Here is a 57671-nt window from a genome sequence, read left to right on the forward strand (position 1 = left end):
TAGGCAATCCTGTAATCTCGCTCAGCTCTTGAATAGAGTGCCCTACTTTATGCGATATGTCGATAAGATAACTCATTCGATAATCAATCATCTTGTTCCTCCTGTATTCACTATATAATGTAAACGCTACAAATTAAAGAAACGTTGGGTCTAATCTAATTTTGATTTTTCAAAATGATTGGACTCAATTAAAAAAAATAACAAAAAAGCCATGGAAGTCAATTGATTACTACTCCATAGCTATTTTGTTAGTTGATTGCAATCATTGCCTTATTTTCAGACAATTGTTTTATAGATAATTGTTCGTTTGATTTTAGAGGGGTTACCTTTAATTCTTTTTTATCCATTTTCACCTTGACGAGTGTTCCATGAATGTTTAGCTTAAAGGCCAAACTTTCAATTTCTTTTGGTAAATGATTCTCAAGCTGGATTGTTTGACCTGTACTTGATAAGCCTGCAAAACCGTATATGATGCTCAACCAACTACCACCCATATTTGCTGCATGAATCCCATCTTTGGCATTCCCTTGTAAATTTGTTAGATCCATCAATGCTGTATCCATAAAGTAACTATAGGCTTTCTCTGATTGTTGCGTACGACTAGCTAAAATGCTAAATATTGAACGTGACAACGAAGAATCATGGGTTGTAACCTCTTCATAAAACTGATAATCTCTTTCAATTTGCTCAACTGAGTAATCTTGCGGAAATAGCATTTCAGCTAACAAAGCATCTGCCTGTTTACACACCTGATGTTTATAAATAATCATCGGGTGATAATGTAGTAACAGCGGATAGTTTTCTTTTGGTGTTTCTTCAAATGGCCATCTGGCTTTTTCAAAGAACATGTCATCTTGTTTGATCAGTTGCTTTTCATGATCGTATGGCAGTTTCATTCCTTCAGCGGCTTGTTGCCAAGTAGACCATTCTGCTTCTTTAACTAAATTCAGACGTTGTGCTAAAGTGACAGCATAGCTTAAATTATTTTGAGCCATTTTATTTGTATAATAGTTATTGTTAACTAAAGCTGTATACTCATCGGGCCCTGTCACACCATTGATACAAAACTCATTTCCGATCCAACTGCCGTAGTTCAACCAAAAACGTGCGGTTTCAAAAATCACTTCAGCACCAGATTCTGCGATAAATTGATGATCTCCTGTTACTCGCTCATATAGTTGAAAAGCATAGGCAATATCGGCGTTGATATGGACTTGAGCTGTTCCAGCAGGATAATACGCACTAGCCTCTTCTCCATTGATTGTCCGCCAAGCAAATAAAGCGCCACTGTTTTGTGCCATTTCCCTTGCTCGTTCCTGTGCCTTTGGTAAAATCGATACCCGATACGTTAGTAATTGTTTGGCAATTTTGGGTTGTGTATAGATAAAAAACGGCAAGATATACATTTCAGTATCCCAAAAATAATGCCCTTCGTAGCCTTCACCAGTCAATCCTTTCGCAGCAAAATTCGTCAAACCATCTCGCCCTGCATTTTGATATAGATGAAATAAGTTAAAACGAATCCCTTTTTGAAGAATCGGGTCACCAGTAATTTCGATATCACTTGCTTGCCAGAATTCAGAAAAATGCTGTATGTGTTCTTTGGCTAACTGATTAAATTCCAAGTGACGTTTAACTGTGGTCAACTTGTCTTTTTTCCTTTCAATCTTACGACTCTCTGTTGTTAGCGGTTTTGACAGCACGACGTAATTTGTTAAAGTAACTGCTTGATTTTCTTGAACTAAGACCCGTTTTGATACGGCTAACCCGCCGACCTCATCCACACCATCAGCAGTTTGCATCACTTGAGATAGCAAAACAGATTGTTCACTAAATTCGGTTTTCACTTCGATCCACTCGTCATTTAACGGCACAATTCCAAGTTTACTTTTAGATGAAGCAACACGCGGATCAATTGTTCCATCTTCATTAGTGTTTTCCTCTTGAAATGCGATCTGCTTAGTAATCAGCAGCTCACCAGAAAAATTCAACGCTTCGATCGTATAGTGAAAAACACTGACTTCCGCCTGAGAATAGGATAAAAATGAACAAAGAGATAATGAAAATATCTTTCCGTGCAACGTTTCGATCTCATAACGTTCTTCCAACATCCCAGTTTTCATATTCAGCTGAAAATCAGTTTGTGTTGTACGCCAGTCTGCTTCAGTTGATTTTTCTCCATCGATCTCGATGATAAGACTTCTTATATCAGGCAGTTTTACGATTGTTTGATGATTTTTCGCATAACCATAAGCCCATTCTCCGTAAACAATCGGATGTGTATCGTAAAAACCATTGATAAACGTTCCAGGATTTCCTTGCCTCGTTTTTCCTTTTAAAATACTGGATGCACGTACGCCTACATGGCCGTTGCTTAATGCAAACAAGGTTTCAATATAATCAAGATTTTGGTTATTAAGATCATTTAGCGTCAGCAAATACTCAGAATTCATCTTTTTTCTCCTTTGATCAGCTTTTTTTAAATAGCAGAAGCTGTTCCTTTCGTTTCAACTTCTTTGCTAGAAACAGTGTTCTTTGGCTCTTTTTGTAAAAACAATGTCAGAATAAATGGAATAACCAGTGACATCACCATCATCAATACACCTGCAATCACATTGGCTACCCCTTTATCGCCAGAGAAACCAAGAATTGCCATCACACTATTTTGTGGTACGTAAAGAGTAACATGCATGATCCCAGCAAAACAACCGGAAATACCCGCACCAATCACCGCTGCGATCAATGGCTTTTTATACTTCATTGTCACGCCGTATAAGGCTGGTTCTGTAATTCCCATGATTGCTGAAATGCCCGCAGCCGTTGCAATTGATTTAACACTTTTATCTTTTGATTTCAACGCTACCGCTAATGAGGCCCCACCTTGAGCTAAATTGGCACAAACTTGAGCAACTAAAATCAATGATTCTGTTCCTGTTGCCGCAAATGAAGCCACAAAAATCGGTGTCAAGGCATGGTGCATACCGGTCATTACGATAAATGGCATAGCTGCAGCAAGTAGCGCTACCATGATAAAGCCTAATTTTCCTTCTAATAAATTGATTACCCAAGCAAGTCCCATACCCGCATAATTTCCTAAAGGACCGATGACAATCAATGCTAAAGGCGCTGTGATAAGTAAGACCAACGTTGGATTTAAAATAATTTTCAAAGAATTAGGTGTAATTTTATCTACACCGCGTTCAATATATGACATGATCCAAATTGTTAATAAGGCAGGAATAACAGAAGCCGCATAGCCTACCCCTTGAATCGGCATACCTAAAAATGAAATCGGATGGCCGCTTGCAACCCATGTAGTAAAATTAGGATGCAATAAAATCCCTACCACAATTACTGCAAGTGACGTATTTACTTTAAATTTACGTGAAGCAAATACGGCTAATAAGATCGGCATAAAGTAAAACGCACTATCACCAATAAAATCTAACACACGATAGGTGCTTGATTCATTTGATAACCAATGGAACGTCGTACTTAATGACAAAATAACCTTGATCATCCCAGCAGCAGTAAGCGCAGGGATCATTGGCGTCATACAAGCCGTGATCGTATCCACAATTTTATTGAAGATCCCTGTTTCTTGTGTGCCACTTGACGTGTCATTATTTTCAGCATCTCCATTATCCCCATTAATGATTCCTTGAGCAATAACTTCTTTAAACACTTTATCCACATGACTGCCTATGATCACTTGGAATTGGGTTGGTGTTGGATTAATATCCACTACACCACTGAGCTCTTTTAACATTTGCTCCTTTACTTTAGTGTCATCTTTTAAATGAAAACGCAGTCGCGTTGCACAATGAACGGCCGATATGACGTTTTCTTTTCCACCGATATTTTCGATGATTTGTTGTGCTAATTCGTTATAATTATCTTTTGATGTCATGTTTCTTTCCCCTCTCATTTTACACATGTAGCTGATCTTTTCAACAAACTCTACTGATCATTAAATGCTGCAGCACCATTGGTTTTCACAACTTCTTGATACCAATCGTAACTAGCCTTTTTCAAGCGATTCCCGGTTCCCTTGCCCTCATCATCCAAATCAACGTAAATTACACCATAGCGTTTACTGATACGTCCTTCACTTACACTTGTTAAATCAATAATTCCCCACATCATATAACCAATTAAATCCACTCCATCTTCATTTAAAGCCAGCAATAAATTTTGAATATGCCCTTTTAGATAATCGATTCGATACTCATCGTCAATTTTTTGACCATTTAATACATCCTGTGTTCCTAAACCATTTTCAACAATAAACAAAGGTTTTCGATAACGATCATATAATTGATTTAACGTGATTCTAAGCCCTAATGGATCATTTTGCCACACACTATTGCTTTCCGGCAAATAAGGATTTTTGACAGTCAAAAAGCCATTCGTTGCTACTTTTTCTAAGCCCTCTTGATTCGCTGACGTACAGGCACTGGAATAATAACTAAATGAAACAAAATCAACCGTATTTTCTTTTAAAACGTACTTATCTTGTTCAATCACGTTTAGCTGAATATGATTTTCTTCAAAGAAGTTCGTGGTAAATTTAGGATATTCCCCAAAAACTTGAACATCTGAAAATAGCAAATTCTCCCGCTCACTTTTCAATGCAGCAAACACATCTTCTGGATCACACGTATACGCATATGTTTTACCGGCTGCTAGCATTGCACCAAATTGAGCGCTTGGATTGATTTCTTTTCCAGCTTTGATCGTCAGTGCATTCGCTAATAATTGATGGTGCCCCGCTTGATATTGGATTTGTAATGGATTTTCCTTTGAATTGAACGTAATACCGCCACCAATAAAGGGAATATGTAACACCATATTCATCTCATTAAATGGAATCCAATACTTGATTCGCTCTTTAAAATAAGTCATGATCGTTTTTGCATAATAGACATATAAATCAACCACTTTGCGACTTTGCCAGCCATTGTATTTTTCCACCAAATGAAACGGTAAATCAAAATGACTAATGGTTACGATTGGTTCAATTTGATATTTTTCAAGCTCGCATAGAATTTGGTCATAAAAATCCAAGCCTTTCTGATTGGGTTCAGTTTCTTCTCCTGTTGGGAAAATGCGCGACCATGAAATGGAGAAACGGAAACTATTGATACCTAATTCACTCAACAATTTGATATCTTCTTTAAAGGTGTGATAAAAATCAATCGCTGTTCGACTTGGATAGATTTCCTGTTTCTCTGGATTTAAAATCGAATGCTTTTGATCTAAATAGACGGGTTTTAATCGCTTATCGTTCAATGGAAGATAATCAAAATTCGACATTTTTCTGCCATCAGCTAAATAATTCCCTTCTGTTTGAGCAGCCGAAATGGCTCCGCCCCATAAAAAACCTGTTTGTGCTTGCATGTTATCCCTCTCTATTCTCAAAAATAGCGTTTCTGTATCAAATAATATATTTTTATAAGCGCTTATCTTTAAATACATTTCGATTATAGAATATTTATAAGCGGTTTCAATCCCAAAAATTTGTCTTATCATTCTCATATTTTGCTCATTTATAAAAAAATAAAAAAGACCTCTACAGAAGGTCTACTTTCGTTTGCAATGTATTCCATTACGTCTTAACAACCATTTTTTCCCGATACTTTAATGGAGACATCCCCATCGATTGTTTAAATAAGCGATAAAAGGTTTTATCACTTTTGATCCCAATTTGACTGATAATTTCGGAAACAGTATCTGTGGAATTGATCAAGAGCCACTTCGCTTTATCAATTCGATAATCGTTCAAAAAAGTAATAAAGGTTTTTCCCGTATTTCGTTTAAAAAATTTAGTGAAATAAAATTGACTGTAACCGATGGAATTGGCTACTTCTTCTAACGTGATTTTCGTGGTGTAATTTTGTTCAACATATCTAAACACTTGATCTAATTTTTCTAAAATATCTTTACTCTGCACTTTTTCATGACTTGTATGAATTCCTTTTTTCTTTGGAATATTTCGAAAAAGATAAACAAACAGCTTCAGTAAATCGGCTTTTAGTTGATAGTGAAATCCTGCCTCCTTTTGCTGCTCTTCATGGTACATTTCTAGCAAAATTTCTCTGACTACAGCTTCTTTTTCACGGTACCACTTTGGACTTAACGGCTCAACTGCTTCAAAAAAATTGAGTCAAATTAAGCCCATCTGTATTTAAACCAGTAAAAAAAGTTAGATCAAATTGAAAAACGATTCGTTCGCTTCCTGGAGAGGCTAAAACGTAATGAATATCACCACCATTGATCAACACGATTTCTCCTTCTGATAAGCTATACGGTTGATCATTGATACCTAAATGGATGCTGCCTTTTGCCACATAAATCAGCTCTATTTCTCGATGCCAATGAGGCGTGGTTAAAATATTCCCATCATTTAAAATAATTCGGAAAGGAAACTCAGGGTTCAGTGTGGGCATCTCTAAAAAAATAGCCATTGATTTTCCCCTTTTCTTTTAGCATAGTTTTGCAGATTATTCTAACATAGTTTTTCTTTTTAGCGAAATAGAAAAAAGTGTCTGGGACATAACTCATTGAGTCATATCCCAGACACCTGGAAACCGAATAAATGGCGGAATCAGAAGTAACTACTACGCTTCGCTTCGATCACATCAAACTCTAAGTGCTAAAGCACTAAGATTTGAAGGCTTCTTTTTTCTCGGAGTTAAACACTTCTGACCCAACTTCGGTTCATCGTTAGCTATCAGGTACATCGTCCTTTTTATAGGCGATAACATTTGAGTCTTTGTTCTTAGCGATTTCTTTGGCTCTTTCCATTGCTTGTTCTTTCGTCTCAAATGAATCAACTGCTTTTTTAGCATGTTTTGTCTGAACATACCAACGATTTTCTTGATAGTAAACTAAGACATCATTATCCAGCAAATCTGTATTGATTTTTCTAGTAGTGTGTTTGTCTGTCTTTTTAGGGTCAGTCGCTTTCTTAAAAGCGGCTTTTTCAGTGTCGGTTGCTTCATCTAGCCACTTCTTAGATTGAGAAATCGCAATTGGGATCGCCCTGTCATCTGGATACCCTTCACTGACTAACGCGTTGACAATTTCAATGGCCTTCTTTTTTAACAAAGGTTCAAAGTTTTTAAATGAACTTGGATAATCCTTTAAATCCCAAGGCATTGTGACCCATCTCCTTAAATACTAAAATCAATTAAGCAAAGAAACTACCACCTGTGATGGAGTAGACTTGTCCAGTAACATAGCTTGCATCATTAGAAGCTAGGAACACATAAACAGAAGCCAATTCAACTGGTTGTCCAGCTCGACCAATCGATTCTTGTTGTCCAAACTCAGGAATTTTTTCTGATGGTTGTCCACCACAAATTTGCAAGGCTGTCCAAATAGGGCCTGGCGCAACGGTATTGACACGAATGCCAGAGGAAGCTAATTGTTCTGACAATCCTTTACTGAAAGACGTAATCGCACCTTTTGTTGCAGCATAATCTAATAAATTTGCGCTTGGCTCAGCACTTTGGATGGACGTCGTGGTAATGATACTACCGCCTTTTGGCAGATAATCTAACGCTTCTTGTACTGCCCAATACATTGAAATAATATTTGTCGTATACGTATCCATGATTTGTTGCGTGGATAAATCTTTAATATTCTCTACAGCTTGCTGCATACCTGCATTTAGAACTAAAATATCCAAACCATCTAACTCTTTAGCAGCATCGTGAACAAGTTTTCGCGTAAATGTTTCATCTTTTAAATCACCTGGTAATAAAATAGCTTTGCGTCCTGCTGCTTCAATCAACGCTTTAACTTCCTTTGCATCTGCTTCTTCAAAAGGTAAGTAATTGATTGCGACGTCGGCACCTTCTCTTGCGTACGCAATAGCTGCAGCACGTCCGATTCCAGAATCTCCACCTGTAATCAAGGCTTTGCGCCCTGCTAATTTTCCTGTTCCTTTATAGGATGTTTCTCCACAATCAGGTACAGGTGTCATTTTTTGTTGTAATGCAGGTGCTTCTTGTGATTGTTTATCAAATTTCCCATCGTAGAATCTTGTTAACGGATTTTCGATTTTTTCTGTCATCTTGATTCCTCCTATGAATTTGCTGCCAATAAAAAATGACTAAGTTACTCTTTTACCTTAATACAAACGATAACAGCTTACAAATCATTTGTTTACAGGCTGAGTAACTCCTCATAAAAATCGATTTCTTTGGCTTATCGCTTAAAAATCCTTATAATTAACAGTATAAAACCATCTGTTTATAAAAAAATAGGTCTTAAGTTGGATGTCAAAACATTGCACAAACATTACAATATCATTACATCAAGTTTAAAAGGCTCGTTTCACGAGCTCACTTAGTTTTTAAATTTTGGGAGGAAAAGACATGAAAAACAACAAAACAAGATTTGGCTTGATCGCTGTAATCGTGATTGTTTTACTAGGCGTTTTCGGAGTCAGTCAATACAACGGATTAGCGAAAAAAGAACAATCAGTAGAATCTCAATGGAGTCAAGTAGAAAATGTGATGCAGCGGAGAGCAGATCTCGTGCCAAACTTAGTCAACAGCGTAAAGGGTAGCATGCAGCAAGAACAAAAAGTTTTTGGTGATATTGCTAAAGCTCGTGAGGCTTATGGTTCTGCTAACAATGACTCAGATAAAATCAAAGCTAGCCAAGAGTTAGATCAATCTGTCGGAACGTTGATCAATGTCATCAATGAAAATTATCCTGAACTGAAATCAAATGATAATGTCCAAACATTAATGACCCAATTAGAAGGCACTGAAAATCGTATTTCGGTTGAACGCAAACGTTATAATGAAGTCGTGAAAGAATACAATGAACAAGTAGTTTCTTTCCCTAAAAATATCTTTGCAAATATGATGGGTCTAGGTAAGAAGGATTACTTTAAAGCAGATCCCACAGCTAACACTGTACCTTCCGTGAATTTTGATAATTCTACTAGCACTTCTAGTGGGAAGTGATGATCGATGAAACATTTTAGACGAGGTATATTCTTTGGTGTATCATTTCTCCTTGTCACCTTTTTCTTTGGTTTTCAACTACCGACTTTTGCTGAAAACTTACCTGCGTCACCTGATCATTTTTATCTGGACCAACCAGGAATTCTGGATGAAACAACTAAAAATTTAGTTGATCAAAAGGGCAAGCTTTATAAAGAAAAAACAGAAGCACCACAAGTTATTTTAGCTGTGATCGATTCAACTGATGGTGATAGTATAGATAGTTATGCACCAGATTTATTTAAAAAATGGCAAATTGGCAATCAAAAAAAAGATAACGGTGTTTTAATTCTTTATGCAGTTAATGATGGCGATCGCAATGTCCGAATCGAAGTCGGTTATGGCTTGGAGGATGTAATCACAGACAGCGTTGCTGGAAATATTTTGCAACAAGCCAAAGATGACTTGAAATCTAATGATAACACTTCGATCAATAAGGGGTTGCAATACACGTTTAACGCCGTCACTACCTTGATTGATAAACATTATGACTATCCTGCTGATCAAAATGCGTTATCGGATGATGAAATAGACCAAGTTTCCGCAGATGATAGCTCTGATGGAGAGAGCATTTTCAGTCTTTTCTTTGTTCTTCTCATTGTCCTTCCTTTTATACTATTTGGAGGTCGTGGCGGTCGCGGTGGCCGTGGCGGAGGTCCATGGTATTGGGGCGGAGGCGGTTTTGGCGGAGGCTCTTCAAGCGGAGGCGGCAGCTTCGGTGGTGGCGGGGGCTTCTCTGGCGGGGGAGGTTCCTCTGGTGGCGGAGGCGCTAGCATTTAAAATCAGAAGTTCTCACGAAAGAGTTAGAATTATTAAAGAAGCAAAATCTGTATAGGTTTTGCTTCTTTTTGTACCTTCATAATAAGAACCAACCTTTTTAAATGCAAGTCTAGGCATTTATAAAGCAATGATTGTGGAATCCTGCAACTGTTACCCCTGATATAAAAATGGAGAGTAATAACTAAGAATCATTCTTTTAGCGTTCTCAGCAAAAATCTCAATTTGATTACTAGCAATTTGATCAGTGATAGGGTAAGGTTTTTCAGATTTTTTGAAGAACGAGTATGCATCATTTCAAATACCCCCTTCATTTTAGAGAAGAAAATATTTCCCCCTAATATTCTTTTTTCCATCTCTCTAAACATTGATTTAAATCGATATTGAAAACTTGATCAAGCTTTTCATATTTTTCAAAGTGGACATCAGCAAATATGATTTTAAAAGAATTTTGTGATTGTATGCCCTCTCCTTTATGATTTATTTTAAATCCTTTACCTTTCAAAATAATTAATTCCCCATCAACTCCTTTCCCAGTAGCAATACCAGTGTCACTCTAATCCATAACTTCCTCTAATGCAATCGTTCCATCTAACAAAGCTTCAGTTAGCATTTGCATTGTTCCTTAATTGAAAGGATTACTTTTTACCGTTATTTCTCCTCATAACCAGTTACAGGATAAACTACTTTATTCTTCTTCTAGTATCTCAAAGGTAGGTGCTTCTTCAATTGTTGTCCTTAGAACCCTTGATATATCATACATCGATGCTAAAGAAGGAATCTATCCGTTCAGTTTCCTATTCACAATAGTAACTTTTGAAACCCCAATCTTTTCTGCTGACTCATTTTGGCTCATTCGTTGCATTGCTCAGTATACATTGCATATATGCTAATAAAGTAGACATCTTTTTTGCTATACTATTAATTAATTAATTAGACATCTTTTAAGAAAGGAATTTTGATTATGGTAGACAAACGTAAATCTCCACGAAAATTTGACGAAGAGTTTAAAAAATCAATCGTAAAACTCTATGAAGGCGGTAAATCACAAAATGCTTTAGCTAGTGAATATGGAATCGCCCTCTCCTCTGTGGCTCGCTAGGTGAAGCAATATTCTGAAGTCCAAATTGATGATGATACGATCCTCACGGCTCGACAGATCAAGCAATTACAGAAACGAAACCTTCAGCTAGAAGAAGAAAATTTAATCTTAAAAAAAGCGATTGCCATATTCACGCCACACTCAACGAACGACTAAATGCGATTCGTATTTTACGTCATGAACACTCTGTTGTTACGCTTTGCAGGGTTCTTAAGATTAATCGTTCGACTTACTACAAACGTTTTTCTGGAAAAATTGCCCCTAGAACAGCAGAAAATCAACAGTTAAGAAAGACGATCTTAGAAATCTATACACTCTCTAAAAAACGAGTAGGCCCTGCAAAAGTACGACGTATGCTTATACGTGACTATGGCATTTCTATTAGTATTGGTCGCGTTTATCGACTAATGAGCACCATGAACTTACCTAAAATGTCTACAGTAAAACCTGTCTTTAAACCGACTACAGGTCAGGTTTCTTTGAAGCGCCCAAATCATTTGAAGCAAGCATTTAACCCACCTGCACCAAACCAAGTGTGGACCAGCGACTTTTCTTATATTCCTATTGGGAAAAAATCGTTTGTTTATCTTTGCGTGATTTTAGATTTATTTTCTAGAAAAGTCATTGCTTGGACTGTCAGTAAAAAGATAGATACTACTTTAGCTATTACAACAATTGAAAAGGCAATTCAAGTCAGAAAGCCTACGGCTTCTGTTCTTTTTCACACTGATCAAGGTTCCCAATATACTTCATTTGAATTCAGAAAGTTTTTAGAAAATCATTCTATTGTCCAATCCTTATCGAAACCTGGTTATCCTTGGGACAACGCTGTAACAGAAGCTTTCTTCAAATACATGAAGAAAGAAGAACTCAACAGAAGAACCTTTTCTTCTCTTCAAGTAGTCCAACTTGCTTGCTTTGAATATATTGAGGGATTCTACAACTCGCAGCGCCCTCATGGAACCTTAGATATGCTTACACCAAATGAAATAGAGGATAAATACTTTGATTCTCACTAAGTACTTGCTCTTTTTGTGTCTACTTTATTGACATTTATCCAAATCCAATATAAATGGATTTTTAGTCATTCGAAATGATTTTAATATTTCCAGACTTTGTATTGATCTTTACTTGATGTGATGCCCCTTCTCTATGCTTAAAGGTATTATTGATTTCACCAATATCACTAGTAAGGTCAAAAGCAGTATCTACTTCAGCTGTCTGTACCCACTTAACATCCCCTGTATCACTCTCTATTACTGTATCTACAGGATATTGTTCATTTATTATAATAGTTCCTGTCGTATTTGAAATATTCAAATGATGCTTCATATCGGTCAATACGACTTTCCCTGTACCATTCTTTATCGTTGTATCACCTTCTTGTGTATCAGCAACAGTTATTCCTTCATCATTTTGTATAGTTAATTTCTTGATTACACTTGATGCCAAAATATTTTTCCCTTTTTTATTGACTAACTTTCCTTTTTTTCCGCTAATGTTACTTACATTAACTAAGCCCGTGGTGGACTGTATCTGGATATCTCCTTGTCCATCTGAAAGAATTGATTTTCCATACTGATTATCAACGGTTATGTTTGAAAAGAAATGTCGAACAAATATATCCGCATCACGGCTATTTACAGTCAGCTTTTCACTATTAATATCCGTTAATCGACATTCTCCCTCATTTATCGCTATAAATAATTTATCTATAGCCATATGATCTAAACTAATTTCGCCCTCATTCACTTGGAATTCCACTTGTTTTTGACTCAATTCTTCTGGTAAATATAAAATTATTTGTGTTGCTTTCAGTTGATTCGCCCAGTCAAATTGACTTTTTTTGCCTATAGTTAGTTCTAAGCTGTTTTTGGTTGATTTTACTATTTTTTTTTGATCCTTCTTCGTTAAATACCCTGTCATTTCTACTTTTGGTTTCTCTTTTTTAGAAATACGAATCACACTGAAATCTACTGGATTCTCACTTTTAATCTTCAACGTTTCCAATGACGTACTTTCAACTGAAACCGTTTGATTGAAAAACTGTCCTGCATAAAACCAGGAATTTGTCGCAAATATAACCATACTTGCACACAGACTACATAACCCAAATGCACCAATCAACCATTTATATGTAATAGACTTGTAACACAGAAGAAGCATCGCTAGGAAAAAGACTGCTGCTGTTAGTGGTCCCCATACCACTGTTTGTTCTTGAACAAAGTAGAACACTGTCATTAATAGGAAAAGCACACTCAATAATATTAAGATACCACGTGTCATCATCAATACGATCAATGTAATTTTTCTTTTTCTTTTTGCTCTAACTTTTTTCCGCTTCAATTTATACTCTTTTTCTAACTCATCTCTGTCAATAACGTCTTGTTCAGCTTTCATTGCCTTATCTAAACGTTTGTCTTCATAATACGCTGCAGAGATATCTTCTGGTGTTCCTAAACTGTGAATAATTTTTTCATACGGCTCTCCTTCGGCTCTTCGTTCCTCGATCTCATGCATAATATCTTCTTTAATATCTTCAAATGCCTCTTTATCATTTTCTAAAAATTGACTTTCTAATTTTCCAAAAAACGCCTTAATCTGTTCCATCATCTTCCTCCTTTTGTATCCTTGCAACATTATCGACAAACAGCCGCCACTCATTCGTTAGTTCTGATAGGTATTCTCTTCCCATCAATGTAATTTTGTAATACTTTCTTGCTGGACCACCTGTAGATTCTTCGAGATATGTAGTACAATATTCTTCTTTTACTAACCGTCTTAAAATAGGATAGAGTGCCCCTTCTGTTAACGGGATATGCTTATTGACTAGCTGTGTAATTTCATATCCATAGCGTGCTTTATTTTTTAATAGATACAATACACATAATTCTAAAACACCTTTTTTGAATTGGTTTGACTTCCCCATTCTCCTACCTCCTTTCCTATTTAGGCTAATAATTGGTTTTAATGTACTAAACTAGTTTACCTCATTTAGACAAACTTAAAAAGAAAAAAAAAAGAAAAAACTGTAAATTACATCTCATATAAGACGTTCCTACAGTTTTTTATCAGACATTAGTAGTTAGAGCTAATTAATATTTGATCTTAAAATCTACTTTTGATTTGTCCGCAAATTTCACTTCAAATTCAAATTTTTTCAATCCTGATTTTGACGCATTTAATTTTGTCAATACATGGTCTTGAATCGCTGCATGACTCATTGTTTTTGCATCCAAGCCTACAAATAGATCTTCTACTGCTTTTTGTGCTGCGGCATCTTTAATTTTAACACCTGTTTGCTTATTTTTCACTTCTGCTTTGATTCTACCATTAGATTTTACTTCATAGTCAACTTCGATATCACCAAGTTTTTTATACTCAATCTCAATCTCAATTTCTTTAACTACTGAACTCAAGGTTGAGTTAGAAGGGGTTTCTGGCGTTGTATCTTCTTCATTTGTTATTGGTGCTTCTGGTGTTGTATCTTCTTCATTTGTTATTGGTGCTTCTGGTGTTGTATCTTCTTCATTTGTTATTGGTGCTTCTGGTGTTACGACTTCACCGATTGTTCCAACATTTACTGCTTTGTAATTTGGTTGATTCACAAGAACGACTTTAAATTGTAACCCTTCATTCGCAACGATATCCTTTAAGATGCCCACTGTTTGGTAATTGCTTACAGAAATACGATCCGCAATACGTTTTGCTTCTGTCTTTGTATAGCCCAATTTTGTCCATGTTTCTTGTTTCTTCATTGCACTGTAGACAGTGTTGATTGATGTTGTTGACAAGTTACTTCCTGTTACATTGTTTAAATCTGCTTTAGTAAAGCTCATCACTTTTTCATACGCTGTTTCTGATACTACAGTTGCGGCAGCTACAGAAGTTGTATTTACAGCTACTGATGTCCCAATTGTTAAAACAATTCCCGATACTAATAATGCACTTGTAAGTTTTGTTAATTTCATGTGTTTCCCTACTTTCTTTTTTGTTTACATCATTACTATACAATGTATAATACTATTCGTCAACAACTACTGTAAAAATAATTTTATCATAAAGAGTTTTTTTTTCATCAGAATATCCTGATTATAATTAGATTTATTCTTTGTTTTCTACATTATTGTTATTTTATATGAATATTATTTTCTAAATCTGTTACGCCATCAACTTTTCTTTATTCTAAAGAGCAATGTTTTTGAGAAATGATTATTTAAGCAAAATGTATAGATTTTCAATTTAAAATCAGATATTTATTCATCACAAAATAGAGTTTATCATGAGTTTTAGCCCAAGACAAACCCTATTTTAAGTTTGTTATTTAAACGCATTTACACATTCAAAGTGCTAAACGAGTAGTTGCTTCCGCTCATTATAATATTCTTTATAAGCTAAATATGTCGCAATTACCGAACCAATACTTGTTGCGGAAAGTAGCATAAAAGTCACCATGATTTGATATTTTATAGCATGAACAGGATCGACACCTGCAAAAATCAAGCCTGACATCATCCCTGGCAAACTAACGATACCCACTGTTTTAGCTGAGTCGATCGTCGGTGCCATCCCTGTTCGGATGCTTGCTCTAACGATCGAGCGTGAGGCCAACTTGATATCCGCACCTAATGCTAATTTTTCAAGCACCGCTTGCCGTTGATCGTGGAATAAGCTGTCCATATTTCGGTAACATAAGCCAATCGCTATCATCGAATTACTTGCAATCATCCCACTGATGGGAATAATTTGTGAAGGAATAAAACGAATTGCACCTGATAACACTAAGACACCGATCGTCACTCCCGTACTACAAGAAATCGCTAATAATGAAATCCAAAAACCATTTTTCAAATGATTGCTGCGTTTCCCCGCATTTAACGCCGCATTGACAATAATAATCCCTGCCATGACCACCGTTAAAATCTTACTATCGATTTGAAAGACATACTTAAGAAGATAACCAACTAAAACAAGTTGAATAATCGCTCGACAAACGCTAATGATAATATCTTTGGTAAAGCCTAATTTTTCTTTATAACTGATCACTAACGCTACTACGACCAGCATCCCTGCAAATAATAGCGATAAATCATTAACAGCTAAATTCATTCTGTTTCCTCCAAACTACCCGCTACAATTTTTTTAACGATAGTGGCTTGAGCAATCTCTTCTGGATCATGTGTTACGCGAATCAGTGTAATGTTTTTCTCCTGGTTCAATTGTAGTAACCATTGATTGACGATTGCTTTGCTTTCTTCATCCAAGCCTGCTGTTACCTCGTCCAACAGTAACACTTCAGGTAAAAAAATCACGTTGCGGATCAAGGCTACACGTTGTTTTTCACCACCGGATAATTCAGTGATTTTTTTATCTATATAACTTTCTGGTAGTTTGACTTCTTTTAACAAGTTCAATACATGATTTTCTTGAAATTCTTTTTTACGTACCTCATAAGGAAACATAAAACTATCTCGTACAGTTTTACCAAATAATGACGGTTGTTGAAAACAATAAGAAACTTGCATGCGATAGCTTTCAGGTGTTAGAGCTGTAATGTTTTGCTCGTTGAAAGTGATTGCTCCTTTAGTTGGTGTCAGTAAAGAAGCCAATAGCTTGAGAAATGTGCTTTTCCCACTTCCGGATGGTCCGGTGATTGTTGTGTGACTGCCTTTTTCAAATGATGTAGTAATATCATTTAAGATTATTTGTTCTTCGTGTTGAAAATAGATATGTTCAGTTTTTAACAAAATGATTCAGTCCTTTTTATTGTTATTAAGAAAACGTTCTAAATGATTATTTTTGAACATGTTCTTTTCTATTTGAAGTTCTTCCTCACTAGATTATCATAATGACAATTTCTCGATAATTTTTTCAGGATATTTCCTATTTATATCTCTTAAAGCATTTCCGCAGGATTTTCTAACGTATTCATTCTCATCGTTTCTAAGCGTTGACAACAAATGAATCGTGCTGTTAGGTTTGTCTTCAAAGTAAGAACGCTTCGTCCATATTCTCAACCCTTACAAAACAGCTCTTCTAGTATTACTATTTTCAAAGTTTAATCATTCGCTTATCGTTAATAGCGCTTCTCTATATCTAATTTCTTTACAAAAATGATTAAAGGCCATCTCTAAAATTTCTTGCACTCGCCAATTGTCATTATTTGAGACACTGGTTTAAACCTATTGGTAATTTTCACGATTTTTTAACTCTTTTTCTAAAGTCATGTTATGCTCATTTTACTTTTTCTGCTTCTATGGTAATAGTACTAATATCAAGTCAGTTATCATTGTAACAATCATGCACATCCATTTCATTATTTTTCTGACTTTTTTGAACATTTTATTGTGTCTTATCCATTGATTTTCTTTTATTTTTTAAGGATCATCACTTTCAAAAAACTTAACAAATAAATGACATAATAGATTGAGGTGTATCAATTAGAATATCAGGAAGTTCCTTTTTAAGTTTTTCTTGATCATGGCTTCCCCAAGTTACAGCACATGTTTGCACTTTTCCAGATTTTCCCATCTGAATATCAAAAATCGCATCTCCAACCATAAGAGTTCGATCTGAATCTAAATGATATTTTTTTAACAGATAGGTTATACCTTCTGGGTGGGGTTTGTAGTTTGATAGCTTGTCCGATCCAATTATTTCTTTGAAATAGGAGTCAATCTCAAGTAAAACTAAATTCCTATGAAGAACAATTGTTTTTTTACTTGATAAAACAAATAACGACAAGCCTCTTAATCTCAATTCTTCAAGAATTTCTTTCACTCCTGGAAAAACTTTTAAATATTGATCTTCGTATTTTTTATAATAGGTTCTAAATAGAGATAATAATTCTTCAAATTCAATGTCAGTTAATTTTCTGTCAGCCATTTTTTTGAAAGATTCTTCGATAGGAATGCCCATATAATACTCAATTAAATGATTAGATGGGGCAGTTAAATGTAGCTCTTTAAACGCCTCTTTTGTTGCTATAACACCACACTTTTTTGAGTCTCCCAACGTTCCATCAAAATCAAATATAATACTGTTCACTTGCATTTTTCATTCCTCCTATTTTTATAAAGTGACTACTTTTTGTATTGATTCGTTTCATTTTGAGATCCTTCTAGCATTTGTATAAAGATAGCTTTTATAGCGTAAAGATAGTCCATTTAGAGCAACATAAGTATATTATTACTATACTCATTGTTATATGATTATCTAGCGCAAAGAATTTATCAATAACATCCTGTTCTGTATTCTTCTATTACACCTCATATTTTTGTAGAAAGTTAACCTAATACCACTATATTGGCCAAAAGGAGTTTTTTAACTATCCTTCCTGACTCACAATAGAATTGTAACTCCCTAATTTATATGAAGTACTAACCAAATTCATAGATTATTTACAACTTTCGCAAGACTTGCGTAACAAATTCTAACAGCTTCTAATAAGGAGTAACTACTAATTTGAAGTGTATCTCTAAACTTTTGGACCAAACAGTACAGAGCGTCACTGCTCATCTCATTCTCCAACGGTACATAATCTAAATTACTATAAAAATTCGTCATCTATTCAATACATTATAACCGAAATCACCTCTAAAAGTAGTTAAAATTATAAACTCGCTTTACGTTTATTCAATGGACTTGTCAGTATTTTTTTATCGCATTTAGTGGCTTCAAAGCTGACATTCTATTCATTTGTTAGAATAGCAAGCTTTTCTTTTTAATCTATCAACTCTAAATGCAAATCATTCTACTTTTGACTTGTCAAAATGATTTTTGGCTTTTTATTTCTGCTAGGCTGTTTATGTTTTCAAAAAAAGAAAAAAATACAAAAACAATACCAACTTTACCTATATTATAAACCATTAGGAAAATAATTTAATAGGAATTTGTTATTGGCTTACTCTATGAACTTGAAGTAAATTTTTCCAATATATCAAAAAATGACATATAATAATGTTGTAACTCAAGTTAATTTTTTGGGTCATGAACTCATTTGGGAGATTTTGCAGGTTCAACTCCTGCTTGACCCTTTTTTTTAAACAAACATCACTGAATAGATAAATTATAAGACTAGCTCCCTTACATTCTTTTCATAAAAGTCAGCGCAAGGTCCATAGACAGTCGGTAACGCGGCACAATGAATATACTCAGATGCTCCATTTAGCCAAATTTTCGGCAATTGATCTCGATTAGATAAATCCAAATCTAAAGCAGCAAACAATTTCTGCTAGCACTGCTATTTGTTTACTGTTTCTACCAACTTTAATCACATCGTAATTTTGAGCAGTTACTCCTGTATCACACACTTCCCAAAAAACGGTTGCATCTGTAACAATTTTTTTACAGAATCCTCCTCAAATTTTTTGCGTATCATTCATAGTCATTTCTTAATTTGACCATTCTTTTTGAAAGGGTCATTTATAGATTTATAGATTTATAGATTTTAACAGAACGCTTCTTTTTATTTCTAATAAAAATTTATTGGTCTATAAATCATTCTCTAATTATTTATTCTGTTTAAGTTAACGAATTACTACTAGAATCGCTATCAAATTGTAAAGTTATAATACCTGTTTCAGAATACTTTATTTACTCTAATATAAAGTATCGTCCTAAATGTTCAGTTTATTAAATACCACAAGAAATTTTTTATGATAAACAACAAAGATTGCTTCGACAGCTTATTCCTACAAAGATAAGACGATTTCAAATAACACAGATAGTTAGATTAGTCATTGAAATGTTACTTTATATTATTTCCAATATTTTCTTGCTCTTCCTTTTCTATAGAGAGATTGTATAACTATCGAAGCTTCGAAAAAATGACGCCGTTAAACTTATTACAAATTGGAGAATGTTTTGTGAACTATACTATTGAAACTGTATCTACTTAATAATTTGCTTATATGTGTCGCGTGGATCTTTCTGGAGAAGGAAACTGTGCACTAATGGCGACATTTAAGGAATCAGCACAAAATAACGGGCTATTAAAAAAAATACGGTTATCTATGTTACTGGCGGAAATTATCCTAAAATGGTAGCTCCAGATAAATGTAATAGGATGTTGGCATTCCTGTAGTATCAACATTTTCTGATTCTAAAACATAAATGAAGATTCTTTATTATCTGGTGATAAACATGCAATTTTTAAAATTGAGCATACAATCAAACGTATTAATCAGTTTTGGAAGACTTTGTGAAGATATGCTTATACAGCTAAATATTTCTAATATTTCTGAAAAGCGACTCTCAGAAAGATATAATAAAATATTACTCAACAAATGGCATTGTGAAAGGGTATTCTAATAAACTAATAGAATAAATATATTGGATGCTAGAAAATAGTTTCCTAAAAGCATTCATCTTTTGGCTATCTAATTTTTAGATTAATACTCGATAATATCAAGCATTGTCTGTTAAACCAGATTAATACTCCATTTTGAATTACTTAACTAAGACTAACTGAATGAACAGAGGTGACAGATTAAAGGCATCCATCTACATTTTATTATGATATACTATTTAATGAGGTGAAGCCAAATGGTCAATATGAATGATGTTGCAAAAAAAGCAAACGTCTCCCGAGGAACTGTCTCCAATTATATTAATCATGTAAAAATCAAGCCAGAATTAGCTGCTAGAGTAGAACGAGCAATTAAAGACTTAAATTACATACCAAATCAAGCCGCTAGATCATTGAAAAAACAGGAAAGTGACATCATTGTATTTATATTACCCACAATCTGGACACCCTTTTTTTCTGAGTTGACATACTACATCCAGTTAGAATTACAAATCCAAAATTTTAAAATGTTATTATGCAATTCTCAAAACAATTACAATTTAGAGTTAGACTATATAAAAATGGCACAAGAACAAAAAGTCAAAGGAATTTTGACCATTTCTTATAGTGATATAGAACCTTATCTTGTTTCAAGAATACCAATCGTTTCAATCGAGCGTTATTTTAATCGTGCTATTCCATTTGTAACAAGTGATAATTTTGGTGGTGCTAGACAAGCTGCAGCGGAATTGCACAAACGGGGCTCAAATCGTTTACTGTTGATTTTAAGAGAATTACCTAATAATATAGGTGTTTTTGAACGAATGAATGGTTTTATTGATTATTGCACTCATAACGAATTAGAATATGAAGTCTATTTCGATAAAGGAAACTCAGCTAACTTTCCAAAAAGACTAGATCTGTTTCTAACTGAAAAATTTTCAAAAACCTGTCCTTTTGATGGAATTTTTGCTGTAACCGATCGGTACGCAGAATTTGTTCTTAATACATTTACACACTTACCTTGGTCGATTCCAGAAGATTTGCAATTAATCGGTTTTGATGGAGCCAGAAGCTTTTCTAACCAATCATTGACTATTTCAACCATGTCTCAAGATGTTCGTGAGATTGCTCGCTTGAGTGTGAAAGAGTTAATGGAATTTCAGCCTGGATTAGCTACACAAAAAAAACATATATTACCAGTGGAATTTACAGCCTTTAAAACGACTAGAAAATTGGATGAAAAATAAATCCAATTTTTTTGTTTGAAAGCCCTTGCTTTTTTGGAACGTTCCAAGTATCATAATAAATATATGGAACGTTCCAAAAATAATTTTTCTAAAAAATCGAGGGAGATGAACAATATGGATTACAACAAAATTGCTGAAGATATATTAGAAGCTGTCGGTGGAAAAGAAAATATAGCGAATGCTGCTCATTGCGTTACGCGTTTACGCTTAATATTGAACGATAGCAATAATTATAATAAAGAAACTTTGGAAAATATTGAAGGTGTTAAAGGTGTATTTTTTAATAGTGGTCAATTACAAATTATCTTTGGTACAGGAACAGTAGAAAAGGTTTTTGCTGCATTTCAAGAAGCTTCTGGGATAAAAGAAGCTTCATTGCAGGAGGTGAAAGTATCTGGAACGAAGCAACAGAATAAGTTGCAACAAGCATTTAAAGTATTCTCTGATATATTTATCCCAATCATACCAGCTTTTGTTGGAGCAGCAATGATACTAGGATTAAAATCACTACTAACGACACAATTTGGTTTTTTAGGTGGTTCAATGACGGATGAATGGCTTTGGGCAAATGATTTGGCTAGTTTTCTAGGCGTTATTGCGACAACATTTGCATATCTTCCTGTCTTAGTCATGTATTCAGCAACCAAACGTTTTGGCGGAAATCCAATCTTAGGTTTAGTGTTGGGTTTTGTGATGATCACACCAGATTTGATGAATCGTAATGACTTTGTATTAGGTAATTATGATACCTTATCTTCTTGGCATTTATTTGGTTTATCCATCCCACAAGTTGGATTCCAAGGCGGTGTATTTCCAGCTATTTTAACAGCATGGTTTCTATCAAAAATGGAAGCATTCGCAAAGAAAAAAACACCACAAGCTTTAAGTTTTATTTTAGTACCGACTGTCACAATTTTGTTCTCTGCCCTTGCTTTGTTTTTAATATTTGGTCCTATCGGTAATGCGGTTGGTACAGGACTTGGATGGATCATTGATATTCTGTATAACAAAACGGGCTTTGTAGGTGCTTTTATTTTTGCAGCCTTACTTCAACCGCTAGTTGTAACTGGGACACAACACGCAATTCAGGCTATTGAAGCGCAATTAGTCGTAACCACGGGATTCAATTATATTCAACCATTGTGGTCAGTTTCAATCATAGCGCAAGGTGGGGCAGCTTTAGGAATGTTTTTCCTTGCAAAGAAACATTCTAATCGTCGTGAAACGACAATGTCTAGCTTTATTCCAACGTTATTCGGTATTTCAGAACCAGCGATTTTTGCGGTCAATTTACGTGACTCAATTACTCCATTTCTTGCCGCTTCATTTTCAGCAGGAATCGGCGGTGCTTTTATGAAAATATTTGATGTAAAAGCGACAAGTTTTGCTTTAACAGGTCTACCAGGTTTAACGATCGTATACCCACCTAGATTGATCTTTTATATCATCGGAAATTTAATAGCATTTATTTTACCTATTATTATTTTGATTGTTTGGAATCGTGTTAAAGGGGTAATAGGAGCTGAAATAGGAAAAGGGAATACCTTATAAAAAGAAAGGATGTTCGTAAAGAATTGATAAGTAAAAAAATTGATAAATATACATTTTATACACCAGAATGGCAAAACTATTTAAATCAATTAAAAGGAACGATAAGCCAAAGTACTTATCTCCCAAAGTATCATTTGTATCCTAAGACAGGTTTGATGAATGATCCAAATGGATTGAGCTATTTCAACGGAAAGTATCACATATTTTACCAATGGTTCCCATTTGATTCTTTTCATGGAATGAAACATTGGGGTCATGCAACTTCTGAAGACTTAGTTACATTTAAAGATGAAGGTTTTGCTCTTATTCCAAATGAAGAATATGAAAAAAATGGGGCCTATTCAGGCAATGCTTTCGAGTACAGTAACGAGCTTTATTTATTCTATACAGCAAACTATAAAACAAATACAGGAAAGCTAGCAAAGCAGGCTTTAGCAATTATGGATAAAAAAGGAACAATTAAAAAATATCCGAAAAATCCGATTATTAATGGTGCACCAAAAGGATTTAGTCAAGAATTGAGAGACCCTTTTGTATTTGAGCGAAATGATTCATTTTATATGTTACTTGGTGGAAGTCGTTTTGTGGCAGAAGAACGAGCGAGTTTTGGCGATATTGGTGAATTGCTTTTATACAAGAGTAATAATTTATTCGATTGGACTTATCAAGGCGTAATTGATTTACCGATTAATAAAGGCTATATGTTAGAATGCCCAAGCCTAATTACGCTTGATGGAAAAGATGTGCTATTTTTATCACCAATGGGATATGAGAAAGAAAGATATCGTTACCAAAATCGCTTTTCTTCAATTTATTTAATAGGACAATTGGATGTTGAAAAAAGGATATTTGAACTAGAACATGTAGATGAATTGGATGCTGGCTTTGATTATTATGCACCACAATCATTTTATGGAAAAAATCAGTTACCGTTAACTTTTGGTTGGTTTGGATGTGGTGAACAAGTCTATCCAATTGATACTGAAGGTTGGAAGCACGGATTAACAACTGCTCAAGAAATAAGATTAGTAAATGGAAAATTCAGACGTTTTCCATCTCAAGAAGTACAAAATAAATTTATCAATAAACAAACCGTGATCACTAAACAACTTAATTTAGAAGCTCCTTATTATCACCTTCAATTTGAATTGAACAAAGAACAAGAGTCGACTATTTACTTTGGTACAAAAGATGATTTTTGGCAATTGAATTTAGATGAAAAAAAAGAGACTGTCACAATTGAGCGTAGCAATTTAGCTAAAAAAATTGATATCGAATATGGGATGAAGCGAACATGTGAAATAGCTGAATTATCAACTATTATCATAGTTGATGTGTTTGTTGATAATAGTTTTATAGAACTATATTTAAATAAAGGAGAACGTGTTTTTAGTTTTAGAGTCTTCCTAGAATCAAAACAAACTACTATTTCATTTTCAAAAGAAATCAACGTGACTTGGGCATTGTTTGAATAATAAAAAACGCTACACATGTCTTTATAAATTTAATTGAGATATGCATAGATTTTTTTGGCATCACTTTAACAGTCTAGCAATTTTGTATGCTATCTTTAATTCCAGCAGAAATTAAATCTATCTTAAAATACTTAGAAGAGACTGGTCTCAATATTCCTCTTTTCTTTAATATAAAATAGTCAATTTTTATACTTATTTTTAAATGGCAAATCAACCTATCCTCCATACTCATACAAAATTGCACGTTTACTTTTTTACAGAAATACTAACAAAAGACTACTTTTCTGGTGTTAGAGAAGTAGTCTTTATATTATGGGTAACCATTCTCAAATAAACTTCACATGAGTAGTCAGGCTAGCGACAACTAGAAAAACAAGTGTAGTATATTTTTTCTATTAAACTTACAACATTACAGTTGCAAAAGCAACTCTTTGTGGTAAAATGAATTCAACCAAGTGATACGCTTATTTTCATTAAGCTTTTTCTTAACTCAACTCGTTCTAGTGGTGTTAGATTAGCAATAGCTGTATTAGCGTATCTATTTTCTAACTCAAACAAGTTATTGTAGATTTCTTTTGCTTTTTGAGTTGGATATAGTTCTTTGTAATTTCTATTCGTAGTACTTGTGATTTTGAAGAGATAATCCAGTCTTTCCAATTTCATAATTGCTCTGCTCAGTGTTGTTTTGTCAACTTTCACAAGATTTACTAGATCATACTGGGTGATTCCTTCATTTTCGACAATCCGTGTCAAATAAATGAAAAGATTATTATCTAATCCATATTGCTTTACAGCTTGATTTACATCCGTCGTGGCTTTTCTAGAAATAGCGCCAATCAATCTAAATAAGTCAATATCGTTCAACACTTCACCTCCTATATTACAGTTGCACATTCAACTATATTATATACTTTTTTTAAGAAAGAAGGAAGACCAAATGTGGAAAATCAAAAAATTGGATGACTTGTCAGTACCAGAGTTTTATGCAATTCTTAAATTGAGAATTGATACGTTTGTGGTTGCGCAAAATAGAATTTATCATGAATTGGATGAGATTGATAAAGAAGCCCTCCATATTTTCTTCATATCAGAACAGAAGAATGAAGTACTCGCCTATGCCAGAGTTTTTGATAAGGAGGATCACATATCCTTTGGACGTATTGTAACTTCTGAAAAGGTTCGAGGACAAGGATATGGGGCAAAAATTGTAGAAAAAATCATGGCTTTATGTGACAAAAAATGGTCTAATATACCAATTGAAATTGAAGCACAGGAGCAAGTAGTCAAATTTTATGAAAAATTTGGATTTAAAAAAGTGGGACATCCTTTTATTTTTGCAGGAAGTCCTCACGTTGAAATGAGGTATACTTATGATAAAAGTTAAAGATATAATCGGAATTATTCTTATTGGACTGGACTTTGACTCTTGTCTGACGCTGTATTTTCAGAATAAAGTAAAGAAAAAAATTTTATTATAAAAACTCGGTAATAACGTTTTTTTGCTTCATCTTTTATATATAAAGAAACTTTTTTGAAAAAGTAAACTTTAGTAAGAGCTTTTTAAAGTTTCACCCTTTAACACGTATTCATAAAATAAAATATATAAAATTTTTGGCGGTATTCTTCTCGCTTTGGATAGGAATCACAACACAGTATTAGGTGTGTCTTATACTAAAAATAAAAAGTCTGAGCAATTAATTTTTTAGACTCCTTATCTAATTTTGAAGCTCAGCGAATCTTTTAAGTAATAGTTTTTTATTACCATTCATAATGGATTGAGGTAACTGGAACAACACAACTAACTAAGGTAGTCCCACACCCCGAAAAAAAATTTCTTTCGAAAATAAGTCTTCCCTCGAGAACGTCTTCAATAACTTTATTCCCCTAGTATAACTATCTATAAAAGAGTTAATACTTCATTTGCCAGAAGTGACAGAATCGTTAGCCACATGGATAGAAATAAATAGTTGTCAGATGTCAGAACTAATGGTCAATACTTCACATGTCTCCCCAACACAAGGTCCTAACCCTCAAAATTGGGTGACTGAATCTGGATTTATAGTAATAAAATAAGTTAAAGTAAAAGTTAGTATGAAAAGGTTCAGTTTAAACTCTAGTGGCAGATTCACTTGTCTATTGGACCTATGAAAACATAACTTATGTTGGAATAACTGTTACAGTTTTTTACTACTTTTATATAGTAAAAGCCCTCAGAATTATTTCTAAGGGCTTTATTATTCACACGAATAGTCGTAAAACTGACGTTTCTTGTTTATTTCACTTATTTCTTTTTCCAATATTTCATTCTTGTATACCCACCTAGAACCATTATTAGTAAAAGGATTCCAATACTATACAATGTATTTGTATTTTGTTCACCTGTATTTGGTAAGGATTTCTTTTTACTAGTTAAATTCCCCTTACTAATTGATTTTTTGGGTTTTCCAGGATCAACTGATGGATGTTCTTTTTCTTTTACAGTCAATGTAATTTCTTTTTCAGCCAAAATATTCTCTACACTACGACTCTTGCCTTGAATATAGTATTTTATGGTGTATGTGCCACTAGTAGTTAGTTGATCCGTTGCAGAAATAGGTATTGCGTTTCCTACCACTTCAAATCCAACAGGCATTCCTTCTGGATTAATAAAGGTTGCCCAATTTAAAATATCCTCTTTTGTTAGTCTATCGCCAACATACATTGTCTTATCTGTTGCTTTAATATCCGGTAGGCTTAAAATCGTCAATTTAACGATTTTCGTTTGACCATCTGCAGCAGTAAGTATCACCTCATATGTTCCTGCCTTTGAGAAATCAATAGCGGATAAATCAGCTGTTACAGCAATTGCCGTCCCCTCTTTGTCTGTTGCAGATGGTTTAAAATCTACTGTCGTTGCATCTTTATCGCCGACATGCATCGTGTAATCAGACCCCGTAATTGACTGTTTATTTTCTTTGATTATTAGTTTAACTGTTTTCGTTTGACCATCTGCAGCAGTAAGTATCACCTCATATGTTCCTGCCTTTGAGAAATCAATAGCGGATAAATCAGCTGTTACAGCAATTGCCGTCCCCTCTTTGTCTGTTGCAGATGGTTTAAAATCTACTGTCGTTGCATCTTTATCGCCGACATGCATCGTGTAATCAGACCCCGTAATTGACTGTTTATTTTCTTTGATTATTAGTTTAACTGTTTTCGTTTGACCATCTGCAGCAGTAAGTACCACCTCATATGTTCCTGCCTTTGAAAAATCAATAGCGGATAAATCAGCTGTTACGGCAATTGCCGTCCCCTCTTTGTCTGTTGCAGATGGTTTAAAATCTACTGTCGTCGCATCTTTATCGCCGACATGCATCGTGTAATCAAACCCTGTAATTGACTGTTTATTTTTTATCACAGTAATAGTTCTATTATATTCCGTTGTTTCATTTGAATCATTTGTCACACTGTAACGAATAGAATAATTTCCGACAGGTGGATTTTTCCCGTCTACTGGATACCCATCATAATCCGTAATAATTATTTTAGAGGAAATATCAGTACTTCCACTATATGCAGAAATTCCAGTCATTGGATGCATAGTATCTGTATTATAAATAGTTTGATTTCCAACGCTTCTGAAATAAGGAATTGTCGAACCTGTTGAGGGGTTAGAATACATTCCTTTTATAGTAGAAGACCATTTTGTAAAATTATCCCATCCTAAAGCACCAGTAAATGTTACTGTATCTGTAACAGCATTAACAGGAACCAAGGTATACAAGGTTATATTTCCGCCATTCGACATAGATGGACCGTTTTGAGTCAACCACTCAGAATAATCAACCATGGCGCCGTTCTCTGTATAGGTCCATACAACACCAGTCGCATTTGTAATATCCGTAGCTGTACCATAGCTTTCAACAATTAATTTAAAGTTATTTGTCGGAATTTTTTTATCCGCACTCCCCCACAACACACCTCTAGAAAATCCGGTATATCCCTTCACAAAAGTCGAACGGAACGTCATATATAATCCTCCGTTATATTTATAAGATGGATCATACAGTCCGTAAGAATTTAAGAAACTATTAAGTGAATTATTATCTGCACCTAGAACTTGGGTTACAGAATCTGAAGACCCATAGCCTACATAGCCAGGCAAGGTTACTGGCCCCGTGTTTTTTTTATTTACTTTAATAAATACACTAGACGGGTTTAGAATAAACTCTTTAGATAGGTCATTTTCTACAGTTTTAGAAACGGATATATTTCCTTTCAAATCAACAACAATAGTACCATCATTTTCTGCGTACTGTGCTGTTGTATTATAAAAATACATATTAAAACTTGAAGTTCCTGGATAAATATTTTCATTTATTTTAATAGTTACCACACCATTTAATGCACTCACAAACGAGAACAGATTAGGAGAAGTTGAAGCATTAACAACAGAACTAGATTTAGCCGACAATAAGTCATCGATAGCTACAGAACTATCTGAGCTAATAGTAAACGTTATTATACTACCAGCTGGAATATAAGCTCCCGAACTTGAACTATTTTTGACCGTTATTGCATATCCTACCCCATCCCCAAATAAAGGAGAACTTTCAGTGTCTTTTTCACTGATGGCTGAAATGGTAATATCATTTTCTGTCATATCACTTGCTAGTGGACTAGAGGATTTTTTTAACTCTTTTGAGCTAGAAGTTTCACTTGTCGAATTTGATACTTCTTCTGCTGCATTAGACATTTCGCTTGTCGAATTTGACACTTCTTCTGCCGAGTTAGAAATTTCGTTTGTCGAATTTGACGCTTCTTCTGCTACGTTAGAGATTTCACTTGTCGAATTTGACACTTCCATTGCTGAGCTAGAAGTCTCATCCGTAACTACTTGTTTATTGAGCGTTTCTGCTAAACTATTTACTGGAAATAACAACTCAGAAAACAGTAATAGCAGTACTGCAAAAATATATAATTTTTTCATAGATATTCTCCTTTTAACTTAAATATACCTTATTATAAATAAAAGAAATATTATTTCATAAAATTGTAATGATTTTATAATATAATACACTGTAATGAAGAAAATTGGAAGGAAAGATTAAAATGGATTAATAGATGAAAAATAACTTAATCTATCGAATTTAACATTAAAAAGTAGAATATACGTTTTAACTGATATTGCAGTATCTTTCTCTACAAAACCATGAACTATTTTTTCAAATTAGGGTATCACTTATTTCGTTTGTCCAAAAATCCCTTCAAATAAGTAAATTGGGCGGTACTCTATTAGACAGGCCTTTAAAAACTGGATATTTGAAAATAGCTATTTAGAAAAATGTTTAGATATTTTGAACATTGCTTCCTTATTCTCTTGAGTACCTTCTACTCATCATCGCTCTTGTCGTTTGATTAAGTGCATTATTTGTATTAGGATAGTCAAAATCATTAATAACTAATTCATAAATATCGTTTTGCTGTGGTCCAAACCCAAAAGTCTTATTTCTAATGATAATCCCTTGATTGTCTATGAAATCACTACTGCATAATAACCTTGCTTCATCTTAAACTTCAAACATTTCTTCTTGCCAGTGTGAGGCGATTAGCTTTTTTGGAATACCTGGAATTTCTTTACTTTCCAAGTAAATTGCGCCTACCTACTGCTTTATATGGTGTTTCGCAACTACCTTGTAACTAAAAGTTTTAGCTATCTATTACGCTACGTAGCAAGCACTCAAAATAGGCGATCCTTTTATATAAAGATTACATCATTAAAACTATCCATTACTATTCCACAGAGTCAGAATATAAAAGATAGTTCTAAGTATATTTACTATTTTTTATTCCCGAAAAACCCATCTTATAAAACCTATGTTTTAAAATAACCTATGTTTTATTTTAAAACAAATAGGGAATAATTGGAAGAAAAATGTCTAAAGTATATGGTTGTTTTTTTTGTATAAATAGAAAAATAAAAAGAATAGAGAATTTCTCTATTCTAAGGATTATTTTTTAAACACAAGAAGAATTATTAAATATAAAAATAATTTTAAGTTTCACACAATTGAATCTATGTTTTATATCTTTGATTCCACAGTTTCACCACGGCTGCTTCGTTGGCCCCACGGTAAATTCATTAACATTTACGTCTTCAGGTTGATCAATCGCGTAGGCAACAATAGTAGCAATACGGTCAGGAGTAATTCCATAACGTTTATACAATCCTGACATACTTTGAGCCGTTTGTTCGTGACTAATTTCATCTAGTAATTCTGTATTGATTGCAGCTGGATAAATTGTTGCTGTTCTAATATTTGTTTCTTCTTGTGCAGATTCCATACGTAATACTTCCATTAAGTCCCTTACTGCCCATTTTGTTGCTCCATAAACTGCACCTCCAGGATATGATTTTAATCCAGCAACAGATGATGTTGCAATGATATGCCCTCCTTTTTGATGAATGAACAATGGCAAAACTGCTGCTATACCATATAAAACACCTCTAATATTGATATCAATCATTTGATCCCAGTCTTCTACTTTTAAAGCTGACATAGGAGAATTAGGCATGATTCCTGCATTTAGAAACATTACATCAATTGTACCATATGTCATTTTTGCAAAATCAATTAACTTTTGATTCTCTTCTCTTTTTGTTACATCAGTAACAAAATAAACTGCTTCTCCAAATTGCGCCTTGATCTCTTCCACTATTCTTTTTAGTTTTTCTTCTCTACGGGCTGCTAAGACAACTTTTGCCCCTTTTATAGCTAATAGTTTTGCTGTAGCTTCTCCAATCCCTGAAGAAGCTCCTGTAATAATAACAACTTTATTTTTAATTGTCATCTTATCATCTCCTCTAATTTTCGTTTTTTGTTTTTCTTGATTTACCTCTGTTCTCGAATTGTTCGAAATATCGTTGCTGGACTTCCCGCAACGATTACATTATCGGGCACATCTTTTGTAACAGTGGAATCCGCTGCAATAATTGAGTTCTCTCCAATCGTTATTCCAGGTAAAATAGTTACATTTGAACCTATCCAAGCATTTTTTTTACTACTATTGGGTCTACATTTAACCCTCTTCTATAATCATGATCAACTAAATGATTGACAGTTATCAAACGTGCAAATGGTCCAATTAGAACATCATCTTCTATTGTAATTCCAACTAAATCAACAAAGAGCACATTATTATTAATAAAATAAAAATGTTTTTTCCAAAGACAATATGTCTAACAAAATCACTATAAAAAGGTTGAAAAATAGTATTTGACGAATCTATTGTTTTTTGAGTGATCTTTTCTAAATAGGACAACATTTCTTCATTCGATCTATAGTTTGTATTTAGTTCTACTAATAAACGTTCATTTTCTTTTTTCACTGACTGAATTTTTTCATTCAAATCAGAACAAACTAATATATCTTTATTTAATACTTGTGTTAATAAATCATAATCTTCCATATTATCCCTCCTTATCTATCTTTTATTATAAGTTCATCCTTTACACGTGAATAATACTTATATATAATAGATATCTATAACTAAAAACTATGGGAAATGGATACATATGGAAATAAGAGTACTAAATTACTTTTTAACTGTTGCCAGAGAAAAAACAATTAGCAAGGCTGCTATGGCCTTGCATCTTTCCCAACCTACACTTTCAAAACAACTAAAAGAGCTAAAAGAAGAACTCGGTGTCCAATTATTTATAAGAGGTAATCGAAAGATCGTAATTACTGAAGAAGGAAACTATTTAGTAAATAGAGGAAAGGAAATCTTATCTTTGATAGAAAATACGACCTCAAATATACAGTCAAATGAATTGATCATTGGTGAAATCACTGTTGGTGACGGTGAAACAAGAGCTTTTGAATTTATCTCCAGTCATTTTACTCAACTACAATCGAAATTTCCAGAAATAAAAATTAACCTTTATAGTGGACATGCAGATGACGTTTTGGATAAAATTGATAAAGGTTTGCTTGATTTCAGACTAGTTATTGATCCTGTTGAAAAACAAAAATATGACTATATTCGTCTTTCCTCTGTTGATAATTGGGGCATTCTCGTAAATAACGAAAATTTACTTGCAACTAAAAAAATCATTATTCCAAAAGATATATCAGGTTTTCCTTTATTACTATCCAATCAATCTTTAGTAAATAATCAATTCGCTGAATGGCTTGGTAAAAGTATAGATTCTGTGAATGTTATCGGTACTTATAATTTATTGTTCAATGCTTCGTTACTTGTAAAACAAAATACAGCAAGCGCCGTATGCATTGATGGGATAATTGAAACAAAACATACAAATCTGACTTTCGTTCCTTTTTCCCCCTCACTTACCTCTGCCGTTAATATTATATGGAAAAAAAATCAAATTTTTTCTAATGCTTCTAAAGCATTTTTACAATTAATAACAAGTCACTAAAGATTTTCAACACACACCGTTTCGTTCGACTGAACACCAACACTCTTTTTCCAAGTGTCATGTCTTGTGATTTTAATTTTTGATACCTTTCTTTTTTGAACCTTCTTCGATTTTTTATTTTTTCTTCTGATCCAATAGAACAATAAAAAAATATTCAACAATACTATTAGTATACCTGCAACAATGCTATAAATAACTACCAATAATACTCATCCTTTAAGTCAGCTGTTGCATCATTATATTGCTTTGCCTCTTTCCCCTTTCTGATTAAATTAAGTAATTGAACAACTTCAATATAGGATTTAGTGTTTTTCATTTTCTTTATCATTCGAGATTGAATACTTAATTCACGTATAAGGGGGTAAATAAGATAAGCGTTAACAAGAGTATTCAGATTTTCTTTAAAGTATATTGTCATTCTCGGATATCCATACATTGGATAGGTTAACCAGGTTTTCAATATTTTTTCTTTTATCTGTTGTCATCTAAAAATTCGATTGTTAGGTGTCCAGTTTAAATACTCATAATAGGTGGTTCTTGGGATTTTAAAAACCGTTAAACTATGCTTAATGCCGTGCATTACTTCTAAATTGATACAAACGACATGTAAGACAGATACTCGTCTTTTGGCCTCCAATTCTTTGCCACAAACACCGTCGGTCGCTTTAAATAGCATTTTTTTCAATCGTTTATTTTCTTTTAGTAATTCTCGCTCTTTTGTTGAGAGATACTTATGGTGTATTCTTTCGATGATGAGTTAACTGACTGACCGGTCTGACTCAATGAGACAATGAGACCATTGATTCTCTAAACTCTTTTAAATATCTTGTTGCTGTGTTTTTTATCTGCATAATAAAAAGCTCCTTTAATAGATTATAGCGAACATTTTGTCCGTATTTCTAGTATAGGAGCCATCCACGTATTAAGTAACGCGTAGATTATTTGTCATTATAACGGCTGTCTCTGTTTTGAAGTTAAATAACATAGTATTCTTGTCTGCTAATAGCCTTTCTATTAATCTTATACTTTTATCAAAGATAGATTCCTGTAATCTTATCACCTGAGTTTGCTAGTTCTAATGGCGTACCTTCAAACATCAGTTTACCACCTTTAGTACCGCCTTCAGGCCCTAACTCAATCAACCAATCTGCTTGTCTTATTGCACTTAAATGATGCTCTAACAAGACTACAGTATTCCCGTTATCTACTAACTGATTAAATAAATTTAGTAAATTGTTAATATCTGTTAGATGTAAGCCGTCAGTAGGCTCATCTAGCAAATACAAAGCACCCTTTTTATATAATTGATTAGCTAACTTCAACCGCTGTAACTCTCCACCTGAAAGAGTTGACAAAGACTGATGAAGCCTCAAGTAGCCCAACCCTACTTCAACAATTGTCTGCAATTTATTTTTAAAAGGAGTATCGTTGAAAAAATCGCGACTTTCTGTAACCGTCATGTCTAAAATATTTACAATCGTTTTATTACGATAAGTGTACGACAAAACTTCCGGCTTATAACGAGTGCCTTGACAACTTTCACAAGTAGTGACAACATCGTCCATAAATGCCATATTTGAGACAATTACACCTTTTCCTTTGCAATGAGGACAAGCACCTTGCGAATTATAGCTGAACAAAGCTGGACTAACGTTATTCTCCTCTGCAAACAATTGTCGAATGTCCCCAAAAATATTCAAATAGGTTAAAGGTGTTGATCGTAAGTTAACACCTATACTCTTTTGAGAAATAGAAACCACTTCTAACTCTTGTTCAATTGCTGCTTGAAGAATTTCTTCCCCTAAAGATGATTTTCCTGAGCCAGCTACACCACATAAAACAGTCAACGTTTGTAAAGGGATATTGGTTGAAAAACCTTGTAAATTATGACCGGTCACGTTCTTAACTGCCAGCATACCTTTTGGTTCTCGATTTTTTGTTTTTAAGGCAACTTTACTTCTTATGGCTATACTTGTAGCCGTATCTTGTTTCATAAAATCAGCATAAGACCCAGTGAACTGAATTTCACCGCCTGCTTCTCCAGCTTTCGGGCCTACATCAATAATGTAATCAGCAATTTCTATTAATTGTGGATTATGCTCTACTAAAACAACTGTATTCCCTTTATCTCTTAAAATTCTCAAGGCCATTTTTATTCGATCAATATCCTTTGGATGCAACCCAGCACTCGGCTCATCCAAAACATACAACACATCATTCAAGGCATTAGTAATGTGTTTTGCGATTCGAATCCTTTGAGCTTCTCCACCAGATAAACTTCCAGTCGATCGACCCAACGTTAAATAGTTCAATCCAATATTAATCAGCGCATGTAAACGGCTAAGAATCTCTTCTTTAATTTCTTGTGCTAAATCAATGTCAATCGTTTCAATAAATTCAACCAGTTCTTCTAAAGATAATTGAACTGTGTCTGCAATGCTTTTCCCATTAATTTTGCAACTTCTCACTCGTCTGTTAACACGATTGCCTCGACATTCAGGGCAGATTTTAGTCGTAACAAAAGAGTCTATCTGTTTTTTGTGTCTTTTAGCATCATCCTTATGCAAAATACTACGGTTTATTCTGGGAATAATCCCTTCGTATAACGCAGTTTTTGGCCATTGTGCAGGTGGATTTTTCAACTTTTGTTGGGGAGCGTTCAATAATAACTCTAATTCTTCTGGAGAATAATCTTTGATTTTCTTATCTAAGTCAAATAATCCGCTATACGCATATCGTTTCCAGCGCCAAGCATCAAAACCAAACGTTGGAAAGTCAATCGGACTTTCATTTAAAGACTTATTAAAGTCAATCAACTTATGAATATCCATTTCCGTTACATACCCTAAACCATCACAGATAGGACATTTACCATCTGGGTGATTAAATGAAAATGAATCTGAATACCCAATAAATGGCTTTCCGACTCTAGAAAAAAGTAGTCTCAAAAAGGTATAGATTTCTGTATACGTTCCGACGGTTGAGCGAGAATTAGCGGATAACTTTTTTTGTTCAATTGGAATAGCTACTGGTAAATTTTCGATTTTTTCAACTGTTGGTCGTCCATACTTAGGTAACATGTGTTGAATATAACTGGAAAATGTATCATTTAATTCTCTGCGAGATTCCGCAGCTAATGTGTCAAATACTAAAGAAGATTTTCCAGAACCCGAAACACCCGTTACGACAGTCAACTGATGTTTTGGAATTTTGACGGATACATTTTTTAAATTGTTTTGTGTAGCATTACAAATTTGAATATACTCATTTTTCAATTTTATTACCTCCAACGACTTTTAAACTAGTCTATCATAGTAACTACCAAATAAAAAATGTGATTGCTGACTAAACACTTTATCTTCAAAAATGAAACATAAACAAACAACTATTTTAATTTAAGCATTTGACACTCCACGCCATAGTAATTGAATCCAAGCAACAAAATAATTTGTATAATTTTTCTTTCTACTCATGAAAAGCCTACTGATCGAATGACCAGTGGGCTACTTGATTTAATCAAGAATGCGGTAACTGCCTAGTGCAATAAAAATTGCTCATTTTAATTAATGCGTTTTATAAATATAATTATCCAACTTAATCTCACTGTAAGTAATCTCTGTCGATGAATTATCAAGTTCTTTAGACGTAATAGCTAACCCTTCACCCGTTTGAATGTAAACTGTTCGATTGGTTACATCATAGCCTGACCAATAGCGTGTATAATCGGTAATTTTCTCTTCTTTATTAGCATGTTCTAATCCCCTTGGCACAATGAGCGGTCTGAAAATTGAGTATAAAGTATTTATACCTTTATCTGACTCGAACGTATCTAACATATTTTTATAGTAAAAGCTACGAATAAAACGAGAAGGAGAAGTATAATCACCTGGAATGCCTAATAATCCATAACCTGTTCCATTTTCAATAGGCTGGAGGGTAGTCGTATTGTTGATCTTTTTTTCAGATACTCCTACATTTTCAAGACCAATGTAATTTCTGATATTCACAGTATGGTAATCATATTCTGGACTATTGGTCATTACATCAATATAGTCATATAATTTAAATCCACCCGACATTACAGGCTCTAACACAATTCCATCCCCTGTAGTATCGATAAACGTATAGTGTAACGGAAACTGTAAGGGAGCCCCCTCATACATAAAAGGCTGATCTGTCAACATGAAATCTACATATGAATTTCTAATCTCTTGAATATTTTTAAAATTTGTTAAGACAAAAGTCACAAACTCTTCCCCCATGACTGGAATCTTACCCTTTGCTTCGATTTCCGTAGTTTTGCTCCTTGTCGCCTCTACCAATACCTGACAGTCACCTGTAAGACCATACTCATTGATACCATCGTATAAAATAGTCGTGTCCTTTGAACATACGCCTAATACCGAGTATTTGCTCTTCCATGGTTTTAATTGACTCTCGATTGTTATGTTTTTTGGTATAGAAACTAGCTTCACATTTAGGTCAATTCCAGAGTCTTCACCAAACATAGACATATTTAAATCCATTGTACGTCCAAAAAATATATCTTTATTTGTTGAAGTTAACGTAATATTTGTACACATTTTTTACACCCTTTCTTAATTGTTCTATTATAAGTATATCATTTTTTAGCATTATCAGGTGATTTATGTATAGTTGATGGTTGATTGTGTTTATTTTATCTGTTCCCAGTGAACTAACTAAGAAGATAACTTATTTTAATAGAACTTAATACACATTATTGTTGATTTCGCTTAATGAACAAATTATCAATAATTATGATCGTCCTTGCTTATAGACTAGCCATCTTATGCTTGGATACTTGTAAACCTAAAAAAAGAAAGTGAGTAAACTTTTTTACTAACTTTCTTTTATTGTTCATTCATTTTTTGGCAGAATTATTTTTTCCTACACTAAAATTGGAAGTGCTCGCTCTAGTACATCATTTTTTTCTGCGCCTTTTTATTAACAGAAACTTTATTCTTCTTTGATTTCAAATTTGCTTACTAGGTAATTATGGGCTTTTTTCACTTTTCTTCCCTCTTACTTTTTCTGCTGAAATCAGCGTTTTCGCTTTAATAACCCCACAATAATTACTTTTGAACATTCCATTATAATTATTGCGGCTATTGCTAGCCCCAATGAAATTACAAACTCTTTTAAGCCAAATATTGCTGGTATAGAAAAGATATTTCGTACACCTGGTAATAGTGTAAATCCATACAACAAACTACAGAATAACACTGCATAATTAACTGCCTTATTCTTAAATATTCCTAGAAGAATTGCTGTTTGACTGTTTGATCTTGCTGGGAAAATCTGTAATGTTCTAGCTAAAATAAGTGTTGAAAAGGCCATCGCTACTCCCAAATTAATTGATTGCTGCATTCCTATAAATTGTGCAATGATGACAGCTCCCCCGATTAATATTCCGCGATACGTAACAGAGATTAATGTTTCACCGGAAAAAATCCCTTCGTTTGGATCCCTTGGCTTACGATGCATTATATTTTTTTCAGCTTTCTCAGTTCCTAAAGCAATCGCGGGAACTGAGTCATTAACTAAATTGATAAATAATAACTGCAGTGCTGTAAACGGGTTATTCCAATCCATAACAAGAGCAAAAACAATAGCGATGATTGCTCCTAAATTCCCCGCAAAAAGATAAGCGACTGATTTTTTTATGTTATCAAATACTTGGCGTCCAACTGCTATCGCCCGAACGATCGAAACAAAGTTATCATCAGTTAATACCATAGCAGCAGCATCTTTAGCGACTTCGGTTCCTGTTCCCATTGCAATTCCAATATCTGCTTGCTTAAGTGCTGGTGCATCGTTTACACCATCACCTGTCATAGCAGAAATATTGCCTTTATTCTGCCAAGCTCTAACGATACGAATTTTATTTTCTGGTGACACGCGAGCGTAAACAGAAACATTTTCCAGTTGTTCACTCAATTCTTCTTCACTTAATTCATCTAATTCCGCTCCCGTTAGTGCCAAATCACCCTTTTCATACAAGCCAATATTTTCTGCAATCGCACGAGCTGTCGTTTTATGGTCCCCAGTAATCATTATCGATTTAATTCCGGCCCTTTTTGCTTGTTTAATTGCATCGAAAACTTCATCACGTGGCGGATCAATCATTGCTAATAAGCCAATGAAAGTAAAATCTGTTTCGTCATCTAGTGTAACTTGTTCAGTATTTACCGGTTTATAGGCAAAAGCTAGAACACGTAATGCTTCTTTGGAAAATTCCTCAATTTTTGTAGTTAATGTTTCAAGTGAACTCCTAACCAGTTTATGCTCTTGATTACTATTTAAATACCGTGTACTTAACGATATGATCACGTCTGGCGCACCCTTGACTAATAACATTTTTTGTCCGTTAATCTCATGAACTGTAGACATCATTTTGCGATCTGAATCGAAGGGCAATTCTGCTAATCGAGGATAAGCTTGTCTAATATCAGTTGGATCAATCGCCAATTTTTCCGCAAAATCAATAAGAGCAATCTCTGTAGGATCACCTATTTTCCTACCTGCTTCATTAATTGAGGCATCGTTCGCAAGAATCGCCGTGTTAAGCAACAAACGTTTATCCTCAGTCAAAAATTCTTCAATATCCATATTTTTTTCGTTAAATAAATATGCTTTCACTACTGTCATTTTATTTTGAGTTAATGTTCCTGTTTTATCCGTACATATAATACTAGTAGACCCCAGAGTTTCTACTGCTGAAAGTTTTCTGATAATCGCATGCTCTTTCGCCATCCGATTAGTTCCTAATGACAATACAATCGTTACAATTGATTGCAATGCTTCTGGAATTGCAGCGACAGCGACAGCGACGGCAAACATAAATGCATTAATCACACTTGGCCAAATATCAGTTGATCCTTCAATAAAAATACGAGCTGTTTGAATACCAAAAATCATTACTGACAGAAATAAAATCGCAATCCCTAATTTTTTTGAAAAATGATCTAGGTTACGCTGTAGTGGTGTTGCATTAGAGGTGGCATTATTTAATAGATCGGCAACTTTTCCAATTTCAGTGGTTGTTCCTATATTTGTAACTAAAAATTTACCGCGACCATATACGACAAGTGTCCCACTAAAAACCATATTAATACGATCCCCAACTTGAGCCGTTTTATGTAATATAGTTACTTTTTTTTCGACTGGAACGGACTCACCGGTCAGCATTCCTTCATCTATTTTTAAACTACTCTCTTCTAATAAACGACCATCTGCTGGAACAAAATCCCCCGTATCTAACAAAACAATATCTCCAACGACTACTTCTCTTGCTGGGATCATAATTGCTTTATTGTCACGTAATACTTTTGCAGAAGGTGACGATAGCTTTTTCAATGCATTGAGAGAGTCCTCTGCCTTTTTTGTTTGAACTACACTCACAATTGAGTTGATGATTAAAACAGCTAAAATAACGAACGACTCGACTATAGAGCCCAAAAGCATCTGTACCATTGCCACAAGCAAAAGTACAACAACCATCACATCTTTGAACGTTTCTAAAAATAGTTTCCAAACTGGTACTTGTTTTCTTCCTTTTAATTCATTATAACCGTTCGTTTCCAGTATTTTTTTTGCTTGCTCATTACAAAGACCTTCTTTATTTGAATCAAATAATTTAATCAGTTGTTCGATTGATTCTTGATAATATGTTTTTTCTAACAATACAATTCCTCCACTTCCAAATATGTCTAGCCTCAAATAAAAAGACCTAAGATAATCATTCTACCGAATCGAATGATTATCTTAGGTCTTACCGTTTAATATAATACCAGAAAATTGACTTCTCAATTAACTTACTGTTGATATTATCACAGCTGTCAAACAGCCGTCAGCTACTCCCCTAAGAGTATAAATTTGATGTTTTTAATAATAACAAAAAATCGAAAATTACACAATATTTTTAACTTATTTACACTTTAGTCAACTCAAGTTTTTAACTTGACACATACACTATTTGCAGATAAAAGGTTAATCAAGAAGATAATGTATACATCCCTCTTTTTAAAACAATAGAAAGAACATTTTAGTTTCAGTTATCGACCTGCCCTTTTCTCCAATCAATTTAGCTGATATTGATGTAACAAACAGACGACATCTTTCTAATTATATAAAAGAAGGCATTAAACAAGTCTTTAGTTATAGTACAAATAATCCTTATCAACTAAAAAATATTTTTACGATGCTATTATAGTATTTTTTTAATAATAACATTATTACTTGTTAGCGATTTATTTTCTGGAAACATTCTATTTAATTTTATAGTTATGTAGCTTTTCAGAACATATAAAAAAACATCATGATTTTCATATGTTTAAAATTCAACAATAATCTAACAGCTCTTATAGTTTATATTTAACTTACAGTCAAAATTGTCACTGAAAAAATATTAGTTCCAACTCTAACTATTTCTAATAATCGTCATACGCTATCAAACTATTCCGTTTTGATCCATTTCTTTACCTAGTGTTCAAAGATTATTTTCTAATCAATTTGTCTTTCAATCTTTGGTTGATTGATTAATGTCAAGTTACCCAAAAGAGTCCAGCTCAATTATTATATTATTCATAGTTTCTCTTTTTCTACCAAAAAACAATTTCTTCTCAACTCCCCATTATTCCTAACCAAAAGTGCTAGTTCTCTAAAACAAAAAAAAGTCAACCTCCCTCAAGAAGTTAACTTTTCCAACTCAACATCCAAACTTGATTTGCATCCCGTTTGGATCTTGAATGGTTATTTGGTCATTCTCATTTACATATTCGATCGACGTCTCATCAAGATAGTTAACAAATAACTCAAACTCCTCTTTAGACGGTAATTGAAACGAATACCAAGCCAAACCTAACTGATTTTCACCAATCAAGGCTATATTTCGACCATTCCAAGTATTTGTCCCAATATGATGATGGTACAATCCTGCGGCAAAGAATTTAGCTCTACCACCAAAATTAGACTTCAAAGAAAACCCAAGCTGTTCATAGAATTTCTCGGTCTCATCTAAGTCCGCTACTTGTAAATGGACATGTCCAATTTTTGATCCTAGTGCCATCCCTAACCATTGACCATCAGAGGCTGCAACGACACCGTCGGCATCCAACTCTTCCGTCACACCAATAATTTCTCCATCAGCCTGAATATCCCATTCAGTCATTGGTTTATCTCGATAGATTTCGATACCATTGCCTTCTGGGTCAGTCAGATAAATGGCTTCACTATAGCCATGATCAGCAGCACCAATTTCAATATTATTTTGCATCAGCCATAAAAGACTATTGCCTAAATCTTTACGAGAAGGTAAGAGAAAAGCAGTATGATACAATCCTGTCGTTTTGTTATTCACCACAGGATCAACAAGTTCTTCTAAAACCACAATGGATTCAGAAGCATCTTGTGCACCTAAGAAGGCTGTCTTTCCTTCTTTTTTCAGTAAAACAAGTCCAATCATCTGCGTATAAAAGTCTATCATTGCTTCTAGATTTCCAACGTTCAATTTCACTTGTTTTACGATCGTTGTTTTCGGTAATGCATACACCATACTTTTCTCCTCCATTTGCTCGTAATTAGTTAAATTCTAAGAAACGCGCGCTATCTTCCATGTATTCTTTTTCGCCAGCTTCAGCTTCGATCGAACCAAAAACAAGTTGTGCTCTTAATTTCCAGTTGCTTGGAATAGACCATTCTTTTGCTACAGCTTCATCAATTACTGGGTTGTAATGTTGTAAGTTAGCACCGATATTTTTTTGAGCTAATGCAGTCCAAACGTTTGCTTGAGTCAAACCACTTGCTTGTTCTGACCATACTGGGAAGTTATCCGCATATAATTCAAATTGTTCTTGTAAATTTTTCACGATATCCATATCTTCAAAGAAAAGTAATGTTCCCGTTCCAGCTGCAAAACTTTGTAATTTCGCTTGTGTATTTGGGAAAGCTTCTGCAGGTGTCAAAGGTTTCAAAGCTTCTTCTGTCATTGACCATAATTTTTTATGGGCATCGTCGAATAAGAAAACCACTCGTTGTGTTTGTGAGTTGAAAGATGTTGGACTTTCTCTAACGATTTCTTTCACGAAAGCTGTGATTTCTTCGTGTGATTGAGGTAAGTTATCTCCTAAAGAGTAAATTGAACGGCGTTTTTTTAAAGCTTGAATAAATTCTGTCATGTGTATTGCTCCTTTTCTTTTTCAATTAATTTTTAGATTACTTTCACAGTATATACTCTTACTAAAAGTAAGTAAAGTGATTTGTCTTACTTTTTATAAGTTTTTTTCAAAATAAAAGAAAAAAGCCTAAGACAAGAGATTTCTCGCCTTAACCTTTTCTCTGGTTATTTAAAAATCAAAAGTGTAATGAATGTAATAATTGCTGGCAACCCCTGTTTTATCAAAATTGATTTAGAGGAAGTCAGACCCCCATAAACTGCTGCAACAACCACACAAAGAATAAAGAATGTCACGACACTCCAACTATTAGCTGCAAAAAATGCACCCCATAAAATTCCTGTCGCTAAAAAGCCATTATATAGTCCTTGATTTTTGAATAAGGTCTGTACTCTAGGATCAGCCAAAAATTCTTTATCTAAGCCAAAACTACGCTGTGCTGTAGGGGAAGTTGTTTGGAACATTTCTAAATATAAAATGTAATAGTGTTCAAGTGCAACAATCACAGCTAACACTAAGGGAATAACATGCATCGAATTGCTCCTCCTATTTCCAAGTTGTAATATCAGTTGCTGGTAAGCGATAAGATGGGTAGCCTTCTTCATTGGCTTTACCGATTGAAACGATCATTACTGGATAGTAACGTTCTTTATCCATATCTAATGCTTCAGCAATGTGTTCGCGCTCAAAACCACCGATTGGATTTGTATCATAACCATATGCTCTTGCTACTAACATTAAATTCATTGCAGCTAATGCACCATCGATCGTTGCCATTTCTTTTTTATCTTCCATCGACATTTGTTCAAATAATGGACTTAAGACTTCTAATTGACGTTCTTTGACTTCTTTAGGCATCAGCTCTTGTTCAACTGCTGTCCCGTAGATTTTCTCTGCATGTTCAAAACTATTTAAATCGCCAAAAACAACGATCATAGCAGCAGATGTTTCATTTTGTACTTTATTAAAACGAACCAAAGGAGCTAAGACATCTTTTCCTGCATCACTTTCAACAACAACAAAGCGCCAAGGTTGCATGTTCACTGAAGAGGGTGCTTTTACTGTATCGTTGATGATTTGTTCCATTTCTTCACGACTGATTTTAACTGTCGGATCGTAGTTACGAATTGATCTTCTGCCTTTCATAATCGTATCAAAATTATTTTCTATATATATGTTTTCCATTATATCCCTCTTTTCTCTCGTTTGTTCGATTGTTTTCGAACATTTAAAATATAGCACTCTCTAAGTAATATGTAAAGTAGAAAGTTTATGTTATAATCTGTTTATGAAAAATAAAATGACTACTGATAACAATGATCTTGTTCTTCAAGCGTTACAAGCAATTAGTGATCCGATCCGTTTAAACATTGTTACTTGTTTACTGATTGATGGTGAAAAACGAATAACGTCAGAAAAATACAATATTGTAAAATCCACCTTATCTCATCACATAAAATTACTCAAAGACGCTCAACTGATTCAGGAAATCAAAATTGGCACGACTAAAACCTATGTTTTAAATCAAGATTATATCCAGCAAGAATTACCAGGATTACTAGAACTAGTTCGCTTTAGAGCAGGAAAAACAACGAAATAAACCATCCTCAATACACATATAGATTGAGGATGGTTTATTTGTTTAGTCAGCCATTTTTACAATGATTTTCCCAACGGCATGATGGGTTTCACTCAATGCATGTGCATCATAAACCCCTTGTCTAGAAAATGGGAAAACTTCGCCAATCACTGAAATTACTTTACCTGAAGCCATTAAATCAGCAATTTCTTGAAGCTGTTTGCCATTTGTTTGAAGCCAAATGCTTTCGGCATGGATATTTTTTTCTTTAGCCAACGCTTCATCTGCGATGCCAACGATTGAAATCAAACGTCCTGTATTTGGTTTTAGTACAGAAAAACTTGATTTTTGGATATCGCCACCCATCGTATCAAAGACTAAATCGATATCTGTCAGCACTTCAGCAAAATTGGTTGTATGATAATCGATGATTTCATCTGCCCCTAATTTTTCTAATAGATCATGATTTTTCTCACTGGCCGTCGTAATGACATAAGCTCCCGCTTGTTTTGCTAATTGGATTGCATACGTACCAACACCACCAGCTCCTGCATGAATCAAAACTTTTTCGCCACTTTGAAGTTTTCCATGATCAAAAAGTGCTTGTAATGCCGTTAATCCAGCTAAAGGAACAGCTGCGGCTTCTTCGAAACTAATATTCTCTGGAATTTTCGCTAATAGATTTTCATCCACGATCGTTTCTTCTGCATACGTGCCAAAACGGGTTGTTTCAGGACGAGCAAATACTTTATCGCCCACTTTCCAGTCAGTCACTGAGCTGCCCACTTCGGTGATTACGCCTGCCACATCCCAGCCTAAAATAATTGGAAACGGCCAGTCAAACATTTGTTTCAAATATCCTTCTCTTAATTTCCAGTCGATTGGATTGATCGATGTTGCCTGTTCTTTGACAAGGACTTGGTTTTCTTTTAATTCAGGTAATGTTACATCTTGCTCAACTAATTCTTCTTTACCACCATATTGATTGATGACTACTGCTTTCATGTTTAGGGTTCCTCCGTTTTGTTTAAATGTGAACTCAGTATACTCTTTATTTTTTATTTAGGTAAAAAATATGCTTACAAAAAATAAGAACAAAACGCTGACCGTTTTGTTCTTATCCATATTTACTACTTATTCATAACGTAATGATTCAATTGGATCTAGTTTCGCTGCTCTTCTTGCTGGCAGTGTTCCTGCAAGGAAGGCAATTCCCATGATTACTAGAATAATCACAGCAGAGGACGATGCTGAAAATTGAATCAAGGTAAAGCCTGTTAATGATTTTAAGAAGGAATCAGCTGCAATTTGATTGATCAATGCACCTGCTCCGACTGCTCCTAAAATTCCTAATAAAGAACCTAAAAATCCAATCAATGCTGCTTCTACACTGAAAATCGTAAAGACTTTCCCACTGCTAAGTCCCATGGCTTTCATCAAACCGATTTCTCTAGTACGTTCTTGCACTGACATATATAATGTATTGATGATCCCGAAGCTTGCCGCTAATAAGGCAATCGCACCAAACATTGTTAGAACACCTGTGATTGCATTGATCACGTTTCTGATCATACCAATCTGGTCTTCAACTGTTTGTCCCATATAGCCTGCTTTATCTAAGCGTTCTTTCACATCTGCGATTTCTGTTTTGGTTACATCTTTACTCATTTCACCCATGATCAGACCGTATTGTCCTTTCATCGCTTCTGGTAATCCTTCTTCGTTGATTTTTGAGATTTCATCAGCAAGAGAACGGTTCATTAACGACATCCCGCCTTGGATCAAGCTTGTATTACGGACACCAACGATGGTCGCTTCTACTACTTTTTCTTCTCCAGTAGCAGCTGAGGGGGCTGCAATTTTAACGGTTTTCCCAATTGCTTCTTCACTTGATTTATAGCCTAAAGATTTCACATATTCTGGCGCTAAATTGATTTGAAACTCTGAACTATTTTGATCTGCCGCTTTACCTGCTTCCAAATCTACACTCAATTCTTCTACCATCGGCATTCCTGAAAAGACATATTTTTCATCGTTCTTTCCTGAAATATAACTTGTTGAAACAGATTTCATTGCTTCCGCATTTTTGATTCCTTTGATTTCTTTAATTTTTTCAAGATCTTTGCTATCTAAAGCTTCTTGTTGCTGCATAGAACTTGTTTTTTTGTCCTCATCATATTTCTGTGGTTCGCCTTCTTCACCAGTGCTCCCACTCATTTTTGGTTGGATCATGATTTGATTTTGACCACCGACACTACCAACTTGTTTATCGATGTAATCATTGACCCCAATATTGACTCCGGTTGTCAGTGAAATTGTAAATGCTCCTATAAAGATGGCTACGATCGTTAGAATCGTCCGCCCTTTGTTACGCATTAAATTTGAACTAGCTGATTTTAAAATATCACTAAATTTCATTTATTCGTTCCCTCCCACAATTAATCCGTCGCGAACATGGATTTGTCGATCACAACGCGCAGCAAGTTCTGGATCATGCGTGACAATAATCAGAGTGATTCCTTTTTCTTTGTTCAAGTCAAATAGTAGCTGCTCGATCTTATCACCTGTCGTCGAATCTAGGTTTCCTGTAGGTTCATCTGCAAAAATGATTTTAGGATTATTAACTAAAGCACGTGCAATACAAACTCGTTGTTTTTGGCCACCAGATAGGTTGTTGGCTTTATTATTGACTTTGTCATCTAATTCAACGGCTCTCAGTGCTTCAAGTGCCATTTCTTTACGTTTACTATTTGAAATACCGCCGATTTTTAACGGTAACATAACATTATTTAAGACTGTATCTTTAGAATTCATGAAAAATTGCTGAAATACAAATCCAAATTGTTTATTTCTTGTTTTATCTAACTCTTTTTTACTGATACTCGTTACATCTTGATCATTTAATAAAATTTCACCTGATGATGGTTTATCTAACAATGCTAAAATATGCATAAATGTTGATTTTCCTGATCCACTTTTCCCGATGATCGCAACCGATTCACCTTCTTCTACTTTTAGATCCACACCTTTTAATGCATCAAACTTTGATTCATTACGGCCATAGCTTTTCTTGATATTTCTTGCTTCAATTACAGACATGTTTTCCCCTCCATTGATTCTATCATTGTTTGTTTGATTACATTATTTTTTCCCAAACCAGTTTCCCCTATTTTCATTTACTCCTTCCTGCTTCTTTCTCTTATCATTTTGCGGTAATTACTCCCTCTTGTCATGGTACCTAAGACCTATATTTTACGGACTTAAGTTTGATAAAAAAACAACATCCATCAGCTGTTAGCGCTAACAAACATTGTTTTACAATACTTTTTATAACAAGCAACTGAGCATAAATTCACATAGGATACCTCAGTTCTTCAGCAACATCAATAAAGTTAAGGTTCGAATTGCTACTTTATGCAAGTTTGATTTGGCCTCATCCATCGCTTCAGCCAGTGTCGTAATACGATCAATGATTGGGATGATCACCGAAACACCTTCCTCACTAAATCGTTTTTGCTCCCCAGTAAAACTACCTACGAAAGCGATCACTGGTACATTGTATTTTTGAGCGATCCGCCCAATTCCAACAGGTACCTTTCCCTGAAGGCTTTGATCATCCAACTGACCTTCACCAGTAATGACTAAATCAGCTTGTTCAATCGCTGTTTCTAAATTGGTTTGTTCCGAAATAAATTCAAACCCAGAACGAATAGTTCCTTTTAAAAAGACTCTGATAGCAAAGCCAAGTCCGCCCGCTGCACCATCTCCCACAAAAGAAGCATCTATTCCACTTACTACTTTTTGATAATGTTTCATATTGCCTTCGTAGTTGGACAATTCATCCTTCGTTAATCCTTTTTGCTGCCCAAACATGTAGACAGCGCCTGATGGACCAAGTAAAGGACTCTCCACATCAGAAGCAATCAAAAACGTAATATCTGCTAGACATGGATCTAAACGGTGCGTCGAATAATGAGCGATTTTCCCCAGGCTACCACCATTAGCTGACAACAGCTGGTTTTCATGGTCAAAAAATTCAATACCTAAGGCACTAAGCAAACCAAGTCCGCCATCAACAGTTCCTGTTCCGCCTAACCCAATCACAATCGTTTGAGCTCCGTGACCAACCGCTGCCAAAATCAGTTCTCCAGTCCCATATGAAGAGGTATTTGCCGGATGAGTCTTTTCAGTCCCATCTAAATACTGAATACCAGAAGCTGCAGCTGATTCAATCACAGCTAATTTCTTTGAATCAAACCAGCCAAAATCAACATTCACTATTTTTCCGTTTAACGCTTGAACGGGAACTGTTACTTTTTGTCCATTACCATTTTTCACAACGGCTGAAACGGTTCCTTCACCACCATCAGCAATCGCGACGGCTTTGACTTCGTGTCCTCTTTCAGTAAATAGGTCCGTAATGATTTGATTCGCTTCAATACTGGACATTGATCCTTTCATAGAATCAATCGCTGTTACAACCTTCATCTTCAGCCCACCTTTTGTATACGTTTTTTCTTTTTATTTTACCATCAATTTTCTTAGCTGTAGCGGAACAAAACAGACTAGGACAAAACATTTCTGTTTTTATCTTAGCCTGTTTTACTCTATTTTTCCAACATTCGATAACCGATCCCGATCTCTGTCAAAATATATTCTGGTTCAACTGGATTATCTTCGATTTTTTTGCGAATATTCGACATATTGACTCGTAAGGTTTGACTCTCATTACTATAAGGTCCCCAAACTTTTTGCGAAATAGACGTGTGTGTCAGCACTTTTCCAATATTTTCACCGAGTACTTGGATGATTTTGTATTCATTTGGCGTTAGGTGGATCACTTTTCCTTGCTTAGTAACGGTATGATGTTCAATATCGATGCATAACTCACCATTGATGATTTTTTTTATTTCTGCTGGAGCATTAATATTATTACTGGCATGTCTTAACGCTGTTCTGATCCTAGCAAGTAATTCTGGAGTACCAAAAGGTTTGGTAATATAGTCATCCGCACCTAGATCCAACGCTTCGACTTTGTTATTTTCATGATCACGAGCGGAGATAATAATGATCGGTATAGGAGATGTTTCCCGAATTTTTTTCAAGACTTCGATTCCATCTTGATCAGGCAACCCTAGGTCTAATAAAATCAGATCCATTGACCACATCCGAAATGTCGATAGACCTTCTAACGCAGAATGAGCTAAATGAATCGTGTGTTTTTCTTTTTCTAAAACAGCACCAATAAATTCAGCAATCACATCGTCGTCTTCAATAATCAAAATCGTGGCCATTATTTTTGCTCCTTTCTCTCAAGCGGTAAAGTAAAGGTGAAAATTGCGCCGCCTTGCGGTTTGTTGGCCGCATTAAGGGTACCATCATGCGCCATAATGATCGTTTTAACAATCGATAATCCGATGCCCATTCCACTTTTAGAGTCCACTGGTGTACTTTGTTTCGCCATCCCATTATACAATACCTTGATTTGTTCTGCAGTCAAGCCTTTCCCTTGATCTGCTACTTCAAAGATGATTTCTTTTTCGTATAATGAAACTGAAACATGAATTGGAGTGCTAGTGTCTGAATGACGAATCGCGTTTTCCATCAAATTAAACAAAACTTGTTCAATCAAAATAGAATCCATTGGAACTAAAACAAATTCATCTGGCAACGTTACAATGATTTCACTGTCTGGATAACTTTTTCTGATCCGCTTAATCGCCGAAGCGACGACTTCTTCCGCGGCTTCTTTACTTTTGGCAACTTTCATTGTTTCTTCATTGATTCGCGTGATCGACAATAGGTTTTCGACCATGCGAATCAGCCAATCTGCATCTTCTTTGATTCCGACAAGTAGTTTCCGCTTCGTTTCTTCAGGGAGTTTACTCGTATTGCTGTCATCTAAAATCGTTTCTACAGAACCAGAAATTCCAGTAAGCGGTGTTCGTAAGTCATGGGAAATCGCCCGCAGTAAATTCCCACGCATCCGTTCTTTTTCACTTTCGAATAAAATTTGCTGCCGTTCTGAGGTTGATTTGTTCTGTTCAATAGCTAAAGCCAGTTGCGTAGAAATCAATTCTAAAAAGCTGATGACTTCATCTGTGATTGGATTTTCTTTACTTTTTTCGATGCCAATAACTGCTAAGGTGATTCCATTTGATAACACGGGTAAATAGAGTGCTTTGGCACCCATTAATGTATCTGTTCCATAACCTGCCTGTTTTTGATTGACAAATACCCAGTTAGCAACCGCCAATTCCTCCAGACTTCTCAAAGGTCCTTTAATTGGTGCACCAGTTGGATTTTTCAGCTCATATTCCCCATATAAAACAACTTCTCTATCCAACATATTCGATAAATAGTCAGCGGTTGTCGCTAAAATTTCTTTTTGATCGTGAGTAACAAGGTATTTCTTGTTGAGTTCATATAAAATTTCTAGTTGATGTTCACGTTTCATTGCATAAAAAGCTTGTTTTTTGATTTGCATCATCAAGTTACTAACTAATAATGCCACTAAAAGCATGAAAATCAACGTCACTGGATACCCTTGTTTATAAACGGTTAAGGAATATAGTGGCTCAACAAAAAACCAGTTGAACATCAAAACACTAGCAATCGAGGCCAACGCCGCCCACAAATAGCCTGTGGTTATTCGTGCTACCAGCAACACAAAAAGAATGTAGATCAAGATCAAATTTTGATCTCCAATGTCAAAATATGAACCTAATTCAGATAACAACGTTGCAATTACCAGCAATCCGATCGTCATATAAAAGTCTTTCCAGGTAAAAATACTTTGGAGATTCTTTTTCTTAGCAGCATACTTATTTAATAAGTATTTATTAGACTGATAGGGAACTAAATGAATATCGACCTCTGGGATAAAACCGACTAATTCATCTTCTAAATCTGGACGATACAGACGAATAAAACGAGAGCGCTTGATCGCTTTTCCCATTACCAAATCGGTAACACCACGCATCTGCACATATTGAATGATCGTTTCTCTTTGATTATCACTCTCTAAGGTGATCACTTCACCACCAAGTTTTACAGCTAATTTTGAATTATCTGACTCTGAATGCTCAGACATATCCTCCAAAATTTCCAATGCAATCCATTCGGTCCCTAATGCTTGTGCCAAACGAGCGGTCCAGCGGAGGCATTTTTTTGTCATATCAGGATTCGTTTCATCAATGATCGTCAGTAATTTAGAATGGATACCTGTATTTTTTTGTGTTTCCTGCTGGTTACTTGTATTGATGTGATCTGAAGCTTTACGAATCGCCAACCCCCGTAATAAGGTTAAATTATCTGTTTTGAAAAAATTAGCCATTGCTTTTTTGGCATTTTCTGAGTGGTAGATTTTCCCTTGTTTCAGGCGTTCCAACAGCTCTTCTGTTTCAATATCGACGACTTTTAATGAACTTGTTTCAAAAAAAGTGTCTGGTACGGTTTCGGAAATATGAACACCCGTAACTTGTTCAACTACGTCGTTCAAGCTTTCAATATGCTGGACATTGACCGTTGTATAAACGTCGATCCCCGCTTTCAACAATTCTTCAATATCTTGGTATCTTTTTTTATTCCTAGTACCGATCGCATTTGTATGCGCTAATTCATCAACCAAAATAATATCTGGTTTAGCTTGTAAAGCAGCATCTACATCGAATTCATTGATCGTGATCCCTTTATAGTCATACTCTTTTATTGCTAAAGCAGGCAAACCGGCTACTAATGCTTCTGTTTCTGGACGGGCATGTGGTTCTACATAGCCAACTAAAACAGTTTTACCTTCTTCTTGTTGTTCATGGGCTTCTTTTAACATAGCGTAAGTTTTCCCTACGCCAGCTGCATAACCGAAGAAAACCTTCAGTCGACCAGACCTCAGGCTTTGTTCGTTTTTCTTCCATTTTTCTAATAAGTGTTCCGGATCTAAACGTTGCTCTTCCACTTTTTATGCCACCCTTTATGCCTAGATTGAAACAGAAATAGTTAACTTCCAAAAATAAATTGGAATTCTTTCTATATCAATCATTTATTCAGACTCGTCTAATAATTGATTGACACCTAATACATTCACACGTTGCGAATCGACCGGTCCGATTTTAAGTCCAGTGATATTTTGTTTGATTATAACACGGACTTGGGTATTTTTCATATTTCTGGCAGCAGCAATCCGCTCAACTTGAGTCATTGCCGCTTCAATTGAGATTTCAGGATCCACACCACTTGCGGAAGCTGTGACTAAATCAATCGGAACTTCTGTTGTATCAGCCTTTTGCACACGCTCTTCAACTCGAGATTGTTGTTCCTTTGAAACAGGTGATAATTGGCTAGCTGGTTCTGAACGTCCATGTAGATATTTTGCTTCTTTAAAGGGTTGTCCAATTAATTTTGAGCCCTTGATAACCATTTTATCGTCCTTTTGTTCTTTGACTAGACTACCATTTGCCTGTGTTGGAAACAGAACTTGACCAACAGCCGTAACAGCAGCAGTATAGATTACACCACAGATAATGGTAAACAGTAGTAAACTTTTTAGTGAAGCAATCATTATTTTTTTCATGTGTCTTTTCTCCTATCTTTTATTGAAAGGTTAATGCTTTAATTCAAAATCAAAGTCAAAATGATATCGATCAACTTGATAGCGATAAATGGAGCGATGACACCGCCTAATCCATAGACAAGTAAGTTGTGACTTAAAATTTTGCTAGCTGGTTTTTCTTTATAAGATACCCCTTTTAAGGCTAATGGAATCAACGCTACGATAATGAAAGCATTGTAGATGATGGCGGATAAAATGGCGGTTGTTGGACTAGTTAGTTTCATAATATTTAGAGCATCCAATGATGGATAGATGCTAAAGAATAAAACTGGAATGATCGCAAAATATTTTGCAATATCATTCGCAATACTAAATGTCGTCAAAGCACCACGCGTCATCAGTAATTGTTTGCCAATTTTGACGATACTGATTAATTTCGTTGGGCTGGAATCTAGATCGATCATATTCCCCGCTTCTTTGGCTGCTTGTGTTCCTGTATTCATCGCTACTGCAACATCTGCTTGAGCTAATGCTGGAGCATCATTGGTCCCATCACCCGTCATAGCAACCAAATGGCCTTTTTCCTGATAATCACGAATCAAGCTCATTTTATTTTCTGGTGTTGCTTCTGCCAAGAAATCATCGACACCTGCTTCAGCTGCAATAGCCGCGGCCGTCATGGGATTATCCCCTGTGATCATGATTGTTTTAATGCCCATTTTACGCATATCTTCAAACTTTTCTTTAACCCCATTTTTTACGATATCTTTTAAGTAGATCACACCAAATACTTGATTATTTTTAACCACAACCAGTGGGGTTCCACCTTCATTGGCTACACGCTGAACGATCGTATCACATTCTTCTGGATAAACATTTCCTTTAGCTTCAACATATTGTTTCATTGTATCAGCAGCACCTTTACGAATTTCATCACCTTGATAGTCGATCCCGCTCATCCGAGTTTTTGCTGTAAATTCGATAAACTCAACTTCAACATGATTTAATTCCCGACCGCGAATATCAAATTTTTCTTTCGCTAAAATAACGATACTGCGTCCTTCAGCTGTTTCATCTGCTAATGAGGATAGTTGCGCTGCATCCGCCAAGTCATATTCGCTAATTCCTTTTACTGGAATAAATTCACTTGCCCGGCGATTACCTAAAGTGATGGTTCCAGTTTTATCTAATAATAAAATATCCACATCACCAGCGGCTTCAATTGCACGTCCACTCATAGCAATAACATTTTCTTTATTTAAGCGACTCATACCAGCAATCCCGATTGATGAAACCAATGCACCAATCGTCGTTGGTGCCAAACAAACTAGTAAAGCAATGATCGTCGTTAATGCTAAGGCTGAACCGTTGCCTACAAGCTCACTTGAAAATTTTGTAAAAGGCAATAACGTTGCTGAAACGACTAAGAAAATAATCGTCAACATAATCAAAATAATTTGTAATCCAATTTCATTCGGTGTTTTTTTACGTTCTGTCCCTTCCACCATCGAAATCATTTTATCCAAGAACGATTCTCCATTTTCAGCGGTCACTTTGATCACCAAATAGTCAGAAACAACCGTTGTACCACCTGTAACAGCACTACGATCACCGCCAGATTCCCGAATTACTGGTGCAGATTCTCCTGTGATGGCACTTTCGTCCACCGAAGCTGCACCATCGACCACGTCTCCATCCATTGGAATTTGTTCATTAACTGCTACATAAACGAGGTCACCCTTTCTTAATTCTGAAGACTGGATTTCAGTAAATTTTTTGAGTGCCGCGTCTTCTATTGATGCAGCTTTATGAGCAACAACCTCTTTTTTAGCTTGTTTTAAACTCTCTGCTTGCGCTTTCCCCCGACCTTCAGCAATCGCTTCAGCAAAGTTAGCAAATAAAATCGTCAGCCACAAAATAACGGTGATGGCTAAAATAAAGAATGGTTCTGCATCTGTATACCCTGCAAAGGTTAAAACGTATAGAATCGTAGTCAAAATTGCGCCCAAATAAACAACCAACATGACTGGATTTTTTATTTGAATGCTTGGTGCAAGTTTCTTAAAGGATGATCGAAAAGCATCGATATAAACATGACGTTTGCTTTGTGTATTTTTCACTTGTTTCCCCTTCTTTACCTTATTTTGTCATAAAGTGTTCAGCAATCGGTCCCAATGCCATAGCTGGCAAGAAGCTCAGAGCCCCAATCACTAAGATCACAATGATCAACATGGTGACAAATGTTGCATTTGTCGTTGAAAGTGTACCTGATCCAGTTGCAACGATTTTCTTTTTCCCTAAATTGGAAGCTAGATAAATCACTGCTAACATCGGAATAAAACGAGAAAGAATCATGATCAGTCCACCTAATATGTTTAAGAATGTCGTATCTGTCGTCAAGCCTGCAAACGCACTGCCGTTGTTATTGGCTAGCGATGAAAATGCATAAAGAATTTCAGAAAAACCATGCGGTCCTTGATTGTTCAGCCAAGACATTGCTTGCGGATTCAAAATAAACAACATCGTTCCGATCAATGTCAGTAATAACGGCGTTAAAATCACTAAACACGCCATTTTCATATCAAAAGGCTCGATTTTCTTCCCTAAATATTCGGGTGTTCTTCCTACTAATAAGCCAGCAATAAAGATCGCCAGTAAGATGAATACGATCATGCCATAAAGCCCACTACCAGCACCACCAAAGATGATTTCTCCCAACTGCATTAAAAACATTGGAATAAAACCGCCCAGCGGCGTAAAACTATCCAACATCGCATTGATCGATCCATTAGAAGCTGCTGTCGTACTAACAGCCCAAAGACTAGACCAGCCAATACCAAAACGTGTTTCTTTGCCTTCCATGTTCATTTGACCGATCACGTGCCCAAATTGCGGTCCGTAGTATTCGCTCAAGGTCACACCAATCAAAGCAGCAATCAAAAAGCCTAAAGAAACAATCATGATCGTTCTACCTTGTTTCCAGTCCTTCACAAATAGTCCAAACGCTACGATCAAAGCTGCTGGGATCAAAAGAATAGCAATGTTTTCGATAAAGTTACTGACTAAGTTAGGATTTTCAAAAGGGTGAGCTGAGTTGGCACCAAAATAGCCACCGCCGTTTGTCCCTAATTGTTTGATCGCCACTTGACTGGCAACCGTTCCTAAAGGTAAAAAGATTTTTTCGCCCAGTTCTAAACTCGTAGTTTCAACAGAACCTGCAAACGTTTGAACCACGCCTTGAGAAATCAAGATCAGAGAAATCACAAAAGAAAGCGGGATTAACACATACAAAATAATTTTTGTTAAATCTTGCCAAAAATTCCCAATATGTTTTGTTGTTCGACTTGTAAAGCCACGAAGTAAAACAAATAAGACTGCAATTCCAACACCTGCTGAAACAAAGTTTTGAACAGTTAAACCAAATGCTTGAGTAAAGGGTGATAAAGTATCTTCCCCAGCATAAGCTTGCCAGTTTGTATTTGTAATAAAACTTGCCGCCGTGTTAAACGCCAATGAAAGACTAGTTCCAGGTAGTTGTTCTGGATTCAACGGTAGAAAGCCTTGTCCTAAAAGCATCGCCATTAAGAACATCAATGAAAATAAACTAAAGAATAAAATACTCAAACTATATTGTTTAGCGGTCATTTCTTTTTGAGCCGTCGTTCCTAAAAACGAATAGATTTTTGTTTCAAGTGGACCAATGATTTTGGTCAGAAACGTTTTTTGATTCGTCATTACTTTATGAATATAAAAACCTAACGGAATAGCTAACCCTATCAAAACGATAAAAAAGATTGCTTGTTGGATAAAAATTGCACTCACTGTTGATCCCCCCAAAATAGTTGGTAAAATAAATAAATAAGCAGTAATCCTGCGATAATCCCAGAAATAATCGTCATGAATATTCCTCTCCTTCATTTGATAACATAAGAATATCAAATTTTATATAAAGATAGTGTTAAAGTTGAGGGTGGTTCTTTATACTATCTTTATATTGAAAATAGTATTTATGATTATAGAACGGAGAAAATCTTTAACATAGAAAGTAGGCTGAAATATAGCTCAAAGAGTTATATCTCAGCCTACTAGTATCCAAATAAAAGGTGAAAACGATGGAAGTTTAAGAACTGGGTACTCCGATTTAGCTCCTCATGCCTAATCCTTCATAATCCAAATTTGAACATTATTTTTTATCATTTTTAAGTACTTTGCAATTAATCAGCATTATAAAGCTTTATGAATTTTTAAATTCATAAAATAAGAGATATCAATCCAATTTTTCGTTGAAGGTATATCTTCTACTACAATAAAATTTTGGGAATCACTATCTTCAAGTGTATAATTAGAAATACACAAATCACAGTTTAGTTCATCCCCGACTTCTTTTGAAAGAAATCCTTCTCTTCCACAATAGACATCTACTATTTTAGGAAACTTATTTTTCATCAAATATGCTAAAAAC

45 protein-coding genes and 2 pseudogenes (2 of these 47 only partly in view) are annotated in these 57671 nt (G+C 34.9%); 9 read left to right on the forward strand and 38 right to left on the reverse strand.

All coding sequences use genetic code 11. The features are described 5' to 3' along the window. From A5866_RS08145 to A5866_RS08180, 8 genes are all read right to left on the reverse strand, one after another. Window positions 1–91: the 5' end (the start) of a BglG family transcription antiterminator gene (locus tag A5866_RS08145; protein ID WP_086278495.1), read on the reverse strand. Its footprint begins 1961 nt before the window's first position; only the first 91 of its 2052 coding nucleotides appear in the window; its start codon is at window positions 89–91; the stop codon falls past the left edge of the window. Window positions 92–248: 157 nt separating this feature from the next. Next, window positions 249–2453: a glycoside hydrolase family 65 protein gene (locus tag A5866_RS08150; RefSeq protein WP_086443847.1), complete on the reverse strand. Its 2205-nt coding sequence runs from the start codon at window positions 2451–2453 to the stop codon at window positions 249–251. A 26-nt stretch (window positions 2454–2479) separates the two neighbouring features. Then, window positions 2480–3910 carry a PTS transporter subunit EIIC gene (locus A5866_RS08155; RefSeq protein WP_086443846.1) on the reverse strand — a complete coding sequence of 477 codons (1431 nt, stop codon included), beginning with the start codon at window positions 3908–3910 and terminating at the stop codon, window positions 2480–2482. A gap of 50 nt (window positions 3911–3960) precedes the next feature. Beyond that, window positions 3961–5400 carry a family 1 glycosylhydrolase gene (locus tag A5866_RS08160; RefSeq protein ID WP_086443845.1) on the reverse strand — a complete coding sequence of 480 codons (1440 nt, stop codon included), beginning with the start codon at window positions 5398–5400 and terminating at the stop codon, window positions 3961–3963. Between the two features lie 208 nt (window positions 5401–5608). Beyond that, the gene (locus A5866_RS08165) at window positions 5609–6082 is read right to left on the reverse strand and encodes a helix-turn-helix transcriptional regulator (RefSeq protein WP_254907632.1); all 474 of its coding nucleotides are present in this window, start codon (window positions 6080–6082) and stop codon (window positions 5609–5611) included. Window positions 6083–6152: 70 nt separating this feature from the next. Continuing rightward, the gene (locus A5866_RS08170; protein ID WP_254907515.1) at window positions 6153–6467 is read right to left on the reverse strand and encodes a cupin domain-containing protein; all 315 of its coding nucleotides are present in this window, start codon (window positions 6465–6467) and stop codon (window positions 6153–6155) included. A gap of 259 nt (window positions 6468–6726) precedes the next feature. Next, complete coding sequence (locus A5866_RS08175; protein ID WP_086443844.1) at window positions 6727–7161, reverse strand: DUF2188 domain-containing protein; 435 nt, start codon at window positions 7159–7161, stop codon at window positions 6727–6729. 31 nt (window positions 7162–7192) lie between these two features. Further along, window positions 7193–8080, reverse strand: coding sequence for an SDR family oxidoreductase (locus tag A5866_RS08180; RefSeq protein ID WP_086443843.1), 888 nt, complete (start codon window positions 8078–8080; stop codon window positions 7193–7195). A 304-nt stretch (window positions 8081–8384) separates the two neighbouring features. On the opposite strand from A5866_RS08180, the gene A5866_RS08185 reads away from it, so the two are divergent. Together A5866_RS08185 and A5866_RS08190 are read left to right on the forward strand one after the other, a co-directional pair. Continuing rightward, entirely contained in the window at window positions 8385–8984 is a 600-nt protein-coding gene (locus A5866_RS08185) for a LemA family protein (RefSeq protein WP_086278488.1), read from the forward strand. A 6-nt stretch (window positions 8985–8990) separates the two neighbouring features. After that, window positions 8991–9803, forward strand: coding sequence for a TPM domain-containing protein (locus A5866_RS08190; protein WP_086353042.1), 813 nt, complete (start codon window positions 8991–8993; stop codon window positions 9801–9803). 334 nt (window positions 9804–10137) lie between these two features. On the opposite strand, the gene A5866_RS08195 is transcribed toward A5866_RS08190, so the two are convergent. Further along, window positions 10138–10344 (reverse strand): hypothetical protein, encoded by a 207-nt coding sequence (locus A5866_RS08195; protein ID WP_086443842.1) that lies wholly within the window; start codon window positions 10342–10344, stop codon window positions 10138–10140. A gap of 420 nt (window positions 10345–10764) precedes the next feature. Here A5866_RS08195 and A5866_RS08200 point away from each other — a divergent pair. Continuing rightward, a pseudogene (locus A5866_RS08200) lies at window positions 10765–11921 on the forward strand (IS3 family transposase). 61 nt (window positions 11922–11982) lie between these two features. Here the strand turns inward: A5866_RS08200 and A5866_RS08205 are convergent. From A5866_RS08205 to A5866_RS08230, 6 genes are all read right to left on the reverse strand, one after another. Continuing rightward, the gene (locus A5866_RS08205) at window positions 11983–13512 is read right to left on the reverse strand and encodes a DUF4097 family beta strand repeat-containing protein (protein WP_176332530.1); all 1530 of its coding nucleotides are present in this window, start codon (window positions 13510–13512) and stop codon (window positions 11983–11985) included. Further along, a complete protein-coding gene (locus A5866_RS08210; protein ID WP_086278481.1) occupies window positions 13499–13831 on the reverse strand; it encodes a PadR family transcriptional regulator in 333 nt (110 codons plus the stop codon). The genes A5866_RS08205 and A5866_RS08210 overlap by 14 nt, the downstream gene beginning before the upstream one ends. A gap of 166 nt (window positions 13832–13997) precedes the next feature. Then, complete coding sequence (locus A5866_RS08215; protein WP_086443840.1) at window positions 13998–14873, reverse strand: YusW family protein; 876 nt, start codon at window positions 14871–14873, stop codon at window positions 13998–14000. Window positions 14874–15252: 379 nt separating this feature from the next. Then, window positions 15253–16011 (reverse strand): ABC transporter permease, encoded by a 759-nt coding sequence (locus tag A5866_RS08220; protein ID WP_086278479.1) that lies wholly within the window; start codon window positions 16009–16011, stop codon window positions 15253–15255. After that, window positions 16008–16649, reverse strand: a complete 642-nt coding sequence (locus A5866_RS08225; RefSeq protein ID WP_086443839.1) for an ABC transporter ATP-binding protein — start codon at window positions 16647–16649, stop codon at window positions 16008–16010. Before A5866_RS08225 ends, A5866_RS08220 begins: the two co-directional genes overlap by 4 nt. A gap of 655 nt (window positions 16650–17304) precedes the next feature. Then, window positions 17305–17955 (reverse strand): HAD family hydrolase, encoded by a 651-nt coding sequence (locus A5866_RS08230; RefSeq protein ID WP_086278477.1) that lies wholly within the window; start codon window positions 17953–17955, stop codon window positions 17305–17307. 2493 nt (window positions 17956–20448) lie between these two features. Here A5866_RS08230 and A5866_RS08235 point away from each other — a divergent pair. The 3 genes from A5866_RS08235 to A5866_RS08245 all read left to right on the forward strand — a co-directional run bounded on the left by A5866_RS08235 (window position 20449) and on the right by A5866_RS08245 (window position 24467). Next, the gene (locus tag A5866_RS08235) at window positions 20449–21441 is read left to right on the forward strand and encodes a LacI family DNA-binding transcriptional regulator (protein WP_086278476.1); all 993 of its coding nucleotides are present in this window, start codon (window positions 20449–20451) and stop codon (window positions 21439–21441) included. Between the two features lie 114 nt (window positions 21442–21555). Then, a complete protein-coding gene (locus A5866_RS08240) occupies window positions 21556–22992 on the forward strand; it encodes a PTS transporter subunit EIIC (protein WP_086443837.1) in 1437 nt (478 codons plus the stop codon). 23 nt (window positions 22993–23015) lie between these two features. Then, window positions 23016–24467: a glycoside hydrolase family 32 protein gene (locus tag A5866_RS08245; protein ID WP_086443836.1), complete on the forward strand. Its 1452-nt coding sequence runs from the start codon at window positions 23016–23018 to the stop codon at window positions 24465–24467. 447 nt (window positions 24468–24914) lie between these two features. On the opposite strand, the gene A5866_RS08250 is transcribed toward A5866_RS08245, so the two are convergent. After that, window positions 24915–25331 carry a MarR family winged helix-turn-helix transcriptional regulator gene (locus A5866_RS08250; RefSeq protein WP_086443835.1) on the reverse strand — a complete coding sequence of 139 codons (417 nt, stop codon included), beginning with the start codon at window positions 25329–25331 and terminating at the stop codon, window positions 24915–24917. 73 nt (window positions 25332–25404) lie between these two features. On the opposite strand from A5866_RS08250, the gene A5866_RS08255 reads away from it, so the two are divergent. Next, window positions 25405–25851: a GNAT family N-acetyltransferase gene (locus A5866_RS08255; RefSeq protein WP_086278471.1), complete on the forward strand. Its 447-nt coding sequence runs from the start codon at window positions 25405–25407 to the stop codon at window positions 25849–25851. An 897-nt stretch (window positions 25852–26748) separates the two neighbouring features. Here the strand turns inward: A5866_RS08255 and A5866_RS08260 are convergent. From A5866_RS08260 to A5866_RS08270, 3 genes and pseudogenes are all read right to left on the reverse strand, one after another. After that, window positions 26749–29436: an LPXTG cell wall anchor domain-containing protein gene (locus A5866_RS08260; RefSeq protein WP_339099767.1), complete on the reverse strand. Its 2688-nt coding sequence runs from the start codon at window positions 29434–29436 to the stop codon at window positions 26749–26751. A gap of 1115 nt (window positions 29437–30551) precedes the next feature. Next, window positions 30552–31298 carry an SDR family oxidoreductase gene (locus tag A5866_RS08265; RefSeq protein ID WP_086278473.1) on the reverse strand — a complete coding sequence of 249 codons (747 nt, stop codon included), beginning with the start codon at window positions 31296–31298 and terminating at the stop codon, window positions 30552–30554. A 41-nt stretch (window positions 31299–31339) separates the two neighbouring features. Then, window positions 31340–31916: pseudogene (locus tag A5866_RS08270) on the reverse strand (acyltransferase). Between the two features lie 106 nt (window positions 31917–32022). On the opposite strand from A5866_RS08270, the gene A5866_RS08275 reads away from it, so the two are divergent. Beyond that, the gene (locus A5866_RS08275; protein WP_086443833.1) at window positions 32023–32889 is read left to right on the forward strand and encodes a LysR family transcriptional regulator; all 867 of its coding nucleotides are present in this window, start codon (window positions 32023–32025) and stop codon (window positions 32887–32889) included. 196 nt (window positions 32890–33085) lie between these two features. Here the strand turns inward: A5866_RS08275 and A5866_RS17070 are convergent, their stop codons facing one another. The 9 genes from A5866_RS17070 to A5866_RS08315 form a co-directional block, all read right to left on the reverse strand. Beyond that, complete coding sequence (locus tag A5866_RS17070) at window positions 33086–33364, reverse strand: hypothetical protein (RefSeq protein ID WP_422389671.1); 279 nt, start codon at window positions 33362–33364, stop codon at window positions 33086–33088. A gap of 6 nt (window positions 33365–33370) precedes the next feature. Further along, window positions 33371–33574, reverse strand: a complete 204-nt coding sequence (locus A5866_RS08280) for a hypothetical protein (protein ID WP_140335114.1) — start codon at window positions 33572–33574, stop codon at window positions 33371–33373. Window positions 33575–33920: 346 nt separating this feature from the next. Continuing rightward, window positions 33921–36164 carry an ATP-binding cassette domain-containing protein gene (locus tag A5866_RS08285; RefSeq protein WP_086443830.1) on the reverse strand — a complete coding sequence of 748 codons (2244 nt, stop codon included), beginning with the start codon at window positions 36162–36164 and terminating at the stop codon, window positions 33921–33923. A gap of 288 nt (window positions 36165–36452) precedes the next feature. Continuing rightward, complete coding sequence (locus tag A5866_RS08290; RefSeq protein WP_086443829.1) at window positions 36453–37472, reverse strand: linear amide C-N hydrolase; 1020 nt, start codon at window positions 37470–37472, stop codon at window positions 36453–36455. Window positions 37473–37950: 478 nt separating this feature from the next. Continuing rightward, complete coding sequence (locus A5866_RS08295) at window positions 37951–40593, reverse strand: cation-translocating P-type ATPase (RefSeq protein ID WP_086443828.1); 2643 nt, start codon at window positions 40591–40593, stop codon at window positions 37951–37953. Window positions 40594–41617: 1024 nt separating this feature from the next. Beyond that, a complete protein-coding gene (locus A5866_RS08300) occupies window positions 41618–42463 on the reverse strand; it encodes a VOC family protein (protein WP_086443827.1) in 846 nt (281 codons plus the stop codon). A 25-nt stretch (window positions 42464–42488) separates the two neighbouring features. Further along, window positions 42489–43085 carry a nitroreductase family protein gene (locus tag A5866_RS08305; protein ID WP_086278464.1) on the reverse strand — a complete coding sequence of 199 codons (597 nt, stop codon included), beginning with the start codon at window positions 43083–43085 and terminating at the stop codon, window positions 42489–42491. Between the two features lie 164 nt (window positions 43086–43249). Further along, entirely contained in the window at window positions 43250–43615 is a 366-nt protein-coding gene (locus A5866_RS08310; RefSeq protein ID WP_086443826.1) for a DUF1304 domain-containing protein, read from the reverse strand. Window positions 43616–43628: 13 nt separating this feature from the next. After that, on the reverse strand, window positions 43629–44267 hold the full coding sequence (locus A5866_RS08315; RefSeq protein ID WP_086443825.1) for a nitroreductase family protein: 639 nt from the start codon (window positions 44265–44267) through the stop codon (window positions 43629–43631). Window positions 44268–44382: 115 nt separating this feature from the next. Here A5866_RS08315 and A5866_RS08320 point away from each other — a divergent pair, with 115 nt between their 5' ends. Then, window positions 44383–44682, forward strand: a complete 300-nt coding sequence (locus A5866_RS08320) for an ArsR/SmtB family transcription factor (RefSeq protein ID WP_254907247.1) — start codon at window positions 44383–44385, stop codon at window positions 44680–44682. Window positions 44683–44724: 42 nt separating this feature from the next. Here the strand turns inward: A5866_RS08320 and A5866_RS08325 are convergent, their stop codons facing one another. From A5866_RS08325 to A5866_RS08370, 10 genes are all read right to left on the reverse strand, one after another. Next, window positions 44725–45666, reverse strand: coding sequence for an NADP-dependent oxidoreductase (locus A5866_RS08325; RefSeq protein WP_086443824.1), 942 nt, complete (start codon window positions 45664–45666; stop codon window positions 44725–44727). Window positions 45667–45795: 129 nt separating this feature from the next. Continuing rightward, window positions 45796–47079 carry an ABC transporter permease gene (locus A5866_RS08330; protein ID WP_086443823.1) on the reverse strand — a complete coding sequence of 428 codons (1284 nt, stop codon included), beginning with the start codon at window positions 47077–47079 and terminating at the stop codon, window positions 45796–45798. Further along, a complete protein-coding gene (locus tag A5866_RS08335; protein ID WP_086278458.1) occupies window positions 47080–47760 on the reverse strand; it encodes an ABC transporter ATP-binding protein in 681 nt (226 codons plus the stop codon). Window positions 47761–48027: 267 nt separating this feature from the next. Next, window positions 48028–49149 (reverse strand): glycerate kinase, encoded by a 1122-nt coding sequence (locus A5866_RS08340; protein ID WP_086443822.1) that lies wholly within the window; start codon window positions 49147–49149, stop codon window positions 48028–48030. 119 nt (window positions 49150–49268) lie between these two features. Then, window positions 49269–49955, reverse strand: a complete 687-nt coding sequence (locus tag A5866_RS08345) for a response regulator transcription factor (protein WP_086278456.1) — start codon at window positions 49953–49955, stop codon at window positions 49269–49271. Continuing rightward, window positions 49955–52615: a sensor histidine kinase gene (locus A5866_RS08350; protein ID WP_086443821.1), complete on the reverse strand. Its 2661-nt coding sequence runs from the start codon at window positions 52613–52615 to the stop codon at window positions 49955–49957. Before A5866_RS08350 ends, A5866_RS08345 begins: the two co-directional genes overlap by 1 nt. An 84-nt stretch (window positions 52616–52699) precedes the next feature. Next, window positions 52700–53230 (reverse strand): potassium-transporting ATPase subunit C, encoded by a 531-nt coding sequence (locus A5866_RS08355; protein WP_086278454.1) that lies wholly within the window; start codon window positions 53228–53230, stop codon window positions 52700–52702. A gap of 38 nt (window positions 53231–53268) precedes the next feature. After that, entirely contained in the window at window positions 53269–55329 is a 2061-nt protein-coding gene (gene kdpB, locus A5866_RS08360) for a potassium-transporting ATPase subunit KdpB (RefSeq protein WP_086443820.1), read from the reverse strand. Between the two features lie 19 nt (window positions 55330–55348). Continuing rightward, complete coding sequence (kdpA, locus tag A5866_RS08365) at window positions 55349–57031, reverse strand: potassium-transporting ATPase subunit KdpA (protein ID WP_086443819.1); 1683 nt, start codon at window positions 57029–57031, stop codon at window positions 55349–55351. A gap of 402 nt (window positions 57032–57433) precedes the next feature. Further along, on the reverse strand, window positions 57434–57671 hold the 3' portion of the coding sequence (locus A5866_RS08370) for a helix-turn-helix domain-containing protein (RefSeq protein ID WP_339099768.1). 1214 nt of this gene lie beyond the right edge of the window; only the last 238 of its 1452 coding nucleotides appear in the window; the start codon falls outside the window, past its right edge; it ends in the stop codon at window positions 57434–57436.

Source organism: Enterococcus sp. 12C11_DIV0727 (assembly GCF_002148425.2).
Lineage (GTDB): Bacteria > Bacillota > Bacilli > Lactobacillales > Enterococcaceae > Enterococcus_L > Enterococcus_L lemimoniae.

Excerpts from the sequence above, each read along its gene's own strand:
- A5866_RS08210 (WP_086278481.1), bottom strand. The coding sequence starts at position 13,831 with ATGGGGAAGTCAAACCAATTCAAAAAAGGTGTTTTAGAATTATGTGTA.
- A5866_RS08170 (WP_254907515.1), bottom strand. The coding sequence starts at position 6,467 with ATGGCTATTTTTTTAGAGATGCCCACACTGAACCCTGAGTTTCCTTTC.
- A5866_RS08240 (WP_086443837.1), top strand. The coding sequence starts at position 21,556 with ATGGATTACAACAAAATTGCTGAAGATATATTAGAAGCTGTCGGTGGA.
- A5866_RS08205 (WP_176332530.1), bottom strand. The coding sequence starts at position 13,512 with ATGGAACAGATTAAGGCGTTTTTTGGAAAATTAGAAAGTCAATTTTTA.
- A5866_RS08190 (WP_086353042.1), top strand. The coding sequence starts at position 8,991 with ATGAAACATTTTAGACGAGGTATATTCTTTGGTGTATCATTTCTCCTT.
- A5866_RS08150 (WP_086443847.1), bottom strand. The coding sequence starts at position 2,453 with ATGAATTCTGAGTATTTGCTGACGCTAAATGATCTTAATAACCAAAAT.
- A5866_RS08305 (WP_086278464.1), bottom strand. The coding sequence starts at position 43,085 with ATGACAGAATTTATTCAAGCTTTAAAAAAACGCCGTTCAATTTACTCT.
- A5866_RS08340 (WP_086443822.1), bottom strand. The coding sequence starts at position 49,149 with ATGAAGGTTGTAACAGCGATTGATTCTATGAAAGGATCAATGTCCAGT.
- A5866_RS08165 (WP_254907632.1), bottom strand. The coding sequence starts at position 6,082 with ATGTACCATGAAGAGCAGCAAAAGGAGGCAGGATTTCACTATCAACTA.
- A5866_RS08300 (WP_086443827.1), bottom strand. The coding sequence starts at position 42,463 with ATGGTGTATGCATTACCGAAAACAACGATCGTAAAACAAGTGAAATTG.
- A5866_RS08310 (WP_086443826.1), bottom strand. The coding sequence starts at position 43,615 with ATGCATGTTATTCCCTTAGTGTTAGCTGTGATTGTTGCACTTGAACAC.
- A5866_RS08235 (WP_086278476.1), top strand. The coding sequence starts at position 20,449 with ATGGTCAATATGAATGATGTTGCAAAAAAAGCAAACGTCTCCCGAGGA.
- A5866_RS08160 (WP_086443845.1), bottom strand. The coding sequence starts at position 5,400 with ATGCAAGCACAAACAGGTTTTTTATGGGGCGGAGCCATTTCGGCTGCT.
- A5866_RS08265 (WP_086278473.1), bottom strand. The coding sequence starts at position 31,298 with ATGACAATTAAAAATAAAGTTGTTATTATTACAGGAGCTTCTTCAGGG.
- A5866_RS08230 (WP_086278477.1), bottom strand. The coding sequence starts at position 17,955 with ATGCAAGTGAACAGTATTATATTTGATTTTGATGGAACGTTGGGAGAC.
- A5866_RS08320 (WP_254907247.1), top strand. The coding sequence starts at position 44,383 with ATGACTACTGATAACAATGATCTTGTTCTTCAAGCGTTACAAGCAATT.
- A5866_RS08275 (WP_086443833.1), top strand. The coding sequence starts at position 32,023 with ATGGAAATAAGAGTACTAAATTACTTTTTAACTGTTGCCAGAGAAAAA.
- A5866_RS08220 (WP_086278479.1), bottom strand. The coding sequence starts at position 16,011 with ATGAATTTAGCTGTTAATGATTTATCGCTATTATTTGCAGGGATGCTG.
- A5866_RS08325 (WP_086443824.1), bottom strand. The coding sequence starts at position 45,666 with ATGAAAGCAGTAGTCATCAATCAATATGGTGGTAAAGAAGAATTAGTT.
- A5866_RS08155 (WP_086443846.1), bottom strand. The coding sequence starts at position 3,910 with ATGACATCAAAAGATAATTATAACGAATTAGCACAACAAATCATCGAA.
- A5866_RS08185 (WP_086278488.1), top strand. The coding sequence starts at position 8,385 with ATGAAAAACAACAAAACAAGATTTGGCTTGATCGCTGTAATCGTGATT.
- A5866_RS08330 (WP_086443823.1), bottom strand. The coding sequence starts at position 47,079 with ATGAAATTTAGTGATATTTTAAAATCAGCTAGTTCAAATTTAATGCGT.
- A5866_RS08180 (WP_086443843.1), bottom strand. The coding sequence starts at position 8,080 with ATGACAGAAAAAATCGAAAATCCGTTAACAAGATTCTACGATGGGAAA.
- A5866_RS08355 (WP_086278454.1), bottom strand. The coding sequence starts at position 53,230 with ATGAAAAAAATAATGATTGCTTCACTAAAAAGTTTACTACTGTTTACC.
- A5866_RS08255 (WP_086278471.1), top strand. The coding sequence starts at position 25,405 with ATGTGGAAAATCAAAAAATTGGATGACTTGTCAGTACCAGAGTTTTAT.
- A5866_RS08175 (WP_086443844.1), bottom strand. The coding sequence starts at position 7,161 with ATGCCTTGGGATTTAAAGGATTATCCAAGTTCATTTAAAAACTTTGAA.
- A5866_RS08345 (WP_086278456.1), bottom strand. The coding sequence starts at position 49,955 with ATGGCCACGATTTTGATTATTGAAGACGACGATGTGATTGCTGAATTT.
- A5866_RS08315 (WP_086443825.1), bottom strand. The coding sequence starts at position 44,267 with ATGGAAAACATATATATAGAAAATAATTTTGATACGATTATGAAAGGC.
- A5866_RS08215 (WP_086443840.1), bottom strand. The coding sequence starts at position 14,873 with ATGAAATTAACAAAACTTACAAGTGCATTATTAGTATCGGGAATTGTT.
- A5866_RS08260 (WP_339099767.1), bottom strand. The coding sequence starts at position 29,436 with ATGAAAAAATTATATATTTTTGCAGTACTGCTATTACTGTTTTCTGAG.
- A5866_RS08335 (WP_086278458.1), bottom strand. The coding sequence starts at position 47,760 with ATGTCTGTAATTGAAGCAAGAAATATCAAGAAAAGCTATGGCCGTAAT.
- A5866_RS08290 (WP_086443829.1), bottom strand. The coding sequence starts at position 37,472 with ATGTGTACAAATATTACGTTAACTTCAACAAATAAAGATATATTTTTT.